The organism is Bradyrhizobium sp. JYMT SZCCT0428, from assembly GCF_018131075.1.
Classification (GTDB): Bacteria; Pseudomonadota; Alphaproteobacteria; order Rhizobiales; family Xanthobacteraceae; genus Bradyrhizobium.
Map to the genome: position 1 here is coordinate 57,672 of NZ_JAFCLS010000032.1, position 44,352 is coordinate 102,023.

The 44,352-nt window shown below is 62.1% G+C and carries 48 protein-coding genes and 3 pseudogenes (1 of these 51 cut by a window edge); 18 read left to right on the plus strand and 33 right to left on the minus strand.

Going from position 1 to position 44,352, the window contains the following annotated elements:
* On the plus strand, positions 1 to 922 hold the 3' portion of the coding sequence (locus JQ575_RS28555) for an SIS domain-containing protein (protein ID WP_192738163.1). It extends 92 nt beyond the left edge of the window; 922 of the gene's 1,014 nt are visible here — the last part of the coding sequence; its start codon lies beyond the left edge, outside the window; its stop codon occupies positions 920 to 922.
* A gap of 106 nt (positions 923 to 1,028) precedes the next feature.
* On the opposite strand, the gene JQ575_RS28560 is transcribed toward JQ575_RS28555, so the two are convergent.
* Positions 1,029 to 1,580, minus strand: a complete 552-nt coding sequence (locus tag JQ575_RS28560; RefSeq protein ID WP_212036540.1) for a carboxymuconolactone decarboxylase family protein — start codon at positions 1,578 to 1,580, stop codon at positions 1,029 to 1,031.
* Positions 1,581 to 1,650: 70 nt separating this feature from the next.
* Between JQ575_RS28560 and JQ575_RS28565 the strand changes: the two genes are divergently transcribed.
* On the plus strand, positions 1,651 to 1,992 hold the full coding sequence (locus tag JQ575_RS28565) for a helix-turn-helix domain-containing protein (protein WP_212036541.1): 342 nt from the start codon (positions 1,651 to 1,653) through the stop codon (positions 1,990 to 1,992).
* Here the strand turns inward: JQ575_RS28565 and JQ575_RS28570 are convergent.
* The 3 genes from JQ575_RS28570 to hemH form a co-directional block, all read right to left on the minus strand.
* Entirely contained in the window at positions 1,989 to 2,435 is a 447-nt protein-coding gene (locus tag JQ575_RS28570; protein ID WP_212036542.1) for an NfeD family protein, read from the minus strand. The genes JQ575_RS28565 and JQ575_RS28570 overlap by 4 nt on opposite strands.
* A gap of 101 nt (positions 2,436 to 2,536) precedes the next feature.
* Positions 2,537 to 3,544, minus strand: a complete 1,008-nt coding sequence (locus JQ575_RS28575; RefSeq protein ID WP_212036543.1) for an SPFH domain-containing protein — start codon at positions 3,542 to 3,544, stop codon at positions 2,537 to 2,539.
* A 155-nt stretch (positions 3,545 to 3,699) separates the two neighbouring features.
* Positions 3,700 to 4,737, minus strand: coding sequence for a ferrochelatase (gene hemH, locus JQ575_RS28580; protein ID WP_212036544.1), 1,038 nt, complete (start codon positions 4,735 to 4,737; stop codon positions 3,700 to 3,702).
* Positions 4,738 to 4,825: 88 nt separating this feature from the next.
* On the opposite strand from hemH, the gene JQ575_RS28585 reads away from it, so the two are divergent.
* Together JQ575_RS28585 and JQ575_RS28590 are read left to right on the plus strand one after the other, a co-directional pair.
* Positions 4,826 to 5,224 (plus strand): MAPEG family protein, encoded by a 399-nt coding sequence (locus JQ575_RS28585; protein WP_192738169.1) that lies wholly within the window; start codon positions 4,826 to 4,828, stop codon positions 5,222 to 5,224.
* 763 nt (positions 5,225 to 5,987) lie between these two features.
* Positions 5,988 to 6,317, plus strand: coding sequence for a hypothetical protein (locus JQ575_RS28590; protein WP_212036545.1), 330 nt, complete (start codon positions 5,988 to 5,990; stop codon positions 6,315 to 6,317).
* Here JQ575_RS28590 and JQ575_RS28595 read toward each other — a convergent pair.
* The 6 genes from JQ575_RS28595 to JQ575_RS28620 all read right to left on the minus strand — a co-directional run bounded on the left by JQ575_RS28595 (position 6,314) and on the right by JQ575_RS28620 (position 12,165).
* Entirely contained in the window at positions 6,314 to 6,748 is a 435-nt protein-coding gene (locus tag JQ575_RS28595) for a thioesterase family protein (RefSeq protein ID WP_212036546.1), read from the minus strand. The two genes, JQ575_RS28590 and JQ575_RS28595, sit on opposite strands and share 4 nt — an antisense overlap.
* 53 nt (positions 6,749 to 6,801) lie before the next feature.
* The gene (locus JQ575_RS28600; protein ID WP_212036547.1) at positions 6,802 to 7,236 is read right to left on the minus strand and encodes a hypothetical protein; all 435 of its coding nucleotides are present in this window, start codon (positions 7,234 to 7,236) and stop codon (positions 6,802 to 6,804) included.
* A 148-nt stretch (positions 7,237 to 7,384) separates the two neighbouring features.
* Positions 7,385 to 8,038 (minus strand): aspartate/glutamate racemase family protein, encoded by a 654-nt coding sequence (locus JQ575_RS28605; RefSeq protein ID WP_212036548.1) that lies wholly within the window; start codon positions 8,036 to 8,038, stop codon positions 7,385 to 7,387.
* Positions 8,039 to 8,165: 127 nt separating this feature from the next.
* Positions 8,166 to 9,314, minus strand: a complete 1,149-nt coding sequence (locus tag JQ575_RS28610; RefSeq protein ID WP_212036549.1) for a nickel/cobalt transporter — start codon at positions 9,312 to 9,314, stop codon at positions 8,166 to 8,168.
* Positions 9,311 to 9,976: a DUF1007 family protein gene (locus tag JQ575_RS28615; RefSeq protein WP_212036550.1), complete on the minus strand. Its 666-nt coding sequence runs from the start codon at positions 9,974 to 9,976 to the stop codon at positions 9,311 to 9,313. Before JQ575_RS28615 ends, JQ575_RS28610 begins: the two co-directional genes overlap by 4 nt.
* A 98-nt stretch (positions 9,977 to 10,074) precedes the next feature.
* Positions 10,075 to 12,165, minus strand: coding sequence for a M3 family metallopeptidase (locus tag JQ575_RS28620; RefSeq protein WP_212036551.1), 2,091 nt, complete (start codon positions 12,163 to 12,165; stop codon positions 10,075 to 10,077).
* A 210-nt stretch (positions 12,166 to 12,375) separates the two neighbouring features.
* Between JQ575_RS28620 and JQ575_RS28625 the strand changes: the two genes are divergently transcribed.
* The 6 genes and pseudogenes from JQ575_RS28625 (at position 12,376) to JQ575_RS28650 (ending at position 17,596) form a co-directional block, all read left to right on the plus strand.
* Positions 12,376 to 12,633 carry a hypothetical protein gene (locus JQ575_RS28625; RefSeq protein ID WP_212036552.1) on the plus strand — a complete coding sequence of 86 codons (258 nt, stop codon included), beginning with the start codon at positions 12,376 to 12,378 and terminating at the stop codon, positions 12,631 to 12,633.
* 744 nt (positions 12,634 to 13,377) lie between these two features.
* Positions 13,378 to 14,520 carry a type III PLP-dependent enzyme gene (locus JQ575_RS28630; RefSeq protein WP_192738179.1) on the plus strand — a complete coding sequence of 381 codons (1,143 nt, stop codon included), beginning with the start codon at positions 13,378 to 13,380 and terminating at the stop codon, positions 14,518 to 14,520.
* Between the two features lie 120 nt (positions 14,521 to 14,640).
* A pseudogene (locus JQ575_RS28635) lies at positions 14,641 to 15,242 on the plus strand (GNAT family N-acetyltransferase).
* Positions 15,243 to 15,336: 94 nt separating this feature from the next.
* Positions 15,337 to 15,726, plus strand: coding sequence for a RidA family protein (locus JQ575_RS28640; protein ID WP_212036553.1), 390 nt, complete (start codon positions 15,337 to 15,339; stop codon positions 15,724 to 15,726).
* Between the two features lie 47 nt (positions 15,727 to 15,773).
* On the plus strand, positions 15,774 to 17,216 hold the full coding sequence (locus JQ575_RS28645) for a homospermidine synthase (RefSeq protein WP_212036554.1): 1,443 nt from the start codon (positions 15,774 to 15,776) through the stop codon (positions 17,214 to 17,216).
* 158 nt (positions 17,217 to 17,374) lie between these two features.
* On the plus strand, positions 17,375 to 17,596 hold the full coding sequence (locus JQ575_RS28650; RefSeq protein WP_212036555.1) for a hypothetical protein: 222 nt from the start codon (positions 17,375 to 17,377) through the stop codon (positions 17,594 to 17,596).
* A 33-nt stretch (positions 17,597 to 17,629) separates the two neighbouring features.
* Here JQ575_RS28650 and JQ575_RS28655 read toward each other — a convergent pair whose 3' ends face one another.
* The 3 genes from JQ575_RS28655 to JQ575_RS28665 form a co-directional block, all read right to left on the minus strand.
* Positions 17,630 to 18,370, minus strand: a complete 741-nt coding sequence (locus JQ575_RS28655; RefSeq protein ID WP_212036556.1) for an acetoacetate decarboxylase — start codon at positions 18,368 to 18,370, stop codon at positions 17,630 to 17,632.
* A gap of 256 nt (positions 18,371 to 18,626) precedes the next feature.
* Positions 18,627 to 18,959, minus strand: coding sequence for a hypothetical protein (locus JQ575_RS28660; RefSeq protein WP_212036557.1), 333 nt, complete (start codon positions 18,957 to 18,959; stop codon positions 18,627 to 18,629).
* A gap of 83 nt (positions 18,960 to 19,042) precedes the next feature.
* Positions 19,043 to 19,759: an MgtC/SapB family protein gene (locus JQ575_RS28665; protein ID WP_212036558.1), complete on the minus strand. Its 717-nt coding sequence runs from the start codon at positions 19,757 to 19,759 to the stop codon at positions 19,043 to 19,045.
* Between the two features lie 134 nt (positions 19,760 to 19,893).
* Here JQ575_RS28665 and JQ575_RS28670 point away from each other — a divergent pair, with 134 nt between their 5' ends.
* Positions 19,894 to 20,844, plus strand: coding sequence for a hypothetical protein (locus JQ575_RS28670; RefSeq protein ID WP_212036559.1), 951 nt, complete (start codon positions 19,894 to 19,896; stop codon positions 20,842 to 20,844).
* A gap of 199 nt (positions 20,845 to 21,043) precedes the next feature.
* Here JQ575_RS28670 and JQ575_RS28675 read toward each other — a convergent pair whose 3' ends face one another.
* From JQ575_RS28675 to JQ575_RS28720, 10 genes are all read right to left on the minus strand, one after another.
* On the minus strand, positions 21,044 to 22,060 hold the full coding sequence (locus JQ575_RS28675) for a WD40 repeat domain-containing protein (RefSeq protein ID WP_212036560.1): 1,017 nt from the start codon (positions 22,058 to 22,060) through the stop codon (positions 21,044 to 21,046).
* Positions 22,060 to 23,118 (minus strand): GTP-binding protein, encoded by a 1,059-nt coding sequence (locus JQ575_RS28680; protein ID WP_212036561.1) that lies wholly within the window; start codon positions 23,116 to 23,118, stop codon positions 22,060 to 22,062. The genes JQ575_RS28675 and JQ575_RS28680 overlap by 1 nt, the downstream gene beginning before the upstream one ends.
* A 37-nt stretch (positions 23,119 to 23,155) precedes the next feature.
* Entirely contained in the window at positions 23,156 to 24,043 is an 888-nt protein-coding gene (locus JQ575_RS28685; RefSeq protein WP_212036562.1) for a metal ABC transporter substrate-binding protein, read from the minus strand.
* A 2-nt stretch (positions 24,044 to 24,045) separates the two neighbouring features.
* Entirely contained in the window at positions 24,046 to 24,915 is an 870-nt protein-coding gene (locus JQ575_RS28690) for a metal ABC transporter permease (RefSeq protein WP_212036563.1), read from the minus strand.
* 5 nt (positions 24,916 to 24,920) lie between these two features.
* On the minus strand, positions 24,921 to 25,688 hold the full coding sequence (locus JQ575_RS28695; RefSeq protein WP_212036564.1) for a metal ABC transporter ATP-binding protein: 768 nt from the start codon (positions 25,686 to 25,688) through the stop codon (positions 24,921 to 24,923).
* A 2-nt stretch (positions 25,689 to 25,690) separates the two neighbouring features.
* A complete protein-coding gene (locus tag JQ575_RS28700; protein ID WP_212036565.1) occupies positions 25,691 to 25,888 on the minus strand; it encodes a hypothetical protein in 198 nt (65 codons plus the stop codon).
* 50 nt (positions 25,889 to 25,938) lie between these two features.
* Positions 25,939 to 26,436 carry a hypothetical protein gene (locus JQ575_RS28705; RefSeq protein WP_192738376.1) on the minus strand — a complete coding sequence of 166 codons (498 nt, stop codon included), beginning with the start codon at positions 26,434 to 26,436 and terminating at the stop codon, positions 25,939 to 25,941.
* 2 nt (positions 26,437 to 26,438) lie between these two features.
* Positions 26,439 to 27,041 carry a permease gene (locus JQ575_RS28710; protein WP_212036566.1) on the minus strand — a complete coding sequence of 201 codons (603 nt, stop codon included), beginning with the start codon at positions 27,039 to 27,041 and terminating at the stop codon, positions 26,439 to 26,441.
* A 124-nt stretch (positions 27,042 to 27,165) separates the two neighbouring features.
* A complete protein-coding gene (gene crcB, locus JQ575_RS28715) occupies positions 27,166 to 27,540 on the minus strand; it encodes a fluoride efflux transporter CrcB (RefSeq protein WP_212036567.1) in 375 nt (124 codons plus the stop codon).
* 205 nt (positions 27,541 to 27,745) lie between these two features.
* Positions 27,746 to 28,345 (minus strand): superoxide dismutase, encoded by a 600-nt coding sequence (locus JQ575_RS28720; RefSeq protein ID WP_192738198.1) that lies wholly within the window; start codon positions 28,343 to 28,345, stop codon positions 27,746 to 27,748.
* Positions 28,346 to 28,507: 162 nt separating this feature from the next.
* Between JQ575_RS28720 and JQ575_RS28725 the strand changes: the two genes are divergently transcribed.
* Both JQ575_RS28725 and JQ575_RS28730 read left to right on the plus strand, forming a co-directional pair.
* A complete protein-coding gene (locus tag JQ575_RS28725) occupies positions 28,508 to 29,047 on the plus strand; it encodes a GNAT family N-acetyltransferase (protein WP_212036568.1) in 540 nt (179 codons plus the stop codon).
* A gap of 92 nt (positions 29,048 to 29,139) precedes the next feature.
* On the plus strand, positions 29,140 to 30,522 hold the full coding sequence (locus JQ575_RS28730) for an MATE family efflux transporter (RefSeq protein ID WP_212036569.1): 1,383 nt from the start codon (positions 29,140 to 29,142) through the stop codon (positions 30,520 to 30,522).
* Positions 30,523 to 30,555: 33 nt separating this feature from the next.
* On the opposite strand, the gene JQ575_RS28735 is transcribed toward JQ575_RS28730, so the two are convergent.
* The 8 genes from JQ575_RS28735 to JQ575_RS28770 all read right to left on the minus strand — a co-directional run bounded on the left by JQ575_RS28735 (position 30,556) and on the right by JQ575_RS28770 (position 38,235).
* On the minus strand, positions 30,556 to 31,710 hold the full coding sequence (locus JQ575_RS28735; RefSeq protein ID WP_212036570.1) for a DUF3095 domain-containing protein: 1,155 nt from the start codon (positions 31,708 to 31,710) through the stop codon (positions 30,556 to 30,558).
* A 73-nt stretch (positions 31,711 to 31,783) separates the two neighbouring features.
* Positions 31,784 to 33,652 carry a molecular chaperone HtpG gene (htpG, locus tag JQ575_RS28740; RefSeq protein ID WP_212036583.1) on the minus strand — a complete coding sequence of 623 codons (1,869 nt, stop codon included), beginning with the start codon at positions 33,650 to 33,652 and terminating at the stop codon, positions 31,784 to 31,786.
* Positions 33,653 to 33,751: 99 nt separating this feature from the next.
* The gene (locus JQ575_RS28745; protein WP_212036571.1) at positions 33,752 to 34,558 is read right to left on the minus strand and encodes an MBL fold metallo-hydrolase; all 807 of its coding nucleotides are present in this window, start codon (positions 34,556 to 34,558) and stop codon (positions 33,752 to 33,754) included.
* 371 nt (positions 34,559 to 34,929) lie between these two features.
* Positions 34,930 to 35,478 (minus strand): hypothetical protein, encoded by a 549-nt coding sequence (locus JQ575_RS28750; RefSeq protein WP_212036572.1) that lies wholly within the window; start codon positions 35,476 to 35,478, stop codon positions 34,930 to 34,932.
* A 2-nt stretch (positions 35,479 to 35,480) separates the two neighbouring features.
* Positions 35,481 to 36,080 (minus strand): hypothetical protein, encoded by a 600-nt coding sequence (locus JQ575_RS28755; RefSeq protein WP_212036573.1) that lies wholly within the window; start codon positions 36,078 to 36,080, stop codon positions 35,481 to 35,483.
* On the minus strand, positions 36,065 to 36,364 hold the full coding sequence (locus JQ575_RS28760; protein ID WP_212036574.1) for a hypothetical protein: 300 nt from the start codon (positions 36,362 to 36,364) through the stop codon (positions 36,065 to 36,067). Before JQ575_RS28760 ends, JQ575_RS28755 begins: the two co-directional genes overlap by 16 nt.
* A 631-nt stretch (positions 36,365 to 36,995) precedes the next feature.
* Positions 36,996 to 37,679 carry a hypothetical protein gene (locus tag JQ575_RS28765; RefSeq protein WP_212036575.1) on the minus strand — a complete coding sequence of 228 codons (684 nt, stop codon included), beginning with the start codon at positions 37,677 to 37,679 and terminating at the stop codon, positions 36,996 to 36,998.
* 286 nt (positions 37,680 to 37,965) lie between these two features.
* Positions 37,966 to 38,235: a helix-turn-helix transcriptional regulator gene (locus JQ575_RS28770; RefSeq protein ID WP_212036576.1), complete on the minus strand. Its 270-nt coding sequence runs from the start codon at positions 38,233 to 38,235 to the stop codon at positions 37,966 to 37,968.
* Positions 38,236 to 38,316: 81 nt separating this feature from the next.
* Between JQ575_RS28770 and JQ575_RS28775 the strand changes: the two are divergent.
* The 3 genes and pseudogenes from JQ575_RS28775 (at position 38,317) to JQ575_RS28785 (ending at position 41,018) form a co-directional block, all read left to right on the plus strand.
* Positions 38,317 to 39,101 (plus strand): annotated as a pseudogene (locus tag JQ575_RS28775) (YqaJ viral recombinase family protein).
* A 4-nt stretch (positions 39,102 to 39,105) separates the two neighbouring features.
* Entirely contained in the window at positions 39,106 to 40,326 is a 1,221-nt protein-coding gene (locus JQ575_RS28780) for an ERF family protein (protein WP_249166951.1), read from the plus strand.
* A 65-nt stretch (positions 40,327 to 40,391) separates the two neighbouring features.
* Positions 40,392 to 41,018, plus strand: coding sequence for a hypothetical protein (locus JQ575_RS28785; protein WP_212036577.1), 627 nt, complete (start codon positions 40,392 to 40,394; stop codon positions 41,016 to 41,018).
* 477 nt (positions 41,019 to 41,495) lie between these two features.
* Here JQ575_RS28785 and JQ575_RS28790 read toward each other — a convergent pair whose 3' ends face one another.
* Entirely contained in the window at positions 41,496 to 41,861 is a 366-nt protein-coding gene (locus JQ575_RS28790) for a VanZ family protein (RefSeq protein ID WP_212036578.1), read from the minus strand.
* A 1,593-nt stretch (positions 41,862 to 43,454) separates the two neighbouring features.
* Between JQ575_RS28790 and JQ575_RS28795 the strand changes: the two genes are divergently transcribed.
* Complete coding sequence (locus JQ575_RS28795) at positions 43,455 to 43,685, plus strand: hypothetical protein (protein WP_212036579.1); 231 nt, start codon at positions 43,455 to 43,457, stop codon at positions 43,683 to 43,685.
* Between the two features lie 104 nt (positions 43,686 to 43,789).
* A complete protein-coding gene (locus JQ575_RS28800) occupies positions 43,790 to 44,047 on the plus strand; it encodes a hypothetical protein (protein WP_212036580.1) in 258 nt (85 codons plus the stop codon).
* A gap of 63 nt (positions 44,048 to 44,110) precedes the next feature.
* On the opposite strand, the pseudogene JQ575_RS28805 reads toward JQ575_RS28800, so the two are convergent.
* Positions 44,111 to 44,352 (minus strand): annotated as a pseudogene (locus JQ575_RS28805) (phosphoenolpyruvate carboxykinase (ATP)); the annotation flags it as partial.

Genomic DNA, 44,352 nt, shown 5'->3' on the forward strand with positions numbered 1-44,352 from the left:
GGCCGGCGGCATCGCCGCCATCACGGCGGCGCTGCAGTCCGACCTCCGCGCGCCGTTCGCGGCGGCCGTCGATTGCATCGGCAACGCCAAGGGCCGGCTGATCGTCACCGGCCTCGGCAAGTCGGGCCATATCGGCCGCAAGATCGCGGCGACCTTTGCCTCCACCGGAACGCCGGCGTTCTTTGTCCATGCCGCCGAAGCCAGCCATGGCGATCTCGGCATGATCACCGCCGACGACGTCATCCTGGCGCTGTCATGGTCCGGCGAGCAGCCGGAGATGAAGAATCTCATCACCTATGCCACCCGCTTTTCCATTCCCCTGATCGCGATGACCGCGGACCGGGAATCGACCCTGAGCAAGGCCGCCGACGTCGCGCTGACCTTGCCGAAGGCACGCGAGGCCTGCCCGCATAATCTGGCGCCGACCACCTCCTCGCTTATGATGCTGGCGCTCGGCGACGCGCTGGCGATCGCGCTGCTCGAAGGCCGCGGCTTCACCTCGGTCGATTTCAGCGTGCTGCATCCCGGCGGCAAGCTCGGCGCGCTGTTGAAATACACCCGCGACCTCATGCATTCAGGCGACGCGGTGCCGCTGAAGCCGCTCGGTACCAAGATGTCGGATGCGCTGGTCGAGATGTCGTCGAAGGGCTTTGGCTGCGTTGGCATCACGGACGGTCGCGGCCATATCGTCGGCATCGTCACCGACGGCGATCTGCGCCGCCACATGCGGCCCGATCTGATGACCGCCACCGTCGACGAGGTGATGACGAAGAATCCGAAGACCATCGGCCGCGACCTGCTCGCAGGCGAGGCGCTGGAGATCCTCAACTCGTCGAAGATCACCGCATTGATCGTGACCGACGCCAGCAAGCCGGTCGGCATCGTGCATCTGCATGATTTATTGCGCGCGGGCGTGGCGTAGACGATTCCAGGCGTCATTCCGGGGCACGCGAAGCGTGAACCCGGAATCTCGAGATTCCGGGTTCGATGCTTTGCATCGCCCCGGAATGACGGCGATTAGTTCGCCGTCACTTCGGAAATCTCGCCGCCGTCTCCTCCAGCGGCAATACCAGCGCATTCGCCAGATATGACACCGTGCGATAGAATCCGCAGAGCTGGATGATCTCGAATATCTTCGCGTCGTCATAATGCGCCGACAGCGCCTTGAACTCGGCCTCATCGAGCGTCGCGCGCTCGTGCAGCGTATCGATGGTTGCGATCAGCACCTGCTCGGCCTCCGACCAGCAGGCGGCCTTGGCATCGCCGAGCACGGTGGCGCGGACCTGTTCGGCGGTCAGGTGGGCGGCTTCCGCGAACGCCGCGATATGCACGCCCCATTCGTATTCGCAGCCGGTCCGCGCGCAGGTGCGGTCGATCACGATCTCGCGTTCTCGCAAGCTGAGCGGGCCGCGATCCAGCAGGCTGCCGCCGCGGAATTTCTCCCAGGCGCGGGGCTGGCCGGCCATCACCCGGAACAGCATCAGCGGCGGCGCGCCGCGCATGACGCGGTCGAATTGTTGCTGAATCTCGGGTGGATAAGGCGGCTGCAGCGGCGCGATCCGCGGCGCGGTCTGTGACATCGGCTCACTGTGCTACAATTAATGTAGCAACACGCTACAATATCTGTAGCAGCTCGCAAGAGGCTTTCCGATGCCGAAACAGGCCCCTGCCATGAAGAAACGCGCCGTCCGCGGCTCCCGCACCGGCCGGCCGGTCATGGCGCTGCTCGATCTGCTCGGGCGCCGCTGGACCTTGCGCATCCTGTGGGAGCTGCGCGAGGGACCGCTGACCTCGCGCGCACTGCGCACCGCCTGCGACGAGGCCTCGCCGACTGTCATGCAGACCCGCCTGACCGAGCTGCGCGAGGCCGGCTTGATCGAACTGCTGCCGGGCGACGGCTACGGCCTGACCCGGCTCGGCCAGGAGCTGAACGAAACCTTTCTTCCTCTCCACCGCTTTGCGGAGCGGTGGAGCAAGCACATGACAGACTAGGCCACCGCTACCGTCAGGCTGGCGCCATCAGCGCGCACGACCTTGACGCGGCTGCCGGCCGGGGCATCGGGGCCGGCGACGCGCCAGATCGTGTCGTCGATCCGCACCGTCCCGGTGCCGTCGACGATCGGTTTTTCCAGCGTGAACTCCCGGCCGATCATCGCTTCGGTCCGCCGGTTGAGGAACGGGTTGCTCTGGCTGCTGCTGCCGGCGCTCTTCGCAAAATGCCGCCACGCCGGCACCGCCGCAGCGGCGAACAACGCGAACATCAAAAGCTGCGTCTGCCACGTTGGATTGATCGCAAACGACACCAGCCCGACCATCAGCGAGGAAAGCCCGAGCCAGAACAGGAAGACACCCGGCGCCAGCAATTCCAGCGCCATCAGGATGAAGCCGAAGATCAGCCAGTTCCAGGTGCCCAGGGTAGCAAACATATCGGCCATGACACGACCTCTCTAGTATCTCAACGCTTCGCTCGGTGCGCCCCCTCTCCCGCAAGCGGGAGAGGGGGCGACACGCGGCAGCGCTCATAATCAAATCACCCTCACCGCTGCGGCGAGAATGGTGACGGCGGCGGTGGCGGCGTGGCGGGACCGGTTGATGGCACCGAACCGCGCCGCGCGACTGCCGCGGTAGCGGCGTCACCGAAAGTCGCCTTGGCGATCTCGCCGATGCCGGCGAGCGAGCCCAGAATGCTGGTGGCCTCGATCGGCAGCATAAGGATCTTCTGGTTCGGCGATTCAGCCAGTTGCCCGAACGCCTTGATGTACTTATCGGCGATGAAGTAATTCAGCGCGGCAACGTCACCTTTGGCTATGGCTTCGGACACCATCTGCGTCGCCTTGGCTTCGGCCTCCGCCGAACGCTCGCGCGCCTCGGCGTCGCGGAAGGCTGCTTCCTTGCGGCCTTCGGCCTGCAGGATCTGGCCCTGCTTGGCGCCCTCGGCGCGCAGGATCTCCGACTGCCGCTGGCCTTCCGCCTGCAGAATGTCGGCGCGCTTGACGCGCTCGGCCTTCATCTGGCGGCCCATCGCCTCGACGAGGTCCGCCGGCGGCACGATGTCCTTGATCTCGATGCGGTTGACCTTCAGCCCCCATGGCGACACCGCGGCGTCGACCACGCGCAGCAGCCGCTCGTTGATCTCGTCGCGATGCGACAGCACCTGGTCGAGATCCATCGACCCCATCACCGAGCGGATGTTGGTCATCGTCAGCACGATGATAGCCTGATCAAGATTGGATACTTCGTAGCTGGCCTTGGCGGCATCGAACACCTGATAGAACGCGACGCCGTCCACCGTCACGGTGGCGTTGTCCTTGGTGATCACCTCCTGCTCGGGAATGCTGATCACCTGCTCCATCATATTCATCTTGCGGCCGACGCGGTCGAAGTAGGGAACGATGATGTTCAACCCCGGCGACAGCGTGCGGGTGTATTTGCCGAACCGTTCGATGGTCCAGTCATAGCCTTGCGGCACCGTCTTGACGCCGGCGAACAGGGTCACAATGACCAGCAGCAAAAGCGCAATCGCGAAAATGTCGAAACCAGTCATGAATTCCCTCCAAAACCGGCAAGACCGTTGCCGGACGCGGTCGTCCATATGTCTGCCGGATGCCACCGCCGGTTCAGCCCGGCTGTTCTCTAGCAATGGTTACGTAGGGAGCCGTTTGACGCCCGCCAGATGTATGGCGTCTTGACGCGGGAATATCAAATCCAGCCCTGAAGCTCGCGCAACACGAGCTGGCGGATCACGTCCATGCCGGGCTCGGAGTCGTTGAGGCAGGGGATCGCCGCGAACTGCTCGCCGCCATTGTGTTTGAATATTTCGGCGTTTTCCTGCGCGATCTCTTCCAGCGTCTCCAAACAATCGGCGGAGAAGCCGGGGGTCACCACGGCAATGCGCTTGACACCATCCTTCGCGAGCTGCGCGATGGTCTTGTCAGTGTAGGGCTGCAGCCATTCGTCGAAGCCGAAGCGCGATTGAAATGTAAGCAGCAGTTTGGACGCATCAAGGCCCATGCGCCGGCGCAAGGCGTCGGTTGTTGCGATGCACTGCGCCTGGTAGGGATCGCCCTTGTCGACATATTTCTGCGGCATGCCGTGAAACGACGCGACGATCAGTTCGGGCTGGAACGGCAAGGTCGCCAGATGCGCATTGATCGAGGCCGCCAGCGCATCGATGTAATCGGGGTCGTCATAGTAAGGCGGCGTCACGCGCAAGATCGGCTGCGCGCGCATGCCGGCCAGCACGCGGAAAACCTCATCGCACACGGTGGCCGAGGTCGCCGCGGAATATTGCGGATAGAGCGGCACGACCAGGAGACGGTCGCAGCCTTGCGCGGTCAGGGCATCGATGCGCGAGCGGATCGACGGATTGCCGTAACGCATCGCCCAGTCGACCACGACGTGGTCATGGTCCGCGATCGCCTCCGCCAGCTTTTCGGCCTGCGCGCGCGTGATGGTCTTGAGCGGCGATTCGTTCCTCTCGACGTTCCAGATCTTCCGGTAGTCCCGCGCCTTGCGGCGGGGACGGATGCGCAAAATAATGCCGTTGAGAATCAGCTTCCAGCGCAGCCCCTGGTCCTCGATCACGCGCGGGTCGGAGAGAAATTCCTTGAGGTAGACCCGCACGCCCCGGGTATCGGCGGTATCGGGCGTGCCGAGATTGACCAGCAGCACGCCGACGCGCTCCGGCTTGGCGGCCAGTGCAGGCTTCGCACTTCCTATGGGAACGACCACGGTCATGATTTGCGTGGCTTCGCGCGTTGCACCATCCTTGTCAAGACAAGCATCGGTTCGGTACGCTCAGGCCTTGCCGCGGGCGGGAGGAACCATGACGGTCGCCGAATGGTGCGTTTTCGGAACGCTGTTGCTGTACTTGCTGACGATCGCCTCGGTCAAATGGATCGGGTTTCGCCGTTTCGACAATGCCAGGCCCCGCGACCCCGATTTCTACGAGGATCCGATCCGCGCCCGGGCGCTGGGCGCCCATCAGAACGGCATCGAGGCTTTTCCGTTTTTCGCGGTCGCGGTCCTGCTGGCCGAGTTTCGCCTCGGGCCGCAGCATTTGATCGACGAACTGGCGGTACTGTTCCTGATCGTGCGGATCGCCTACGTCTTCACTTATCTCGGCAACCGCCCGACGCTGCGCTCGATCCTGTGGAGCATCGGCTTTGCGATCAACATCGCGATCTTCTTCCTGCCGGCGGTCAAGGGGTATTTGCCGGGGTAAGGCAGGCTTCGCTGTCATATTATGGCCTCTCAGCGTCATTGCGAGCGAAGCAATCCATATCTCAACGCGGGGATAGATGGATTGCTCCGCTGCGCTCGCAATGACGAGTGGATGCAGTTTCGCCTTCTCGCGACGCATTGCGCCCGAGCTTTGCCAGAAGTTCCTTGCCCTCTCATAGAGAGGGCGCAGGGAAGACCGGGTGCGCGCTGCACCCGCGGTCTCGCGTGCGGTTTGCACAAAACAAATGCACACGAGCATACAGGGCAGCGGAGAACACCCGGCCTTCCCTGCGCAATGGCTTTACGGCTTATGCCGTGCTCTCCCCGGAGACGAGTTCTTGGTTGACTCCGTCACCGCCGGTTCAGCTCACGCTTAGCCGACGGCTTGACACCAGCAACGGGCGCCAGGACCACACGGTTTTGCCGTACGCCCATCCACGCCGTCGTCGAGGCGTAAACAAACGTCCACCGCAACCCGCCCAACGTCCGTGACGACGGCCGACGCCCTCTGAGTGGGACGGGATGGCTCTCATATAAACTAGTTTGATCTTCTGCAAAACAGAAATATTTTTTATTCTGGGGCTTGACATGAATTCCGACAATCCGAAGTGATTTGCCCGTCGGGCCAAATTGCCGCAGCTTTGCTTGCCTGTCCGGGGTCAGGCAGCTCAGTTTGAACCTTCAAGCGGCTGTATCACACCAAGGCTGCACAAGCGCGGCTCGCTCCAAGGCGGCGCGGGAGATTTCATGTGATGGATACTGTGATGGATAGTGCCGTACAATCCCGCCGGTTCAGCATTATCGGCAGCGTGACAGGCCTGTTGGCGCTGCTGGTCTCGGCGCTGACGCAATTGGTGCCGGGGATCTATCTTTCCGGGCTCGTCGGTCAGGCGACCTGGAACGAGGTACTCTCAACGGGGGCGGCCGCGCTCGGCGTGATCGCCATCTCTTTCGCCGTCGTCGCGATCATCATGAAGGAAGGAAAGCTGCTGGCAGGTATCGCGGCCGTCCTCGGCTTCGTAGCCATCGCCGTCCAGATATGGTGGGTTCTGCTCATCCTGGCGATCGCGCTCATCATCCTCAATTCGCTCTAAGCCAGATGCCGCTCCCGCGCCGCAATGAAATTCCGGATCGATTGCGGGATCGGGACCGGACGATGGGATTTCTGGTCCGTATAGACCCAGACGATCTCGCCGGTCACCAGCGCCTCGTTGCCGCCCTTGAGGAAGATCGCGAGTTCGAAGGTGAGGCTTGAATTGCCTATCCGGGCCACCCGCGCGCCGACGTCCAACTCCTGGTCGAACAGCACTGGCGCCTTGTATTCGATCAGCGATTTGACGACGTGGAAGTCGATCCCGGTCTTTCGGGAGTCGGCATACTGGTCGTAGCCCAGCGCACGAAAATATTCGGTGATGGTGGTGTCGAAATAGGTCAGGTAGTGCGCGTTGAACACAACGCCCTGCCCGTCGATCTCGGAATAGCGCACCCGAAACGGGTGGAAGAACCAGAACTGCTCGCGTGACATTGAATCCCCTGTAGCGCCTCTTACCGGCTCGTCTCTCGCTTACCCTACACGCTTTAATCCGTTTCAGTACCATCCGTCCCAATGGTCTGCGTCGCGAAAGCGGGCGGGAGTCCATGCAACCGCAGTGCTGCCTTCGCGGTGACCTTGCCGACCTCCCCGCTTGCGCTAACCTTGTAGGTGCAGCTGTCGTGCGCCAGTTGCAATGCATTGAACTCGCCGCCATCCTTTACAAAGAGGCGATCCTGCTCCCGACCGCCTTCATCGCGGACCACACCATTATGTGCGGTATAGCGAGCCGAGGTAACGCCGGGATTCTCCATGACGCTTATGTTCAAAACTGCGTTCTTTATGAAATAGATATCGATGCCGCCGTTAGCCTTGGCGATACGATCTATCCAGCAGATCGGGGCCGCGAGGGATGGCATTGCCGTCACAGCCCAGCAGACCGGGACCAGCAAGCAGGCGACGGCAATTGATCTGATGGTCACTGCTGCCTCCTATAGTGCTGACGCTTAGCGGCAACGACATGGCGGACAGGTCGCTCGACACACCTGCAGCACGTCTAAAACGGAGTCGTATCAAACTTTGCCTAAATCTGAGAATCAAGCACCCGCTGATTCCGCGCGAGCGCCGCCATCACTTCCGCGCCAGAATCGCAAGAATCGACCGTATCGCTGCGGAAATGGGCGCAACGATCGGGATCGAGAACATCGGCTCCAGTTCGCGCGCGGCCTCGCCCAGCGGGCCGCCGCCGATAATGACGGCCTCAGCGTCGTCATCGTCAATGCAGTGACGAACGACATCGGCCAGCGCGTCGCGCAGGCGAACCTTGTCCTTGACCAACTCCGTGGAGTCCGCGGACGTTATTCGAAGGCCGGTGTATTGCGCCGACAGCCCCAGCGAGGCGACGCGCCGATCAATGGCAGCCTTCAATGCCGGCGTCGTCGTGGCGATCCCAAACCGCCGCCCGCCGGCCGATGCTTCGCGAAGGGCCGATTCAGCGATGCCGACCGCGGGCGTCCGGCATCGCTCCCGGACTTCCGCGAGGCCCGGATCGCCGAACGCCGCGACGATAAAACCATCGTACCTGCCATCGTTCGAGACGGCGATCTCGACGACTTCGCCAGCTGCGGCGGCAAGCGCATCGGGTTCGACAATCATCGGCGGTGCGCGTCGCGCCGTCGCGCCGGCAATTTCACACGCGCCGGCCGCAGCCGCTTGGGCGATGCCGACCATCATGGCGGTGGTCGCCGCCGAACTGTTCGGATTGATCAGCAGGATGCGGCGCATGCGCGTCTATCGGTTCAAGCAAGTAGCCCGCATGAGCCAACGGGTCGCGCGAATGCGCGCCCGATGACAGGCTCCGCGATATGCGGGGACGCTACCCGGATGTCGCTGCGCTCATCCGGGCTACGGGTCAGAGGCATGTAACCCGCTCTGCCGCAAGATAACCGAACAGAAGGCCGAGGCCGAACAGCAGCACGAGGCCCGCCGCGCCGAATTCGATGCCGCGCATGATCAGCGCGCCGCCGCCTTCACGGCCGGCGCTGAGGCGCTCGGCGAGGCCGCGCGCCGACACCGCGACGATGGCGATGGTCGCGACCGTGGTCGCGGTGCCGAGGCCCATCACGAAGGTCGCGGCGATGCCGGCCCAGAACAGGCCCTGCGCCAGCGCGAACACCAAAACCAGGATCGCGCCCGAACAGGGCCGCAGGCCGACCGCAAAGATCGCGCCGAGGCCGCGCTGCCAGCCGCCGGGACCGGCGAGCTGATCCGGCGTCGGGCCGTGGGAATGGCCGCAATGCTCGTCATGGACGTGGCCGTCGGCGTGGGAATGAGCGTCAGCATGAGCGTGCGCGTGGGCATGACCGTGCGCATGGGCGTCAGCGTGCGCGTGGGCATGGTGCTGATGTTCATGGCGGTGGTGATCGTGGTGATGGTGATCGTGGTGATGGCTGGCCGCAGCCGTAGCGGTGGCCATCGCGGGCACCGGCTTGGCCTGCAACGCGCGCATAAAACCGCCGCCCTTGGTCCAGACCAGCCGGGCGCCGAAGGCTGCGATCAAAGCGTAGCTCGCGATCTCGATCACCTTTTCCGCCCCGCACATCGTCTTGGCGGTGGCGTTGAGCAGCCAGGCGCCGATGCCGACGATCAGCACCGCGACCAGCGCCTGCAGCATCGCGGAGGCAAACGACAGCACGATGCCGCGCCGCGCGGTCTCCTGGTTGGCGACCAGGTAGGACGAGATCACGGCCTTGCCGTGGCCGGGACCGGCGGCGTGGAATATCCCGTACGCAAAGGATATCGCCAGCAGCGTCCAGACCGCCGAACCGTCAGACTTGGCGGCGCGGATGGTCGCCGACATCTCGCGATAAAATTCCGATTGTTTTGCCAGCAGCCAGCCGACGATGCCGCCGACCTGCGGCTCAGGGGCTTTGGCCGGCCGCGGGCCGCCGAAGGGGTTTTGCGCCAGCAGGACGTGCAAGGCGCCGTCGACCGCGACGATGGCGCCGAGCACGGCGATCCCGATCAGGAGCGCGTGGCCAAAGCTGGTGTGGCGCCTCACGGGCAATCCACCAAGATCTTGTTGGCGTACATGGCGCCGTAGTTGGAATTGTCGCCGTTCATAAAGTTGTTTTCGTTGAGCCGCTGCGCATTGGCGGTGCCGTCATTGGGCCTCTGGAATTGCAGCTTGCAGTCGGTGGGCGCGCCGACCAGCTTGATCGGGTCCTTGTCCTCGAACTTGAAATCGATGAAGTAGGCAGGATCGAACACTTCCAGCGCGGCCTGTTTGGCCTTGAACGGCGTCTTGGCGGGCAGCATGAAATGCAGCGTCAGCGCGTCATTCTTGAATTCGAGATAGTAGTCGACCGGCTCCAGAAACCTCTCCTTCTTGCCGTCGGCCCTGGCGAAGGTGAAGTAGCCGAATTCCTTCAGCGACTCGATATTGGTCTGCGCCAGCGGCGCCAGTTCCTCGCGGCTGTAGACGCCTTTTGTCTTCGTCTCGATGCCCTGCAGCGCATAGGTCGAGAACATGTCGTCGAAGGTCCAGGCGTGGCGCACGCCCGAGATCGAGCCGTGAGGGGCGTAGACCACCTCGCTCTTGGCGGTGATCCAGACATGCGGATGGGCCTGGGCTGGGGCAACGCCGAGCAGCGACGCGACGATCAAGCCCAACAATCCGAACAGTAGACGTAACCTGTCGTCCCTGCGAACGCAGGGACCCATACGCCGTGTCGTCTCTTTTTGGCAGTGTGGCAAAGGCGTTCCTTCACAACGAACATCAGTGGTTATGGGTCCCTGCGTCCGCAGGGACGACGAGGAACTCACGCCGCCTCTGGCGTTTCGAGCAGGCCGCGGCGGCGCAGCAGCGCGTCGGGCTCCGGCTCCCTGCCGCGGAACGCGACATAGGCATCCTCGGGGTCGCGCGAGCCGCCCGACGAGTAGATGTCGTCGTGCAGGCGTTTTGCGGTGGCGGGATCGAAGATGTCGCCGGCCTCCTCGAAGGCGCCGAACGCGTCGGCGTCCATCACCTCCGACCACATGTAGCTGTAATAGCCCGACGCATAATGGTCGCCGGAGAAGATATGGCCGAACTGCGTGGGCCGGTGCCGCAGCGCGATCTCGGCCGGCATCCCGATTTTCTCCAGCTCCGCCTTCTCGAACGCGCCGACGTCGCGGCTGGCTGATGCCGGCTGGGTGTGGAATTCGAGGTCGATCAGCGCCGAGGAGACGAACTCCACGGTGGCAAAGCCCTGGTTGAATTTGCGCGCGGCCAGGAAGCGGGTGAGCAGTTCGTCCGGCAGCGGCTCGCCGGTCTGGTAGTGTTTTGCGAACTGCCGCAGCACCTGCGGCTGCTCCTGCCAGTGCTCATAGAGCTGCGAGGGCAGCTCGACAAAGTCGGTGAAAACCGAGGTGCCAGACAGCGAGGGGTAGTTCACGTTGGACAGCATGCCATGCAGGCCGTGGCCGAACTCATGGAACAGGGTCCGCGCGTCGTCCGGCGACAGCAGCGACGGCTCGCCGTCGGCGCCCTTGGCGAAATTGCAGACATTGATCACCAGCGGGGCGATCGCGCCGTCGAGCTTCTGCTGGTCGCGCAGCGAGGTCATCCAGGCGCCGGAGCGCTTGGACGGCCGGGCGAAGTAGTCGCCATAGAACAGCGCCTTGTGCTTGCCGTCGGCGCCCTTGACCTCCCAGACCCGGACGTCCGGGTGCCACACCGGGATATCCTTGCGTTCCGAGAACGTGACGCCGAACAGGCGGGTGGCGCAGTCGAAGGCCGCCTCGATCATGTGGTCGAGCACCAGATACGGCTTGATCGCGGCGTCGTCGAAATTGGCGCGGACCTGGCGCAGCTTTTCGGCGTAGTAGCGCCAGTCCCACGGCGCCAGCGCGAAATTGCCGCCCTCGTCCGCGATCATGGCCTGCAGCGCGTCGCGGTCGGCGAGCGCCCGGGCCCGGGCCGGCTTCCAGACCCGCTCCAGGAGGCTGCGCACCGCCTCGGGCGTCTTGGCCATGGAGTCTTCGAGGCGATAGGCCGCATAGGTCGGGTAACCCATGATCTTCGCGGCCTCCTCGCGAAGGGCGAGGATCTCGACCACGGTGGCGTTGTTGTCGTTGGCGTTGCCATTGTCGCCGCGGGCGGTGAAGGCGCGGAACACCTTCTCGCGCAGTTCGCGCCGATCGGAGCTCTTCAGGAACGGCTCCACGGAAGAGCGCGACAGCGTCACGATCGCCTTGCCGGGCATCCCGCGCGCCTCGGCGGCGGCGTTGGCGGCGGCCACGAAGGCTTCGGGCAGCCCGCCGCGGTCGTCCTCGCCAAGCTCCATGAACCATTCCTGCTCATCGCCGAGCAGATGATGGCTGAACGAGGTGCCAAGTTCGGCCAGCCGCTCGTTGATCTCGGCCCGGCGCGCCTTGGCGGCTTCGTCGAGGCCGGCGCCGGCGCGGTGGAAATTGGTGTAGGTGCGCTCCAGCAGCCGGATCTCCTCTCCAGTGAGGCCGAGCGTGGCGCGGTTGTGGTGGAGCATGGCGATGCGCCCGAACAGCACCGCGTTCATCATGATCGGATTCCAGTGCCGCGCCATCCGCGGCGACACTTCCTTGTCGATCTCCAGGATCGCCGGGTTGGAGTGCGCCGACACCAGGTCGTAGAACACGGCGGAGACCTTGGAGAGCAGCTTGCCGGAGCGCTCCAGTGCCGTAATCGTGTTGGCGAAGTCCGGCGCCGCGGGATCGTGGGTGATGGCGGCGACCTCGGCGGCGTGATCGGCAAAGGCCTGCTCGAAAGCCGGCAGGAAGTGCTCAGGGAGAATTTCGGCAAACGGCGGCGTCTCGAACGGCGTCTGCCACGGCCGGAGCAGCGGATTTGCCGGGGCTTCCGGCGGGGCTGCATTTTGCTGGGTTTCCGACATCACAAATCCCGCTTTCGCGCTGAAGCCGCTTCGGGCTCCAGCCTTGTTTTTGACGCGTTTCCTTCACGCGAACCGGTATCCACTTCGGCTCGAAAACGCTCTGAATGATGCGTCAATCTATATCACGCGATACGGCATTTTTGGGCCTTTTACGCTTGATAGTGGGGGCCTTTTCGGAGAGATTGCGCCCACCCAACAGGACCCGTTTCCATGAGCATGCAGCCTTCCGGCGCCAAGAGCGAGATCATCTGGCCGAGCGTCATCACCGTCATCTCGGCGGCGATCCTGATCGGCGCCGAGGTGTTCGGCGCGGCGTTCGCCGGCGGCTGGGCGCTCGGCATCCTGCTCGGACTCTCCGACACCGGCGCGCACATCCTGCAGGCGGTGATGTTCGGCATCGGCGTCGTGATCATGGTCGGCTTCATCCGCCAAGCTCAGCGCATCGAGCCGTTCTGGAAACGCAGCTGACGCGCTTGAAGCGAAGAAAGCGCTGCGGCACAGACGCTTTCGCGATTCCACTTCACGCGACAACGCTCCGTAATTTGCCCGAGAAATCTTAACGGCTGTTCATGTTTGACGCCGCCAGCGCGTGACGAGCGACGTCAACAGACGCGCTGGCGACGTCAAGCGACGCGCTGAGCGACGTCAACAGACGCGCTGAGCGCGCTGCTGTAAGCACACGTTAGGCAAATTTGTCCCCAGCCTAAAAAAATAGTTGCGAAGCGGAATCAAAAGCCTTATTTCCAGCCTTGCCCAATTTCGCACGTGCCTGTGGTCGTGTGTCAGTCGGTAGGTATCCGGACAAGAGGCCGGACAGCCGCCAAGGGATGAAGAACCGAGGGTCGCTTTATAAGCGGCCAGCATCTCTCTCAAGAGATGCCGTTGAAGGTCTCTGCATCCTTTGCAACCGTGACTGGCAGCCGGAGGCGAACCGGCGCACCCCGCTCTCAACGGGGGACGCGACTTAAAGCAACGACGGATCGGGCTTTTTTGGTCTCTACCGGCATTCCAACGCCGGCGCGGGCTACTGAAAAGGCTTGTCCTTCATTGCCAGGTGTGCGGGCGGGAAATTCCCAACCAATCCACGGCAGCACAGTCTGATCTGAGTCTTTTGGTCTCAACGCGCCTCCATCGCGCGATGTGGCCGGAGCGCTCATATCCGACATCAATTTTTTGAACGGATCCCGTCGCTGGGCCGTTTGGGAGAGTGCTATGACCGAACGTATTCAGGAATTCCTGCGCAACCGCCGCAGCGAGGGCCAGGACACCGAGCCGTGCCTCGTGGTCGACCTCGAAGTCGTGCGCGACAATTACCAGACCTTCGCGAAGGCGTTGCCGGACAGCCGCGTGTTCTACGCGGTGAAGGCAAACCCGTCGCCGGAAGTGCTGCAGCTCCTCGCCTCGATGGGCTCGTGCTTCGACACCGCAACGGTGGCCGAGATCGAAATGGCGCTGGCTGCCGGCGCGACGCCGGATCGCGTCTCCTATGGCAACACGATCAAGAAGGAGCGCGACATCGCGCGTGCCTTCGCGCTCGGCATTCGCCTGTTCGCGGTCGATTGCGCCGCCGAAGTCGAGAAGATCGCCCGTGCCGCGCCCGGCGCCAAGGTGTTCTGCCGCATCCTCTATGATTGCGCCGGCGCCGAATGGCCGCTGTCGCGCAAGTTCGGCTGCGATCCGGAGATGGCAGTCGACGTGCTCGACCTCGCCAAGCGTCTGGGCCTGGAGCCGTGCGGCATCTCGTTCCATGTCGGCTCGCAGCAGCGCAAGGTGAAGGCGTGGGACCGTGCCCTGTCGATGGCCTCGTCGGTGTTCCGTGACTGCGCCGAGCGCGGGATCAACCTGTCCATGGTCAACATGGGCGGTGGATTCCCGACCAAGTACCTCAAGGACGTTCCTCCGGTCCTGCAATATGGCCGGTCGATCTTCCGCGCGCTGCGCAAGCATTTCGGCAACCAGATCCCGGAAACCATCATCGAGCCGGGACGCGGCATGGTCGGCAATGCCGGCATCATCGAGACCGAAGTCGTTCTGATCTCCAAGAAGAGCGACGAGGACGAGGTGCGCTGGGTGTATCTCGACATCGGCAAGTTCGGCGGTCTCGCCGAGACGATGGACGAGTCGATCCGTTACGCCATCCGCACGCCGCATGACGGCGCGGAAATGACGCCGTGCGTGCTCGCGGGCCCGACCTGCGACAGCGCCGACGTCCTGTACGAGAAGCTGCCGTATCCGCTCCCGGTGACGCTCGAGATCGGCGACAAGCTGCTGATCGAAGGCACCGGCGCCTATACGTCGACCTACTCGTCGGTGGCGTTCAACGGCATCCCGCCGCTGCGGACCTACCACATCTGAACTGGCCACTGAGGCCTGACTAACCGGGAGCCGGCGCGCCGGCTCCCACCCCCTATTATTGCGAATTTCGAGACAACGCTCCGCGGCGTGATCTGCCGTTGGAGTGAGGACTGACGTGCCATGACTGCTTTGCGGAAGACCACTGCTGCCCTCACCCCGAAAGCCGTTCCGTTCGCGATCCGTGCGGAACGGGCTTCGGACGTCGTTGCGCGTGAAGCGCTGCTGGATGCCTGCTTTGGCGCGAATCGCCATACCCGCACCTGCCAGCGCCTGCGCGACGAACGTGCGCCCGCCGAAGGCCTTGCCTTGTCGGCCGTGGCACGAGGGAAGCTCGTGGGCACCGTCCGGTTGTGGCACGTCAGCGCCGGGGGCATCCCGGCGCTCATGGTCGGCCCGCTGGCGGTTGAGGAATCCTCCCGCCAATTTGGCGTCGGGGCCGCGCTGATGGACCACGCGCTCGCGGCGGCGACGGCGCGTGGCCATCGCGCGGTGATCCTGCTCGGCGACGCGCCCTATTACGTCAGGTTCGGCTTCTCGGCCGAAAAGACCGGCGCGCTGGCGCTGCCCGGCCCGTTCGAACGCGACCGCCTGCTCGGCCTCGAGCTGCGCGAGGGCGCGCTCGACGGCCCTGGGGCATGATCTCGGCGTCCGGCGCGCCAATGCACAAGGCAAAAGCATCGCGCGCGAAGAAGGCCCTACAGACCGTGCCGCACGCGGCCTGAGCCGTCGCGTCAGAGGGGTTGCGCGGTCCGGCGAAAAGCCCTTAAACCGCGCCAAATCAGCTATTTCCGGATCAGGCCGCCAATCGAGGTTCCGATGCCCCGCCGTCTCATTTCCACCGGTTCGCCGTTCGAGAAGACCGCCGGCTACAGCCGCGCCGTGATCGACGGCGATTTCGCCTTTGTCGCCGGCACCACCGGCTACGACTACACCACCATGACGATGCCTGACGATGTCACGAGCCAGTCACGGAACTGCTTCAAGACCATCGAGGCCGCCTTGAAGGAAGGCGGCTTCGCGATGGCCGACATCGTCCGCGCGACCTACTACATCACCGACCTCAGCGACGCGGATGCCCATTTCGCGGTCTGCGGCGAAGTTCTCGGCGACATCCGCCCGGCCGCGACGCTTCTGGTGGTCGCCGGGCTCTACAAGCCCGAGATGAAGATCGAAATCGAAGTGACCGCCAAGCGCCGCAGCGCCTGATCCACCCCTCACCTTTTGTTTGCCAGACTTTCCGGAGAAACCATCCCATGAGCCCCGCCTCGCAGATCTACGCGAAGATCACCGGTCCCATCGTCATGGTCGGCTTCGGCTCCATCGGCAAAGGCACGTTGCCGATGATCGAGCGGCATCTCGATTACGACAAGTCGCGCATCACCGTGCTCGATCCCAAGGACGAGGGCCGCAAGGCGCATTGCGAGAAGCACAATGTAAAATTCATCCAGCAGGGCGTGACCAGGGACAATTATCGCGAATTGTTGACCCCGCTGCTCACTGAAGGCGGCGGCCAGGGTTTTTGCGTCAATCTCTCGGTCGATACCGGCTCCACCGATATCATGGAGCTCTGCAACGAACTTGGCGCGCTTTATATCGACACGGTCAACGAGCCCTGGCTCGGCTTCTATTTCGATTCTTCAAAGGGCCCGGAAGCGCGCTCCAACTACGCCCTTCGCGAAGTGACGCTGGCCGCCAAGAAGGCGCGCCCGGCGGGCTCGACGACGGCCGTCTCCTGTTGTGGCGCCAATCCCGGCATGGTCTCCTTTTTCGTCAAGCAGGCGCTGCTCAATGTCGCCGCTGACCTGAAGCTCAATGCCCCCAAGCCGAAGACCAAGGCCGAATGGGCTGATTTGATGCGGCAAGCCGGTATCAAGGGCATCCACATCGCCGAACGCGACACCCAGCGCTCCAAGTCGCCGAAAGAGCCTGACGTTTTCGTCAACACCTGGTCGGTGGAAGGTTTCCTGTCGGAAGGCGTGCAGCCGTCCGAACTCGGTTGGGGCACCCATGAAAAATGGATGCCCGAGAATGCGCGTACCCACCAAGCGGGCTGCGGCGCCGCCATCTATCTGATGCAGCCCGGCGCCAACACGCGCGTGCGCACCTGGTGCCCGACCCGCGGCGCGCAGTATGGCTTCCTCGTCACCCACAACGAGTCGATCTCGATCGCCGATTACTTCACGGTGCGTGATGCATCGGGCACGGCGATCTACCGGCCGACCTGCCACTATGCTTATCATCCGGCTGACGATGCCGTGCTGTCGCTGCATGAAATGTTCGGCCGCGCAGCGAAGATGCAGGAAAAGCACCACATCCTCGATGAGAACGAAATCGTCGATGGCATCGACGAACTCGGCGTGCTGCTGTTCGGCCACGACAACAATGCCTACTGGTACGGCTCGCAGCTCTCCATCGAAGAGACCCGCAAACTCGCGCCCTATCAGAACGCCACCGGCCTGCAGGTGACCTCCGCCGTGCTCGGCGGCATGGTGTGGGCGCTGGAAAACCCGAACCAAGGCATCGTCGAAGCCGACGAGATGGATTTCGATCGTCTGCTGGAAATCCAGATGCCGTATCTCGGCCCGGTAAAGGGATACTACACCGACTGGACCCCGCTGACGGACCGGCCGGGGCTGTTCCCGGAAGACATCGATGCCTCCGATCCCTGGCAGTTCCGGAACATTCTGGTGCGATAAGGTATGGTTCCACCCCTGGTGCAACGCAGCATCGGGGGCCTCCGGCCAGCGTAACGCTCGCTTAATGAAATCGCGCCATCCTGAAAGGTACCTCTTTTCAGAGGGCCTTGAGCCGTCCTGTGTCTCTGCGCAGCGACGCCCCCGGTGGAGCGGTGGAAATGCGCGTCTTTATCGCAATCATGCTATCGGCGGTCGTTTTGGCCGGGTGCAAACCTGACAACAACAACGACATCACCGGCTCGATCGATAACTGCGCGCGCAAGCTCTACAGCTCCTACAATCCCAAGGACCTGAAGCAGTGCATCGCCGTGTGCATCTCCTGCCAGCGCGGCGTGATGACGACCTGCTCGACCTCCTGCACGCTCAAGGGCGCGCAGTAGAGCGTCTTCGTCATTCCGGGATGGTGACGACTGTCACTTCGCCATGTAATCGAACGCCACCTTCCCCAGTCCCAGCGTCAGATCCGCCTTGAAATGCAGCGCGGAAACCACTTCGCGCACCGGAAGCCGGGCGACGTCGCACAGCGCGTGGGGAAACAGGCCAAGCGCGGCCGGACCGCTCCAGGCTTCCTTCAGCGTGATGTCCTCGAGATGGAAGCGGACCAGTTCGCAGATCCGCGGCGTGCCGTCGACATGCGGGATGATCTTGAGAATGAAGTTCGGCGCCTTCATGCCTTTCAGCACGGCGTCATGATCGACCGGACGGTGCTTGTAACCCATGGTGGCGGAGGCGCAGAGCACCGAGCCGTAATGCAGCGAACCGACCAGCACATCGCTCTCGACTTCGATCTTCGGCTTCGCAAGCTTTTTGGGAAATCCCCAGATCTCTCGGCCGCCGGCGATCGGGCCTTCGTCGTCAAGGTACATGGCGTGGGTATAGGCGCCCTCCTCGCCGTTGAGACGGACCGGGATCACCTGGCCGGTTTCGGTGTAGTCGCCGAAGCCGGTTGAATCAGGCATGCGGATGAACTCGTATTTGACGATGGGTTCGCTGACTTCGAGCGGCTCCGGCACCAGGGCGCGAAGCACGTCCGGATCGGTCCGGTAGGTGATGATGAAATATTCGCGGTTAAAGAAGCGATAGGGCCCCGGCGGGAATGACGGGTTGTTCAGCGGCATCGAATAGGCGGTTCGTCTGACATCGTCGATCTTCATGGCCTGCCCCCATCGTGTCGGCGCGGTCGCGCGATGACGTGAGTATGCGGCAGCTTGGGGACGCAGGCGAGGCTGTAAATCCGGCAAGCGCAGTCAAATCGGCGTCAGCAACGCCGACGTCATCCTGAGGTGCGAGCCTCTTCGGCGAGCCTCGAAGGATGGGCCACGGGCCGTACTCATCCTTCGAGGCGCGCAAGAGCGCGCACCTCCAGCGACAACGGCAAAGCCGTTGCGCGGGGATGACGGTTGAAAGGTATTACTTCTGCTTGATCGGTTCGGCCGTTTTCTCGGCCGGTGCCGGCGGCAACGCGGGCTGGGCGCCCGCCTTCTGCGCGTCGGCATCGGGTCGCGCCGGTTCGGGCGGCACGTTGGACGGCCGGGTGCCGGTCGTCGTCTCCGCGGGCACCGAGGGCCTGGTTTCCGCGCCCGGCGACGATTGCAGCGGCTGGGTCGCCTGCGCCAGTTGCTGCGGAGCACGCGCGCGCAACTCGGCCAGCGACAGACCGGACATCACAAGGCCCGTCGTGACCAGCGCGGCCGCAACGAGAAAATCAATCCGGTAGCTGCGCTTGTTCTGATCGGCAGGCATATCGTTCCCCACAAAATTGTTCGCGATGACAACGGCCGGCGGAGCGCATTGTTCCCCGCCCCGCAGCATGCGGAACCGGGCAACTAATCCTTGGTCGAGACTTCCCAGGTGGCATGGCGAACGTCGGGCTGGCGCTGCAGATCGACCGCGACCGCATTCAGTTCGTTAGGATCGATCGCGGTGGAGACCAGCGTTGCGACGATCTCCAGGAGGTCATCGCCATGCTCGACCACATTGAGTTCAGCGACCGGATATTTTGCATGCTCCAGCCGCTCGACCAGATGGTCGCGCATGTCAGGCAACGCATCCGCACTGACCGCGAGCTTGAAGTAATAGGTCGCCTCCGACGCGCGCTCGTCGATCGGAATGCGGTTGATGGCATTGACCAGCGGACGCAGCAAGGTGTCGCCGGCGACCACGAAAACGGTCAGCGCCGCCGCCTGGGCCACCATATCTGCGCCGGCGCAAGCTCCGACCCCGGCCGATCCCCAGAGCGTCGCCGCGGTGTTCAGGCCGCGGACGTTCATGCCCTCTTTCATAATGACGCCGGCGCCGAGGAAGCCGATCCCCGAGACGACATAGGCGATCACATGTACCGCGCCTTCGGCCGCCTTCAGATGCATCGCAAGATCGACGAAGGCGGCCGCACCGACGGCGACCAGCACATTGGTGCGCAAGCCTGCGGTCCGCTGCCGGTATTGCCTCTCGGCGCCAATCAGAGTGCCCAAAATGAAAGCGGCGGCCTGGCTGACCAGCGTGTCGAGGAAATCGGCGATCTGGAAGGTCGTCAGGAAGCGCATGGCGGTCTTCTAGGGGAGAGAGGTGACGAATCTATCACAGCCTGAACGATCTGGCCTGTTCCGGCGACTAACGGTCGCCGGCCCGCTTCGCTGCAGGCAACGGCGCTCGATTCGCCTGATTTAGCGGAATTGTCATGAAAAGAATGCTTTACGCCGCAATCGCGCTGCTCGGTATTCAGTGCTCGCCCGCAGCTGCGGACCAGAACTGCATGACCGGCTATTACCGCACCAAGCAGCCCGCCTGCGTCGATAGCGTGCTGTCGCAAATGCGCGCCGGCCCAAACGCCGATCCCAGTGCGGCCATCGGATTCCTGGCGCAGATCTTCAGCACGTCGCCCGCGGAAAAGCAGCGCATCCTTCAGGCTGAGGCCTCTTCATACGTCAAATCGGTGAAGCTCGTGGCGCTCTACGGCGCCGGCCTCACGGAAGACGCGCAGAAATTTGCCGAGGAAAACCAGATCACAGCCACGCTGCAGAAAATCGAAAAGAACCAGCCAGCCAAACTTGCCGTGGTACGGCCGTCGTCGAATGCCGCCGACAACGACCTCTTGATCGGCGCCTATATGGCATCCGGTGACCCCAGCTTCATTGAAAGAATCCTCGCCAACTTCTCCGGCGCAGATGACGACATGGCGGGCATTGCCATGCGCATGGGATTCATGAAGGGCAAGTTCGGGCCGAACATGACCGCAGAAGGCCGGGACAACGTGATGGCCAAGATGGCCTGCGACAAATACGCGTGCAAAACCGAGCCCGCCAAATTCTTTCGCGTGCTGACATTGGCGAGCGGATTTTGGGCGTTGCAGTCGCTGGCATCAGCCGACGACGGCATCAAGAAGACGTTCTCCGGCTTTTTTGCAAACGATCCTCGCCTGAAAAACCTGTTCGCGGCCGAGCAAGCGGCGTTCGGAAATTATATGACGGCGCTCACCATGCTCGCCGTCTTCAAGCCCGACGCGAAAGATCGCGACAAGACCGCCGAGAACATGAGCAAGGCCGCTTCGGCCTTCGAAAACCTCGAACCGGCCGGCAAGACGTTTGACCACATCGAGGCTTACGTCAAAGGTGGGAAGAAGGTGAAGTAGGGTGGGCGGGAGCGAGATGGGTTTGAATTGAATCGGTGCCGGCGTTCGGGTCACCTCGCCCCGCTTGCGGGGAGAGGTCGGATTGCGAAGCAATCCGGGTGAGGGGGTACCGGTCTATCAACTGGCACTAAACGCGCGGATAGAGCCCCTCACCCCAACCCTCTCCCCGCGAAGTGCGGGGCGAGGGAGAGAACAAGATCTACAGTTCCACCATGCCGGCGTCGCCGTCTTCGGTGGCGAAGGCGAGCAGCGAGCCCTTGGCACTCCAGGCCAGCGCCGAAACGGCGGCGTTGCCCCGCCGGCGCACCAGGATTTCCGCACCGTCCTCGATCCGCACCATCAGCACGCAGCCGTCGCTGTAGCCGGCGGCCATGACGTCGTGCTTCGGATGACAGGCGACCGCGGAGACGCGGGCCTGCAGCGGCGCCAGCATCGCCGGTTCCTTGCCCATCGGGCCGTCCTTGCTGGTGAAGGGCCAGATGATAACGGTATCGGCGCCAGAGGTCGCAAGGCCCTTGCCGCCCGCGCTCCAGGCGATCGAGCGGACGCGGCCGGGATAGCCGCTCATGCGCATGTGCCTGTTGTCAGCGAGCCGCCAGCCATGCAGCGCCGGCTCGTGCATCGTGGTGACCAGGAATTTGTTGTCGGGACTGAACGTGACGCCGAGATGCGACCCCGCCCATTCCAGAAATTCCGGGTTCGCTGCCATGTTCGGAAACCACAGCGTCACGCCGTTGTAATGCGCGACCGCCAGCCGCAGGCCCTTCGGCGCGAACGCCAGCCCGCCCACCGTGGAGGGCATGTCAAAGGTTTTCTCTTCACTCTTGCCGCTGCGGACATAGGCGGTCTTGCCGGCTGACCACGCCACCGCGCCGTCGGGATGCAGCGCGACATTGTCGATCCAGCGCCGCTTAGCGTCGGTCGCCAGCACGCTGACCTCGCCTTTGGCGTTAAGCGCAACGACCTTGCCGTCATCGCCGCCGGTAACGATGCGCGCGCCATCGGATGCCGCACACAACACCGCGCCGCCGTGGATATCGACACGCGAAATTTCACCGTCGGCGCCGACAATCGCCGCACTCTCCTCGGCGCCGACAAAGACCGCAGTCTCGCCGAGAAAATGCACCGACGATATCGGCATGCCGACCGCAAGCGGCCGCACCTTGTCGGTGATCGAAGCAATGGAGGCGCCTTCGCCCGGATCAAACTGTTTCATCACGTGGTGATACAGCTCTCAAAACCGTCGCGGATCATCTGCTCCGGCAATTCGCGGCCGATAAAGACAAGCCGGCTTTCGCGCCGTTCGTCATCCTTCCACTTACGCTGATGGTCGCCCTCGAGCATCATGTGCACGCCCTGGAACACGTAGCGGTCGTCATCGTCGCTGAAGGCGAGGATGCCCTTCGAGCGCAGGATCTTCTGTCCTTCGGAGGCGACAAGGTTCTGCAGCCACGGCATGAACTTGGTGGCATCGAGCGGCTTGTCGGTGCGCAGCGACAGCGACTGCATCTCCTCGTCATGGTAGTGCTTCAGCCCGCCATGGCTGTGGCTGTGATCATGATGATGGTCATGGCCGTGGTGATGATCGTGATCATGGTGATGATCATGGCCATCGCCGGCATCGAGGAATTCCGGCTCGATCTCGAGAATGCGATCCAGATCGAACGCGCCGCGCTCCAGCACGTCAGCCAGCGCCACCTTGCAGCGCTCGGTGCGATGCAGTTTGGCGTAAGGGTTGATGCCGCGGATCCGCGCCTCGACTTCGGCGAGTTCGGCCTTGGAAACCAGGTCGGTCTTGTTGAGCACGATGACGTCGGCGAAAGCAATCTGGTTCTTGGCTTCCGGCGCGTCCTTCAGGCGGTCGCTCAGCCATTTGGCGTCGGCCACGGTGACGACGGCATCGAGCCGGGCGTTCTTCTGCACGTCCTCATCGACAAAGAAGGTCTGCGCCACCGGGGCCGGATCGGCCAAACCGGTGGTCTCGACGATGATGGCGTCGAATTTGCCCTTGCGCTTCATCAGCCCGTCGAGGATGCGCACGAGGTCACCGCGCACGGTGCAGCAGACGCAGCCATTGTTCATCTCGAACACTTCTTCATCGGCGCCGATGATGAGGTCGTTGTCGATGCCGATCTCGCCGAATTCGTTGACGATGACGGCGTATTTCTTGCCGTGGTTTTCCGACAGGATGCGGTTGAGCAGCGTGGTCTTGCCGGCGCCGAGATAGCCCGTCAGCACGGTCACAGGAATTTTTTGGGCGGTCAGTTCAGACATAATCACTCCGGAACGGAATTTTGGCGCCTAACAGGCATTACCCTCGCATGGTAACACCTTCTAGCGCGGTCCTGAGGGTCCTTATATTGTGCCTGACCATATCAATGTAAGTGGGGGCGTCCCCCTTTTCGTCGGTCAAACTGTCCGAATAGAGGGTGCCGCCGACCTTCGCCCCGGTTTCGGCCGCTATCCGTTTAATAAGCCGGGGATCACTGAGATTTTCAAGAAAAATGGCCGGAATCTTTGCTTTTTTGATTTGAGTAATAATCGCGGCGATGTCGCGGGCACTGGGCTCGGCCTCAGTGGAAACGCCCACAGGCGCGATGAATTCGAACCCATACTCTTTCGCGAAATAGCCGAACGCCTCATGGTTGGTGATTAGCTTGCGTCGGTGTGACGGAATTTGACCAATGAACTGGCCAATCTCTCCCTCGAGTGCATCGAGTTTCGCCCGGTAGGCTTCGGCATTGGACTTGAACACCTCGGCGTCTGCCGGGGCGGCTGCACTGAGGGCAACGCGGATGTTGTTGATATACGTTTTCGCGTTGACGACGGTTTGCCATGCATGGGGATCAGCATGGGAGCCAAGTTTGAGCGGCGTAATATAAGTGGTCGCCGTCACCACGGTTGCCTTGCTGCCAGAGGATTGCACCAGCCGCGGCAGCCAGCCCTCGAAACCAAGGCCATTGATGAAGATCAATTTGGCATCGGCGATCTTTTTCGCATCGGCGGGTGTCGGTGAGTAGACATGCGCGTCGCCCTCGGGGCCGACCAGCGTCGTGACGCTGACGCGGTCGCCGCCGACATTGCGGACGAAATCGCCGAGGATGGAGAAGCTGGCGACGACCTTGAGGCGCTCCTGCGCGCTGGCCGGAACGGCCGTGGCGATCAGCACCAGACACATGAACCCGAACAAACGCTGCATCGTTACGCCTCGAGATGCCGGCCGGGGAACAGCTGTCTCACCAGGCCGCTGACATTGCCGAACAGCACGGACACCAGATAAATCCCCGCCGCGACCAGAATGACCGCGGGGCCCGACGGAATCTTGGTCTGGAACGACAGCACCAGCCCGGCATAGCCCGACACGATGGCGCTCGCGACCGCAATGCAGATCATGCCGGTGATGTCGCGCGACCAGAACCGCGCGATGCCCGCGGGCAGGATCATCAGGCCGACGCCGAGCAAGGTGCCGAGCGCGTGGAAGCCGTTGACGAGGTTGATCACGACCAGCGCCAGGAACGCCAGATGCGCGGGCGCGCCGGCGCGGCTCACGGTGCGCAGGAACACCGGGTCGACGCATTCGATCACCAGCGGGCGATAGATCACCGCCAGCACGAGCAAGGTGATCGTGGCGTTGAAGGCGATCACCAGCAGGGTCTGGTCGTCCATCGCCAGGATGTTCCCGAACAGCACGTGCAGCAGGTCGATATTGGTGCCCTTGATGGACACGATGGTGACGCCGAGCGCCAGCGACACCAGGTAGAACGTCGCCAGCGAAGCATCTTCCTTCAGTTCGGTGGTGCGCGCGACCACGCCGGCCAGGATCGCGACCGTAAAGCCTGCGATCAGCCCGCCGGTCGTCATCGCGAAGAGATTGAGGCCGGAGACCAGGAAGCCGATCGCGGCCCCGGGCAGGATCGCATGCGCCATGGCGTCGCCGACCAGACTCATCCGCCGCAACATCAGGAACACGCCGATGGGAGCTGCGCCCAGCGACAGCGCGATCACGGCCGCCAGCGCGCGGCGCATGAACTCGAATTCGGTGAAAGGCGCGATCAGCGCATCATGGAGCATTGGAGCTAGGCCGCCCGCGACGGCGCATCGGCGGCGCAGGCCGCGGCCCGGTCGTCGAAGGCTTCGCACATCTTCATCGCCACCAGCAGGTTATCCGGCGTCAGCACCTGCGCGGTCGCGCCCCAGGCTACCGGCCCACGGGCCAGCAGCAGGGTTTCGGGGAAATGATTGCGCACCATGTCGAGATCATGCAGCGCCGCCAGCACGGTGCGGCCTTCGCCATGCCAGCGCTTGACCAGCGCGACCAGGTCGGCGGAGGTTTTGGCGTCGATGGCGTTGAACGGCTCGTCCAGCACGATCAGGCGCGCGTCCTGCAGCAGCACGCGGGCGAACAGCATGCGCTGCATCTGGCCGCCGGACAGCGTGCCGATCGGGCGGTTCTCAAAACCGTTGAGGCCGACGGCGGCAAGCCCCGCCAAAATCCGCTCGCGCTCTTTCCTGCCCATGCCGCCGAAGAAGCCGGTCGAGCGCCACAATCCGGTGCCAACGAAATCGAACACCGAAATCGGAAAACTGCGGTCGATGTCGGCGGTCTGCGGCAGATAGGCGATATCCTTGCTGTCGAGACCACCGAGCGCGATCGAGCCCGACAGGGGTTTCAGGATGCCGGCGAGGCCTCGAAACAGCGTCGACTTGCCGGCGCCGTTCGGCCCGATCACCGCGACCAGCGCGCCCCCGGCGACCTCGAGGTTGAGGTGGTGCACGGCCGGGTGCCGGTCGTAGCCGAGCGTGACGTTGCTGAATTTCACCTGAGCTTTTGCCTGCGCCGCCATGCTCACCTCATCGCCACCAGCACGACCACCCAAAGACAGGCACTGACCGCCAGCGCCGCGCCAAGCCGCGCCGCCACCGTCATCCGCAGGATCGACCACGGCGCCGGTTGCGCCGGATGCGGCGTCGAAGGGTCGTGGTGATGGGGGTGACCATGGGCGTGGTGGTGGTGTCCATGGTCGTGGGAATGGGAGTGAGACATGCAGGAGATGTTATATTATAACATTACCTGAGTCCACCGAAGTGCCTGCCTTACGGCTTCCCGATCGCCATCGCCAAGGCCGCCGCCAGGAACGGGAACGGCACCGATACCGCGGCGCGGAACCAGACGAATTTCGCCGGCATGAACGGGATCTCCCACAGGATCAGCCGCTGGAAGGCGAACAGCGCCCAGGCGACGACATAGGCGATTACTTGCGGCGAGCCGCCGCCGACCTTCAGCGCCACCGCGCCGATGGAAAAGCCGACCACCGGGCCACCCGGCGTTAGCCCACCTGCGATCACGGCGGTGAGCACGCCGAGCCAGCCGGAATCCGGGCCCAGCCAGCCGGTGATGATTTCGGGGGGAATGACGGCGGCGATGTAGCCGGAGCCGATCACGCCGAGCGCGATCCGCGGCACGATGTTGATGAAATCCATCGCGCCCTCGCGCGCCGCCGAAACCACCACGACACGGCCGCGGCGGAACGCGATGATGCCAAGCACGAGCACGGAGCCCCACAGGCTGATGTCGATGATGAGCGCGCTCATCGTCATGACGGCTCGCCCTTCGGGTACATCCGCACATAGACGAAGCGCCCGAGCGCGCCGGCCAGCACCGGGATCGGCAGCGAGATCACGATCCGCCACAGCGTAAAATCGGTGCCGAGGATCGGCAACTCCCAGGCGACCGCGCGGCCATAGCCGATCAGCGTCCAACTCACCACCATCGCGATGGTGGCGCCAAAGTCCGCGCCGACCGTCAGCAGCGCCGCCGCCACCGGATAGGCCGTGAACGGCCCGCCCGGCAGGATGGCGCCGAACGCGGTGCCGATCAGCAATCCCTTCAGGCCGGAGTTCGGCCCGAGCGATCGCGACACTTTCTCGTGCGGCAGGATTTCCGTAATGAACGCGCCGAGCAGGCAGCCGGCCAATACGCGCGGCAGGATCTCGCCGAACAGCCAGAGATCATGGGTGAGAATCTTGAGCACGCCGTCGAGGCCGTCGCGGCGATAGACCAGCGTGGCGCTGACCGCGACCAGCACGGCAATGAAGATCATCGACCAGCCGACCGGCTTGCGCTTGCGTCGCGGGCCAGCTTCGGCCTCCGCAAGTTCGTCGGCGGGTACCGGTTCTTTCAATGGGGGTTCTGACAATGCAATGAATCGGCAGGTGAAAAGTCCAACCCTGCTTAGTCCCGGCCGGGGCCTCACGCAAACGGAACAACTGAAACATCCATGCGCCGTTCAGGCATGGCCATGCAAGGCTGTCACGTGCTTTTCAGGTCAGGTGGCGCACCAGCGCAAGGCCGGCAAACAGGCCGGCAATCGAGAGCACCACCGAGCCGATAATGTAGGCCGCCGCCAGGCCAAGCTCACCCCGCTCATAGAGCACGGCGGTATCGAGCGAGAACGCGGAAAAGGTGGTGTAGCCGCCGAGTATGCCCGTCATCAGGAACAGCCGCCACGGCTGCGAGGTCTCGCCCTTGAGGGCGAGATAGCCCGCGATCAGCCCCATCACGGTCGATCCAGAGATGTTGATGATGAAGGTACCCCAGGGAAATCCGGTGCCGATGCAGCGGGCGCAGGTGAGATTGATGAAATGGCGCAGCGTCGCGCCAAGGCCGCCACCGACGAAGACCAGCAAATAGCTCATCGCAGCATTTTCCACATCGCGAAATCACCCGGCAACAGCGCTTGTGCCGCAAGCCCGCGACGCCTGCAAGGATGGCATGGGGAGGCAAAAGATAAGGGCGGCAGTTTTGCACTGCCGCCCTTGAAATCAGTTCGATGTCATTCCGGGGCGGTGCAAAGCATCGCCCTCAGATGCGCAATTGCGCATCAGGGAATGACGGGCTCAATCAGGAAGCCTTGCCGAACAGCTGGTCGACATATTCCCAGTTCACGAGATTATCGACGAACGCCTTCAAATAGTCCGGGCGGCGGTTGCGGTAGTCGATGTAGTAGGAGTGCTCCCAGACGTCGCAGCCGAGGATCGGGGTTGCGCCATGAACCAGCGGGCTTTCGCCGTTCGCGGTCTTGGAGATTTCGAGCTTGCCATTCTTGACCGACAACCAGCACCAGCCGGAGCCGAACTGGCCGACGCCGGCGGCGGCGAAGTCGGTCTTGAACTTGTCGAGCCCGCCGAGATCCTCGGTGATCTTCTTTTCCAGACGGCCGGGCAGCTTGCTGCCGCCGCCATTCGGCTTCATCCAGTTCCAGAAATGCAGATGGTTGTAGTGCTGGCCGGCATTGTTGAACACGGCCGGGTTCTTGCCGAACGAAGCCTTGACGATCTCCTCGAGGGACTTGCCTTCGAATTCGGTCCCCTTGATCGCGTTGTTTCCGTTGGTCACGTAAGCCTGGTGATGCTTGTCGTGGTGGAATTCCAGCGTTTCCTTGGACATATAGGGGGCAAGGGCGTCATGGGCATAGGGAAGGTCAGGAAGCGTGAAGGTCATGGGGTGATGTCCGAAAATGATGGGAGACGTGGTGTAACGGGAACCCTTATAGAAGGTTCCATCGCGCTTAAACACCGCAATTTGACAAAGCGGGCGGCTTCTTCGGTAACGATGCTCCGCGTCCAGCGTATGACGGGACATACGGCTATTGCGGGGTAAAAAATGAGTATCGAGATCGATGTCCTGAACGGGGACGCTTCATGGCCGAGGGTCGAACCGCTGATGAATGCGGTCTGGCCGAAGCATGTGGTCGAGAAACTGTCCTGGGGCCACGTCAAATGGGCCCACGCCGATTTGCGCGTGCTGATCGAGGCGCCGGAGGAATCGCCGAAACCCGGGCTTGCCTGCCATGTCGGCATCTATTTCCGCACCGCCACCTGGAACGGGCGCAAGGTCGATATCGGCGGTATCGGCGGGGTTGCGACCCGCGAGGATTTCCGGGGGCGCGGGCTTGCCGGCCTCGCGCTCGGCGCCGCCATCCAGACCATGCGTGACCACGAGGCGATCAAGTTTGCTCTTCTGTTCTGCGAGCCGCATAATTTCGCCTTCTACGAGGCCCGCGGGTGGCATAAATTCACCGGCGAGGTCTATGCCGAGCAGCCGGAGGGACGCATCCGTTTCGAGGCGATGGCGCCGTTCGTGTTCGACTTCACGCGCGCCCCGCGCGACGGCATCATCGACCTATGCGGCCTGCCATGGTGACCCCTGCGCGGCGATGGGGTGGCTTGCGCTTGCGCCTGCCGATAATATGTTGGCCATAATATATTGGCTTCTGGCCGACGAACCGGTGACGCATGACGATCGACGCCCAGCTTGATTTGCGCCCCGCGGCCATACCAACCGCGCCGGTCAACAGCCTGTTGACCTCGCCGATCCTGCCGACGCTGCTGAAGCTCGCGCTCCCCAATGCGATCGCGATGGTCGGGACCGCGCTGGTGGCGGTTGCCGAGACCTCCTATATCGGCCGGCTCGGCACCGAGCCGCTGGCCGGTATCGCGCTGGTGTTTCCGTTCGTGATGCTGACGCAGATGATGTCGGCGGGCGCGATGGGCGGCGGCGTGTCGTCCGCCATCAGCCGCGCGCTCGGCGCCGGCAGCCGCGATCGCGCCGCGAGTTTGGCGCTGCATGCGGCCATGATCGGCACCTGCGCCGGATTGTTCTTCACGGTTGTCATGCTGACGTTCGGACGGCAATTCTATTCGCTGCTTGGCGGCCGCGGCGGCGTGCTCGAGCAGGCCATGCAATATTCGCACGTGCTGTTCTCGGGCGCGGTTTCGATCTGGCTGGTCAATACGCTGGCCTCGGTGGTGCGCGGCACCGGCGATATGCGCATTCCCTCGGCGGTGCTGATCGTCGTCGCCTTCGTTCAGGTCGTGGTCGGTGGCGGCCTCGGTCTTGGATTATTCGGCCTGCCGAAGCTTGGCATGCCCGGGGTCGCCGCAGGCCAGCTCACCGCCTTCACGCTGGGCGCGATTTTCCTGGCGTGGTACCTCGCCAGCGGGCGCAGCCGGCTGAAGCTGAATTTCGCCGCCTTCCGGTTCGAGCGCGACATGTTCGTCGACATCCTCAAAGTCGGCGCGATCTCCTGCCTGGCGCCGCTGCAAACCGTCCTGACCATCCTGATCTTCACCAAAATCGTGGCGGGCCTCGGCACGGAGACGCTGGCCGGTTACGGCATGGGTTCGCGGCTGGAATTCCTGCTGGTCCCGATCGCCTTTGCGTTCGGCATCGCCTCGGTGCCGATGGTCGGCATGGCTGTTGGCGCTGGCCTCGTGGCGCGGGCGCGCCGGGTGGCCTGGACCGCGGCCGCCGCGGCAGGCCTGACCGTCGGCCTGATCGGCCTCGTCGTCGCGATCAAGCCGACGCTCTGGATCTCGCTGTTCACCAGCGATCCCGGCGTGACGGCTGCCGCCTCTTCCTACTTTGCCTGGGCGGGTCCGGCCTTCGGCTTCTTCGGCACCGGCCTCGCCCTCTACTTCGCCTCGCAGGGCGCGGCGAAGGTCGGCGGCCCCGTCATGGCCGGCACCATCCGGCTGCTGCTGGTCGGCCTCGGCGGCTGGTGGCTGGCGTCATCGGGCGCACCGGCCTGGACCCTGTTCGCGCTCGTCGGCGCCGCGATGGTCGTATACGGCCTCTCCACTGTGCTGTTCATTCGCTTCACGCGCTGGGGCAAATGAGCATCCAGCCGGCGCTATGCGGCGGCGAGAAGCTCAAGCCGCCATCGCCTTCAACGCGGTCGCCGCCGAGGCATAGCCGCCGCGCGCGCCGTCGATGAAGTGAACGTGGTCGCTGCGCATCACCGACGGCGTGAAGCAGGTCATCATCGCCGCGTCCTGGCGGTGCAAGCCATAGCGCACGACACCGTTTGAGGCCGCCTTTGCCAGCCGTTGCGCCAGCGCCTGCTCGAGCTCCGGCGTGCAATCGAGGATCATCCGCAATCCATCGTCGTATTTGCGGAAGTCGGAATTCTCTACCACCTGCTGCATGTAGGTCTTCGGCACGAAATTGCCGACCTTGATGCCGAAGCGCAACACGACATAGGCCCACAGCGCGATGGCCAACGCGGAACTGCGCCGCCGCAACAACGACCCGCCGCGCGCGGCACGCGCCTCGTATTCGATGCCCGCCGGAGGAAAGCGGATATCGGGTCCACCTGAAGGCACCGGCCGCCCGGCATCAGGGCTGCGCTCGACGAGATCGATGATGTCTTCGATCGCTTTGCGGAATGCACGCGGATCGGCGCCCTTTGCCGGCACCACCAGCACCGAAAGAATGAGGCCGCGTGCGGACGGAATCTCCTCGAACCGGCACGACAGGCCGGACAAATCCGGCTGCTCGCCGGACGGCGCTGCGGGGACCGCGAATTCGCCGCGCTTCATCGCCGCGTCCGCCCAACCAAGACCGCCGCCGGAAAACATCGCAAGGGACAAATTGGGCGACGGCCCGAAACGTGCGACTCTGATGTCGAGGCCCTGCGCGCGGATTGCTTTCACCGGCACCAGCGCCACCCTCATTGCGAGATCAAGGCCTTCGCTGACCCAGGTCGCTGTCGCCGCCAGCGCCTCGCGTGCGCGACCGAGATCGGCGGGCGCCACGGCAAAGCTGGCGCCATCGCCGCCGAACACGAACGGAAACTCGCGTCCATCCAGCGCATTGGTCACGGCGGCGATGACAGCGGCGCCCGCCATGTTGACCGCCTTGTAGCGTTGGTTGGCGATCGCCTTGGTCGATTCCACGATGTCGGCGACGCCGACGGTCCAATCATCCGGCAATGGCGAATACAGCGCCGGATCCATCAGGCTGGTGAAGCCGCGAAAGACCGGAATGCCGCCGTAGAAGATGTCGGTGCCGTCGGGCGTGGTCATTGCGATGCAAGTTACCCCGTTTTCCGAAGCTGTCTAACAGATACGGCCTAACCCATATTCGGGTTCGCCCCTGCTACAGTTTGACGCCCCGCAGCACCAATTGGTTGAGCCTGCTGGCAAATGCCGCCGGATCTTCCGGCAACTCGCCATCGAGGATCTGCGCCTGCTCCAGCAGCAGGAACGACAGATCCGCGGCTGCGTCCTTGGCCCCGGCAATCGCCGCCACCAAGGGATGGCGCAGATTGATCTCGAGGATCGGCTTGGTCACAGAGCCCTGGTTCTGCATTGCCAGCAACCGCTCGAGCTGGCGGTCGCGGCCGTCGCCGCCGGCCACCAGACAGGAGGCACTCGACGTCAGCCGCTGCGACACCCGCACGTCGGAGACGCGTTCCCCGAGCGTGTCCTTGATGACGGCGATGGTCGCGGCCTCATCCGTGGTGCTCTCTTCCTTTTTGTCGTCCGCCTTGTCGTCCAGCAGCGGGATCAGGGCGAAATCGATATCGCCCTGGCTCAACGATTTCAGCGGTTTGCCGCCGAAATCGAGCGGCGCCGAAGTCCAGAACGCATCGACCGGATCGGTCAGCAGCAACACCTCGATGCCGCGGGCCGTGGCGGATTCGAGTTTTGGGTTCGACTTCAGCCGCTCGATGCTGTCGCCGGTGAGGTAATAGATCTCGGTCTGGTTCGGTTTCAGGTTTTCGACGTACTGCTTGAGCGAACGCTTCTCGCCCGATGTCGTGGTGAAGCGCGACAGGCCCAGCAGCTTTTCGCGCCGCTCGAAATCTTCCCAGATGCCTTCCTTGATCACGGGCCCGAACGAATCCCAGATTTTCGCGAACGCCTCCGGCTCCTTGTCGCCGAGGTTTTCCAGCTCGGTGACGACGCGGCTGGTGACGGCCTTGCGGATCTGCGCGAGCTGCGGATTGTTCTGCAGCATCTCGCGGGAAATATTGAGCGGCAGATCCTCGCTGTCGATCACGCCGCGGATGAAGCGCAGATAAGCCGGCAACAAATCGGCATCGTCGGCAATGAAGACGCGGCGGACATAGAGCTTGACCTTGCCCTTGCGCGCCTGGTCGAACAGGTCGAACGGCTTTGTCGACGGTGCGAACAGCAGCACCGCATAGGACTGGCGGCCCTCGGCGCGGTAATGCAAGGTCATCGCGGGCTCGTCGAAGGCGCCGGCGATCGATTGATAGGCGCCCTTGTAATCGTCAGGCGTCAATTCCGATTTCGGCCGCTGCCACAGCGCGCTGGCCGAATTGATCTGACGCGGCTCGCCCTCCTCCGGCACCAGCTCAATCGGAAACTGGATGTTGTCGGAATAGGCGCGGACGATGCGCTCGATCTCGTAGGTCTCGAGATATTTCTGCGCGTTCTCTTTCAGATGCAGCACGATCTCGGTGCCGCGCGTGATGCGCGTAGCATCCTCCTCGCCCGCGGGCGCGATTTCAAATCCGCTGCCGCCCGAGGACGACCAGGTCCAGACCTGATCCGAACCGGCGCGGCGGCTGGTGACGACGATGCGCTCGGCGACCATGAAGGCGGCATAGAAGCCGACGCCGAACTGGCCGATCAGGTTGGCGCCGTCCTTGGCCTCGGTCAGGCGCGACAGAAACGACTTGGTGCCGGAGCGCGCGATGGTGCCGAGATTGTCGATCAATTCCTGCCGGTCCATGCCGATGCCGCTGTCGACCACGGCAAGCGTGTTCGCCGCCTTGTTCGGCACGATGCGGATCGCGGGCGGCGCGCCATCGGTGATCAGCTCGGGTGCGGCGATCGCCTCATAGCGCAGCTTGTCGCAGGCGTCGGACGCGTTCGAAATCAGTTCGCGCAGGAAAATATCGGTTTCCGAATAAACCGAGTGCACCATCAGATGCAGGAGTTCGGCGACCTCGGCCTGGAAAGGCTGGGATTCGGGGGCAGTCGTGGTGGTCATCAGGGGCTCACGAGATCAGCGTGGGTGGGAAAGCCCTGATATAGCGATACTATCTGGAGTGGCAAGGTTCGACGGCCGGCTGGTTCCAGCCCTCGGCCGGCCCTAATCCGCAATCGCGGCCAGATAGCGCCGGACCGAAGCATCGAATGCGGCCTTTGCGCCCGCCTCGATGTTCTTGTCCCACCACGCGCCGTAGATGCGGTCGAACGCCAACGGCGCGACCGCGCGCGCGATGCCTTGAACCGATTTCGCATTCAGGGGGATGTAGTTGGGGAAGCTGTACATGAAGCTCAGCGAGCGGCGGTCCATCGCCACCATGGCAACATCACCGGTGAGCAGCGCGCCTCGCCCCTCCGCGCCCGCACGCCAATGCAGGATCGTGCCGCCGGTGAAATGACCGCCGGTGCGGATGAGAACGATGTCATCGGAAATCTGGCGGCTGTCGCCGGTCCACGGCACGATCGCGGCGTGCGGCCGCGTCACCCATTGGCGATCGTCGCCATGCAGATAGATCGGAACGCCGCCAAAGGCCTCGCTCCAGTCGGCGACCGCGCCGTAATAATGCGGGTGCGAAACCGCAATCGCCTTCAGGCCGCCGAGCGACTGGACATGGTCCACCGCCTCCGATGTGGCCAGGGGCACGCAATCCCACATCACGCAACCGTCGGGCTCAGGAATGAGCAGCGCGCGCTGCCCGATCGCGAAACCCGGATCGAGAGCGATCCCGGAAATACCGAGATCATCGCGCCAGACAAGCTTGTGGCGCTCCGCCAATGCTTCGCGCGAAAGCCATTGCTGGCCCTTCCAGTTCACGTACTGCCGTTCGTCCTCGCAAATCGGGCATGCTGCCGGCGGCGCGACGCTGTCCGGAAACTGGGCACCGCATTGCTCGCAAGTCCACAAGGGCATGGGCTAACTCTTACCGAAGGCTATTCGGTCCGCAAGGATGTTCTCGTGCTCGCAGCATTCCGATGGCGTTGCGCTCCCTATTCGGCCCAACCTCGCGACAAAAGAACTCTGCCTCTGCCTGTCAGCAATCGGCGGCAGGAGAATCGTTTCCATGATCTGAGCCACATCGGCTCCAATCGCAAAGGTCGAACTCAAGAAGCTGATACCGCTCTGGCGGTCTCCTGAAATCATTGAAGAAAATTGGGTTCGTTTGGCGAAAAAGCAGCTGCGCATTTAACGGGTGTATAATGCATTCTGGCAACTGAAAATTGTTTAGCTTGTGGCCATCGCTCGATTCGTCCAACTCGGCCTCGGTATTGGCGTCATGGAAACTAACTACCATGGGTTTTCATGACGATTTGCCGAATAGCCTTATCTCGCCGTGCGGCGGCGCGCAATTCGTAGCGGTCAAGCTTGGCGAGCTCTGGCAGCGCACGCCGAACAGCTTCCGCGATGCGTTCAATTCCGCCCGAGGGCATCGTCGCCAAAAAATCAATCCGGCGTAGCAGTTCACCGCCCATGATCACATCGAGGATTTTTTTTACGCCGCGAACATCGGCAAATAACGGGCCATCCAGTGTCCCGACCGCTGACGCCCGCTCGATGAGCGCGACCTTGATCCGCCGCACCCGGGCTAGATCGATCTCGGCATAGGCGGCATCTCGAGCGTATTGCAAGAGGATGGCATTGTCGGCGGATCCGGCGATCTCACGCGCGAGTTTTTCGACCTGCTCGGCGAGGGCGGCGTTGGAGAGCAAATTCGCGGTCAGACCGTGCACGGTGGCATTGCCCCCTGCCCGCTTCCGGCCAGACCGCGAGCGCGGCCCGGTGCTGAGGCTGGCGTTGCGCCGGTTGGCCGCGATCTGCCGATCGGTCGCCATGGTCAGGTCGAGACCTGATCATCGGTCAGCCGAAGGAATGTCTCGGCTTCGATGATTCTGTCCGATCCTTCCTTCACCCGCTTGGCAAAGGTCTCGCGATACTCCGCGACTCCCCGGATCGCACGATTGCGACGAACTTCGAGCGTCGTCAGCATCCGGTCGAGCACTTCTAATTCGGCCGCCAGGCTTTTGATCGCTTCGGCTTCGATGGCGGTTTCATCGAGATGAAAGCGGCCCAGGATCTCCGCCACTTCCTCCTTGGCCTTCGGATCAGTGAACCAGGCCAAAGCTAAGTCCTGCGAGTCTTCATACGGAGTTGGTTCGCCCGGCTCGTTCCACAGCTGCACCAGCAGGTTCTTTAACGCCGCGCGAAAGGCGGTATTGATCATGGCCGCTTTGCAGCGGTGGATGCGGAGCATCTCCCAAACGATTTTAGCGGTTTCGTCCACGTGCATTCGTTCGATGATGCCGTGGGGATCGATCTCCTGGACTAGCATTGCGTGTAAGTTGTCGAATTCTTCCGCCGACTCCGTCAGCAGCAAGGCCGGCTTCCAGATCAACGCCAAGGCTCGTCCAGTCAATTCTTCTAATCTTTCCGCCATTTGCTTTTCTCCAAACTTGCGCGGGCCTCCAGAAACATGGCACGGGCTTCTTCCTCGCTAATATCAGACTCCGTTATGATCGGGTCCGCGGTCGCGATCGCAAGAGATTGGGCCGGCTTGCCAAAACCGCGATCGAGTAACGTCGTGATCGCGGCCAGACGAGCGGTATGGCTGTTGGTATTGTGCACAATGCTCGCGAGTTCGGCGATCGCCTCCGCAGTGTACTGCTGGGCCTGTCCGGCCAGCGAGGGAATTTCCATCGCTCGTTTTTTTGATCTCTTCATGATTGTCTCCCGACCTTGACTGACTTCAATGGGTGATCTTACCCCCCAGCCCTTCCCTAAAATCCAGCACAGTAAATTCCGCGCATCGATTAATGACTCAATTTCGCATGTTGCCCGGATCTCACCTCGCGTAACCCGGTTCGACCTGGCATCGCTTCGGCGCTCGGGAAAAACACCGCGCTAAATCGCTGCGTCAATTCAGGGTGCAGGGTTTTAAGCCAAGTCGGATGGCCGTATGGAGAGCGGTCTTGCTGATATTACTGGTGAAATGAACAGATGACCCAGCGCTCGAAGCGGACGCCCCAGGCTCGAACGAGACATGAGAAAAAATCGGCCTCTGAGCGGGCCTCTTTAAAATTTCAAGCCCAGAAACATGTCTCAGTAGCAATCGCCGGACTGGTTCAAATCATGCGAACCTGCAAAAACGACAGCCTCCGTGTATCAGCGATCAACATGCTGTTGGATCGGGGATACGGCAAACCGCCCCAGTCATTGGACGTGGCCGTTTGGGACGCGACCCCCCTCCCTGAGATCAGGGACGACATGAGCTTGGCGGAATCTCAGGCGCTCTACCGAGAGATAAACCAAAAGCTGCCGGGCCGCCCGCGCGGCTACTAGCTAGGGTGCCCCCTTAACTCCGCAGTTTTGAAGGGCGACCTTGTCGATTCCAGTTTGCCCCGGTTTTTGCGATAGTCGATTTCCAAATCGCGTTAAAGTGGCGGGAAGAGACGCCGAAATTTTCAACGGCCTCGCGGCAATATGTCGGTTTCGGACGAGGCTTGTGCTCTGGACTGGCGCGCATTTCCGCCTCCAACCAGTCGGCGCACTTTTTTGCAGCGGGGGCCGGTTTCCACTGCTGCCTTTTGCGGAGCAACTCAAGAACTTCGGCTTTGTCAATGAGCAGGCGACTGCCTTCGTGACGACCGATGCGTTCGCCCACTGACGAGCGAATGACCCCGCTGCGAATAATCTGGTCGTAGAAGGCGACGTATTGCCAATCTGCTGTTTCCAGTCGAACGAAACCTGATGCAGCAGCTATTTTAGCGGTGAGGCCGCCGTTCAATACAGCTAGGCGTATGACACGAACAGCTTCTTCTCGTTTGCACCACGCAGCAAAACTTTCCGCGTTAGGTCCAGACCCCATGGTTGGTGACCCATCCAACGGGCCCAACAGTGTTTGAAGCACGGTAGGCGGCGGTGCCGTCGCAATATCGCGGTTGCTCATTTGGGCGGTGAGCAGGGTCACCACTTCCGGCAGCGTGACATGATCTAGCGGAATCGGGTCGATGGCCGATGGCGCGATGTGTGCATGCATGACTTCTCCTAACAAAGAATCACTGCTCGACCCTGTTTTACACTACGGTGAACCTTGGGCCAAACGCGGAATGGGATCGCACACCGCCCCCGCCGCGGGGAAGCCTGTGGCCGCGCAGCCCCATCCCGCAGGGGAGCCATGTCAGTCCAGGTCCAGCTCTATCGATAAACACAAGGCGCTCAGGATCGACGCGATCAGCGTTCGCCCACTGACTTTTTCTTTGCTCTGACAGCTAGTTCAAAAGATTTTTCCGTGTCTGGCCCTTCCGGGTGCCGGTTAAGCGCACTTATCCGCCCCGATCGGCGATGCGCTCGAGACGCCGCTTCAGACGCGCGCCTAGACCTCCGCCGTTCTCCTCAATCAACTCCACTCCGGCATACTCAAGTGCCCTGCGTATCGCGGTAGCATTGGCAACGGTCATCGCCGTAATTCCGTCGACAGATTCCGCACGATGGATTGTCGCCATGCTAACCCCTGACTCGCGCGCAAGGTCTGCAGCAGACCAACGAAGTAGAGCCCGTGCCGCCCGCATTTGAGCTCCCAAAATATTCGTCATGAGCGGGGCAGCTCCGGATCGTTGTTGACAAAATTTTATTCATATGACAAATTATTCGTCATATGACGAAGGGGTCGCAGCATGACGAATCACCTTTCACGACGCTCCTTTATAGGCGGGTCTGACGCTCGGATCATAATGGGGGACGACGAGGCAACCTTGGTACGGCTCTGACGGGAGAAGCGCGGCGAGGTCGAGCCCGAGGACCTGTCTGGCAACCTAGTCGTCCAACTCGGCACCGTGACCGAGCACCTCAATCGGCAGTGGTACGAACGCAACACCGGCCAAATCGTCACCAAGGTGCAGTGTCAGGTGTTTCATCCGGTCAAACGCTGGATGGCGGCAACATTGGACGGCATGGTTGAGGGCACGGGCGCCGTGTTCGAAGCCAAGTTCATGCTGCCCTGGTCGTTCTCGGAAGAAGTGGCTGCCGGGAAGCACATGGCGCAGCTCCAACACAATATGTGGGTCGTGGCGTCCAAAACGGCGGTGCTCTCCATCATCACCGTGGCGGTAAATGGGTGGAGATGACGATACCGGCAGATCCGCTGTACCAGCATCTTCTGCTAACCGCTGAACAGAAGTTCTGGCGCAGCGTCGAAACGGGCGAGGCCCCTTGCCTGTTTGGCGTCGAGCCGCCACGTCCAAAGGTCGAGGCGGTCCGCACCGTCGATATGAGCGGGTCAAACGCCTGGGCGGAGTTTGCCAACCTATTCCGGCAGACCCGACAAGCGGCAATGAACCACGAGCGATCAAAGAGCGAGCTCAAGGCACTTGTGCCTGAGGATGCGAAAGAAGCGGCAGGGCACGGGGTGCGGGCCAAGCGCTCGAAGTCCGGCGCGATCAGCCTTGATCTGGCGAGCTAGGTGCATGGCCATGCAGCGCTCCAGCAATAAAATTGGCGCGCTCGCGACTGCGCTTTCCAAGGCACAGAGCGAGCTGGCCAACCCCGAGAAGACGCTGACCGCGACCCTGCCCGGGGCTGTGCCAGGTGGGCCGGAAAAAACCTTCCGATATGCGTCATTGGCGAGCGGTCTCGAGCTCGTGCGCAAATGCCTGGGGCAACATGAGATTGCCACCGTCCAGGCCACAGGCATCGATCGCGACACCGGCCTGATCCGCCTGACCACAACACTCGTACACGCCTCGGGCGAATGGATGTCGTCGGACTGGCCGGTTTGCCCGGTGGGGGAGACCGCCTCCCCGCACCGGATGGGAGCGGCACTGACCTATGCCCGGCGTTATGGACTGTTCACCCTGGTGGGAATCGCCGGTGAAGACGATCTCGACGCGCCGGACCTTTCCAGTTCAAATGACCCCATTCTAACAAACAAGAGCCCGCCGCCTAACCGTGGCCCGGACAATATGGCACTCGGCGCCTATCCAGCGGAGACTTCCAAACGACCGTTGCCGGCTTTCGCGCGCGGCCGTCACGCTGAACGGCCGGAAGCTGCGCTTTTGCCAGCCGAGGCAACGAAAGTGCGCGATCAACTGATTGCCGAACTCGCCAGGCTTGAGGGGCTGGCGCAGTTAACGTCATGGGCGCAAGGTGCATTGCCCCGCAAAAACCGGATCTCGAACCTGGATGCCTTAGCCGTCGAAGCCGCCTTCGAGAAGCGGCTCAAAGAGATCGGCGACGTGACCGTGGACGCTCAAGTGCGCGAGCCCAAACCCGAATGGGCGCCCGCCGAGGTCGACGTTGCCTTTGCGCGAAAGAATCTCGGATCGAAGGAGGTCATCGTGCGCAGCAAGCCAGTGCGCGAGCGCGATCGCGGCCATCTGAAGTATGTTGCGGGCCAACCCTGTCTGGCATGCGGTCGCTCCCCATCGGATCCTCACCACATAAAATACGCAGACAGCTGGACGGTCGGACGCAAGGTTAGCGACCGCTTCACCGTGCCCTTGTGCCGGCTACATCATCGCGAACTGCACCGCCGGGGCAACGAACGTGTCTGGTGGCAGCAAAAGGGGATCGACCCCTTGCCCCTCGCGGACGCCCTCTGGAAAACGACGCATATCACTGACCCCGCCTCCGCTTCGCTTGACGGCAGCGGCCCACCGGATGGGGTTAACGGAAATGTTTATCGGTAGACTCAGGCTTCCCAGGACAGCCTCAGTTTTACGAAACGAACCCAATCTTAAGGCTCGGAGGCCGAATGACTTCATCACGGCAGATTCAGGCTAATCGACTCAATGCGCAGCTCAGCACAGGTCCCGTGAGCGAAAACGGGAAGCAGAGATCGCGACGCAATGCTGTGCGTCATGGGTTGACTGCCGAGACTATTATCGATGCTTTGGAAGATGCCGAAGACTATGCTTCCTTCGAAATGGCGGTCGCAGCGGATTTTGAGGCCCGGAGAGCAGTCGAGCGCGAACTGGTGCTGCGCCTGGCAAGCGTGCTCTGGCGCCTGCGGCGTGCCACCGCGATAGAGAGCGGTCTGTTCAGGATTCAGGCTCAGCATTTGCTGCAGTTTCGGCGCTCTCGAAAAAAACAGATCAATCATCCATACCGAACCGGCCTGTCAACAGCTTCCAACGTCCTTGAAGGACAGGAAACCGGCCGTCTTCTCTGCAGTGACGACATACCCCTCCCAGACAAGACCAATCATCCGGACGATCTAACGCAATCCTTCATTCGATTGACCAATCTGGCGAGTTGCCCTCTTGACCGGCTCAGCCGTTATGAAGCAGCGCTCTGGCGTCAGGCGTGCCAAATCCTGTTTGCTCTGCAGTTCGTGGACCGCGGAAGATCACCTAAGGCAGGGAAATTGCGCTGGCGGTAGTTCTGGGAGCGGCGAGGCCAGGTACCGGGTCCGGCTCCCGTCTGACCGCTTTACCGCCTTGGTTGTAGAGAGGCGCCGATGGCGTCTCGCGGATGTTTAGCCCCGTTCCTCCGCAGTGAATTGGTCCAACATTGCTGACCTCGACGTTTTTACAACGTTCATGCTTCGCACGCCTCGGTTAGATCCTTAGATGTGAGGAAATCGCTAGCCGAAATTAATGAGATTCACGCCGCTCAGCATGATTTCCGCTTGCCTTGAGCCCTGCGCCTCATCGCTACCGGTGAGGATCACATATCCGATCGTGTTTCCGCGCTGATTTTGCCTCACGGCCGGTTTGACTTCGGAAGCGGGCGGCGAGGCGCGCCGCCCGCTAAGCGCGCGTGACCGGCATCCACCTAGGTGGGTATTGTCGGATGGCATAATCGCGAAGAAGGGACAGTGCCACGAATACCATCTCTCATGCCCCGACAGCCATTATCACCTCGTCACCCGCGGGAGAAAGCCCAAAATGGTTTGGGCCAACAGGACGCCCGTGATGCCGCCCGCAACCTTTTGGATGACGTCGAAAATTTCCGCATCACGGGACGGTATCAGTACTTGTAAGGCCTCGAGCAACACAGCAACGAGAGCAACGGGCACACTCGCGACAAAAATGCGGCCAGGCAAGAGAAACGCGAGTAGGCAGCCCAATAGACCATAGGCACTGAAGCGCTCGATAACCACGATCCAGTAGGCCTCGTGGTGGCCCACCAACGCCGGTCGACCGGCCAGCTTGGTAAGAGTGGCATAAGCGATCAAGATAATGCAGATCACAGTCGCGGCTATGAGCTTCTTCTGGGGCATGATGCGACCATAAATCACGAAGAGCGCTGTGTTGCCCCCAAAACAAAAAACAAGGTTAAAGAGCCTTTTTTCCGATACGCCTACGCAATCGAGAGGTGTCTTCGCTGGATCGACGCTGTTCGACCCAACCCTTCTCGAACAGGCTTTTTCTCAAGGCGGGGACGATCAGGCAGATCCCTGCGTCCGAACCCAGTCGCCAACCCGCAGGTGCTGCAAACTGACGATAGGATCGTCATGCAAAAGTCGATGCTGGACTGCATCGGAGAATGTCAACTTTGTGACGGCTCTTCGGTCCACTTCGTTTTTGATGGACCATGGTGCAGCCTCTTTCAGGAAGACTTCGTTGAGCGAACACGGCGTGCTCGGGCTCGATCTTCCCAACGGTCGAGCATTTGCCCGAGATCGCCATGCTTTGGGTTGGAGGGAGGCCGGTTAGTATTTGCGTGCTGCAGCCAATCCGGTTCCCTGTAGTTTTTCCATATGCGTGCACGTTCTCTCCGCCGGTGGGAGATTCGGTCACGGGTATAATAGCCAGCTCCGTAGGCCAGCCCGAGCAACACCAACAAAATCAAGACGCCCTGCAACAGAGATACTCCATTTGGTCGAGGCGGAAATTGTCAGGAAACTACCCAGATGACGATTGCCGAGCACAATCTGCCGAGAGCATAGACCCATCCCGCCATCGCCGGGATTATTGCTGCTGCGTAAAGTGCAGCCACAACTAATTCACCGCGACGCGATCGGGAACCCGTTGGATTGGGCTCTGTGACATCAATGCTGAGTTGGTTTGCGGTGATTTCGATTGTAGAGGCGGGAATTGCTGACAAATTTTGGTCCTCACGACGATCATTCTAGCCTTGCCAAGAAACCCATTAGCAGGGGCGTTTGGCAAAAGTTTGAACGCGCTGTGACGGACTTGCCGCAGTTCACTCCGGGTGCTTCTGGCGACACGATCAATATCATTTGACCGTGAGTATGGCGGCAGCGCCGAGCAGCGCCGCGCTAATCAGTACAAACGGCTCGCATTTTGCTTTGTCGTTCGCTTGGCTCATAGGGACATATGGCCCGTAGGCGTCGGCCGGCATCATCGCACGCGACGATGTCACTTCACGGTCGCCTTGGCCCACGGCTACCCATGCGATCCGAACTTCTTGCGACGGAGATCGTCGAGTTTATCGAGATACCTGCTGTGGCGCCTGCCGGCGACAACGATCGCCGTGCAAACAAACAGCCCTCCCAAAGCCCAAATCATCTAACTCAGTTCCTCAAGTCATCCGATAGAAAAGTCGTACCAATGTAGCGACCGCGGAACCAAATTATACGGCATAATTGAATGCTCTTGAAATTGTCCAATGTGATCCTGAACGTGCCCGAAATGGCATCGGGATCATTTAACCGCAGCCCGATTCCACATCGTTGATGTCGCGCAGCGCGCAAGAGAATACGCCGCGCTCCTGGCCGAAAAAAATCAGAGCTCCGTCTGTCGTCTTTTGCCTGTCTGTTTGCCGTCGCTCAGCCATATCCAAGGCTGCTTTTCCAGCAATGAGGTCCTGCCGTTAAGCTGAATTGTCAGGCTTAACGCCGGCTTTTCTTATGAAGCGCTTGTTTGGAAATCCCAAGGCAAGCGCCAATCATGTCCAACGAAGCCCCCACCTTTCGCGCTCTTTCGATCGCAAACAAAAATTCGATGCCGTTTCTCACATCGATGGTCGCCTGGACGGCGGCCGCGGATTTCTCTCGGTTTCGAGCAAGACGGCGAATTTTCCTGGTTCGCTTTACATCAGCATCCCTGGCGATTTGGGAAGGATGCTGGACGCCCTTTAGACGGTAGTACCGGCTCGTTACCGATCCCAGCGGCATGCCAAGGCGTTCTGATATTTCGCGAAAGCTCAAACCTTCCGACTTCAAAGACAGAATCAGATCGTCTGATGCGTATCTGGACCGGATCAACATGTTCGGTCACCCGCAGCTTGTACAATCTCGAAAGCGGTGGCAGCGATCGGTCGATCCCGCATCGTCTCAGGCCTTGTAGTGGTTGCGATACCAGTCGACTGGCGGGCAATATGGAAGCCGATGAAACCGGCGGCACCCGTTACCAATACGGCCTGATCGGACATTGCTATCCCCAAGGACATTGCGGTTTACGTTTGTGGCTCGACGCGAGGGATATCCAAACCATGGTTTAATTTCTTCCGAAAGTTCGGCGTTCGGGGCCGCTGTGTATCGCCGGAAATTCATCTCTGCGATGATCACTCCGCCGCGAGCTTCACCTCGGGCGCAGCAGCGCGGACGTCGGCGTCGACCTGGGCTTCGAACTTGGCAAAATTCTTCTGGAACATGCCGACCAGCGCACGCGCGGTCTTGTCGAACTCGGCCTTGTCCTTCCAGGTGTTGACGGGGTTGAGGATGTCGCCGGGCACGCCCGGCAGCGCCGTCGGCACCGCAAAACCGAAATACTTGTCGGTGCGGAATTCGACATTGCGAAGCGAGC

What these genes read in the sequence shown, in the direction of transcription:
- JQ575_RS28560 (WP_212036540.1), bottom strand. Translation starts at nt 1,580, where the DNA reads ATGTCACAGACCGCGCCGCGGATCGCGCCGCTGCAGCCGCCTTATCCA.
- JQ575_RS28565 (WP_212036541.1), top strand. Translation starts at nt 1,651, where the DNA reads ATGCCGAAACAGGCCCCTGCCATGAAGAAACGCGCCGTCCGCGGCTCC.
- JQ575_RS28570 (WP_212036542.1), bottom strand. Translation starts at nt 2,435, where the DNA reads ATGGCCGATATGTTTGCTACCCTGGGCACCTGGAACTGGCTGATCTTC.
- JQ575_RS28575 (WP_212036543.1), bottom strand. Translation starts at nt 3,544, where the DNA reads ATGACTGGTTTCGACATTTTCGCGATTGCGCTTTTGCTGCTGGTCATT.
- hemH (WP_212036544.1), bottom strand. Translation starts at nt 4,737, where the DNA reads ATGACCGTGGTCGTTCCCATAGGAAGTGCGAAGCCTGCACTGGCCGCC.
- JQ575_RS28585 (WP_192738169.1), top strand. Translation starts at nt 4,826, where the DNA reads ATGACGGTCGCCGAATGGTGCGTTTTCGGAACGCTGTTGCTGTACTTG.
- JQ575_RS28590 (WP_212036545.1), top strand. Translation starts at nt 5,988, where the DNA reads ATGGATAGTGCCGTACAATCCCGCCGGTTCAGCATTATCGGCAGCGTG.
- JQ575_RS28595 (WP_212036546.1), bottom strand. Translation starts at nt 6,748, where the DNA reads ATGTCACGCGAGCAGTTCTGGTTCTTCCACCCGTTTCGGGTGCGCTAT.
- JQ575_RS28605 (WP_212036548.1), bottom strand. Translation starts at nt 8,038, where the DNA reads ATGCGCCGCATCCTGCTGATCAATCCGAACAGTTCGGCGGCGACCACC.
- JQ575_RS28615 (WP_212036550.1), bottom strand. Translation starts at nt 9,976, where the DNA reads ATGGGTCCCTGCGTTCGCAGGGACGACAGGTTACGTCTACTGTTCGGA.
- JQ575_RS28620 (WP_212036551.1), bottom strand. Translation starts at nt 12,165, where the DNA reads ATGTCGGAAACCCAGCAAAATGCAGCCCCGCCGGAAGCCCCGGCAAAT.
- JQ575_RS28625 (WP_212036552.1), top strand. Translation starts at nt 12,376, where the DNA reads ATGAGCATGCAGCCTTCCGGCGCCAAGAGCGAGATCATCTGGCCGAGC.
- JQ575_RS28630 (WP_192738179.1), top strand. Translation starts at nt 13,378, where the DNA reads ATGACCGAACGTATTCAGGAATTCCTGCGCAACCGCCGCAGCGAGGGC.
- JQ575_RS28640 (WP_212036553.1), top strand. Translation starts at nt 15,337, where the DNA reads ATGCCCCGCCGTCTCATTTCCACCGGTTCGCCGTTCGAGAAGACCGCC.
- JQ575_RS28645 (WP_212036554.1), top strand. Translation starts at nt 15,774, where the DNA reads ATGAGCCCCGCCTCGCAGATCTACGCGAAGATCACCGGTCCCATCGTC.
- JQ575_RS28650 (WP_212036555.1), top strand. Translation starts at nt 17,375, where the DNA reads ATGCGCGTCTTTATCGCAATCATGCTATCGGCGGTCGTTTTGGCCGGG.
- JQ575_RS28655 (WP_212036556.1), bottom strand. Translation starts at nt 18,370, where the DNA reads ATGAAGATCGACGATGTCAGACGAACCGCCTATTCGATGCCGCTGAAC.
- JQ575_RS28660 (WP_212036557.1), bottom strand. Translation starts at nt 18,959, where the DNA reads ATGCCTGCCGATCAGAACAAGCGCAGCTACCGGATTGATTTTCTCGTT.
- JQ575_RS28665 (WP_212036558.1), bottom strand. Translation starts at nt 19,759, where the DNA reads ATGCGCTTCCTGACGACCTTCCAGATCGCCGATTTCCTCGACACGCTG.
- JQ575_RS28670 (WP_212036559.1), top strand. Translation starts at nt 19,894, where the DNA reads ATGAAAAGAATGCTTTACGCCGCAATCGCGCTGCTCGGTATTCAGTGC.
- JQ575_RS28675 (WP_212036560.1), bottom strand. Translation starts at nt 22,060, where the DNA reads ATGAAACAGTTTGATCCGGGCGAAGGCGCCTCCATTGCTTCGATCACC.
- JQ575_RS28680 (WP_212036561.1), bottom strand. Translation starts at nt 23,118, where the DNA reads ATGTCTGAACTGACCGCCCAAAAAATTCCTGTGACCGTGCTGACGGGC.
- JQ575_RS28685 (WP_212036562.1), bottom strand. Translation starts at nt 24,043, where the DNA reads ATGCAGCGTTTGTTCGGGTTCATGTGTCTGGTGCTGATCGCCACGGCC.
- JQ575_RS28690 (WP_212036563.1), bottom strand. Translation starts at nt 24,915, where the DNA reads ATGCTCCATGATGCGCTGATCGCGCCTTTCACCGAATTCGAGTTCATG.
- JQ575_RS28695 (WP_212036564.1), bottom strand. Translation starts at nt 25,688, where the DNA reads ATGGCGGCGCAGGCAAAAGCTCAGGTGAAATTCAGCAACGTCACGCTC.
- JQ575_RS28700 (WP_212036565.1), bottom strand. Translation starts at nt 25,888, where the DNA reads ATGTCTCACTCCCATTCCCACGACCATGGACACCACCACCACGCCCAT.
- JQ575_RS28705 (WP_192738376.1), bottom strand. Translation starts at nt 26,436, where the DNA reads ATGAGCGCGCTCATCATCGACATCAGCCTGTGGGGCTCCGTGCTCGTG.
- crcB (WP_212036567.1), bottom strand. Translation starts at nt 27,540, where the DNA reads ATGAGCTATTTGCTGGTCTTCGTCGGTGGCGGCCTTGGCGCGACGCTG.
- JQ575_RS28720 (WP_192738198.1), bottom strand. Translation starts at nt 28,345, where the DNA reads ATGACCTTCACGCTTCCTGACCTTCCCTATGCCCATGACGCCCTTGCC.
- JQ575_RS28725 (WP_212036568.1), top strand. Translation starts at nt 28,508, where the DNA reads ATGAGTATCGAGATCGATGTCCTGAACGGGGACGCTTCATGGCCGAGG.
- JQ575_RS28730 (WP_212036569.1), top strand. Translation starts at nt 29,140, where the DNA reads ATGACGATCGACGCCCAGCTTGATTTGCGCCCCGCGGCCATACCAACC.
- JQ575_RS28735 (WP_212036570.1), bottom strand. Translation starts at nt 31,710, where the DNA reads ATGACCACGCCCGACGGCACCGACATCTTCTACGGCGGCATTCCGGTC.
- JQ575_RS28745 (WP_212036571.1), bottom strand. Translation starts at nt 34,558, where the DNA reads ATGCCCTTGTGGACTTGCGAGCAATGCGGTGCCCAGTTTCCGGACAGC.
- JQ575_RS28750 (WP_212036572.1), bottom strand. Translation starts at nt 35,478, where the DNA reads ATGGCGACCGATCGGCAGATCGCGGCCAACCGGCGCAACGCCAGCCTC.
- JQ575_RS28755 (WP_212036573.1), bottom strand. Translation starts at nt 36,080, where the DNA reads ATGGCGGAAAGATTAGAAGAATTGACTGGACGAGCCTTGGCGTTGATC.
- JQ575_RS28760 (WP_212036574.1), bottom strand. Translation starts at nt 36,364, where the DNA reads ATGAAGAGATCAAAAAAACGAGCGATGGAAATTCCCTCGCTGGCCGGA.
- JQ575_RS28765 (WP_212036575.1), bottom strand. Translation starts at nt 37,679, where the DNA reads ATGCATGCACACATCGCGCCATCGGCCATCGACCCGATTCCGCTAGAT.
- JQ575_RS28770 (WP_212036576.1), bottom strand. Translation starts at nt 38,235, where the DNA reads ATGACGAATATTTTGGGAGCTCAAATGCGGGCGGCACGGGCTCTACTT.
- JQ575_RS28780 (WP_249166951.1), top strand. Translation starts at nt 39,106, where the DNA reads ATGGCCATGCAGCGCTCCAGCAATAAAATTGGCGCGCTCGCGACTGCG.
- JQ575_RS28785 (WP_212036577.1), top strand. Translation starts at nt 40,392, where the DNA reads ATGACTTCATCACGGCAGATTCAGGCTAATCGACTCAATGCGCAGCTC.
- JQ575_RS28790 (WP_212036578.1), bottom strand. Translation starts at nt 41,861, where the DNA reads ATGCCCCAGAAGAAGCTCATAGCCGCGACTGTGATCTGCATTATCTTG.
- JQ575_RS28795 (WP_212036579.1), top strand. Translation starts at nt 43,455, where the DNA reads ATGAAGCGCTTGTTTGGAAATCCCAAGGCAAGCGCCAATCATGTCCAA.
- JQ575_RS28800 (WP_212036580.1), top strand. Translation starts at nt 43,790, where the DNA reads ATGCGTATCTGGACCGGATCAACATGTTCGGTCACCCGCAGCTTGTAC.